58 protein-coding genes, 2 pseudogenes and 1 riboswitch (2 of these 61 cut by a window edge) are annotated in these 54430 nt (G+C 59.2%); of the genes and pseudogenes, 29 read left to right on the forward strand and 31 right to left on the reverse strand.

Translation table 11 applies throughout. The features are described 5' to 3' along the window. The 3 genes from MRBLRC7O_RS05580 to MRBLRC7O_RS05590 all read right to left on the reverse strand — a co-directional run. Nucleotides 1–362 carry the start of a DMT family transporter gene (locus tag MRBLRC7O_RS05580; protein ID WP_003502610.1) on the reverse strand. 568 nt of this gene lie to the left of the window's left edge, so the window shows 362 of its 930 coding nt (coding positions 1–362); it begins with the start codon at nucleotides 360–362; the stop codon falls past the left edge of the window. A gap of 93 nt (nucleotides 363–455) precedes the next feature. Further along, nucleotides 456–1190, reverse strand: coding sequence for a helix-turn-helix transcriptional regulator (locus MRBLRC7O_RS05585; RefSeq protein ID WP_003502611.1), 735 nt, complete (start codon nucleotides 1188–1190; stop codon nucleotides 456–458). A 128-nt stretch (nucleotides 1191–1318) separates the two neighbouring features. After that, nucleotides 1319–1495 carry a hypothetical protein gene (locus tag MRBLRC7O_RS05590; protein ID WP_003496171.1) on the reverse strand — a complete coding sequence of 59 codons (177 nt, stop codon included), beginning with the start codon at nucleotides 1493–1495 and terminating at the stop codon, nucleotides 1319–1321. A gap of 249 nt (nucleotides 1496–1744) precedes the next feature. On the opposite strand from MRBLRC7O_RS05590, the gene MRBLRC7O_RS05595 reads away from it, so the two are divergent. Beyond that, the gene (locus MRBLRC7O_RS05595) at nucleotides 1745–2314 is read left to right on the forward strand and encodes a P-loop NTPase family protein (RefSeq protein WP_035212510.1); all 570 of its coding nucleotides are present in this window, start codon (nucleotides 1745–1747) and stop codon (nucleotides 2312–2314) included. 9 nt (nucleotides 2315–2323) lie between these two features. Further along, a complete protein-coding gene (locus MRBLRC7O_RS05600) occupies nucleotides 2324–2779 on the forward strand; it encodes a type II toxin-antitoxin system RatA family toxin (protein WP_003502613.1) in 456 nt (151 codons plus the stop codon). On the opposite strand, the gene MRBLRC7O_RS05605 is transcribed toward MRBLRC7O_RS05600, so the two are convergent. Then, entirely contained in the window at nucleotides 2761–3270 is a 510-nt protein-coding gene (locus MRBLRC7O_RS05605; RefSeq protein ID WP_003502615.1) for a CinA family protein, read from the reverse strand. The two genes, MRBLRC7O_RS05600 and MRBLRC7O_RS05605, sit on opposite strands and share 19 nt — an antisense overlap. Beyond that, complete coding sequence (locus MRBLRC7O_RS05610; protein WP_003502618.1) at nucleotides 3267–4454, reverse strand: bifunctional 2-C-methyl-D-erythritol 4-phosphate cytidylyltransferase/2-C-methyl-D-erythritol 2,4-cyclodiphosphate synthase; 1188 nt, start codon at nucleotides 4452–4454, stop codon at nucleotides 3267–3269. Before MRBLRC7O_RS05610 ends, MRBLRC7O_RS05605 begins: the two co-directional genes overlap by 4 nt. Before the next feature lie 275 nt (nucleotides 4455–4729). Between MRBLRC7O_RS05610 and dusB the strand changes: the two genes are divergently transcribed. The 8 genes from dusB to hflX all read left to right on the forward strand — a co-directional run bounded on the left by dusB (nucleotide 4730) and on the right by hflX (nucleotide 15485). Then, nucleotides 4730–5743 (forward strand): tRNA dihydrouridine synthase DusB, encoded by a 1014-nt coding sequence (dusB, locus tag MRBLRC7O_RS05615; protein WP_060724157.1) that lies wholly within the window; start codon nucleotides 4730–4732, stop codon nucleotides 5741–5743. Then, a complete protein-coding gene (locus MRBLRC7O_RS05620) occupies nucleotides 5740–6888 on the forward strand; it encodes a two-component system sensor histidine kinase NtrB (RefSeq protein ID WP_003502622.1) in 1149 nt (382 codons plus the stop codon). The genes dusB and MRBLRC7O_RS05620 overlap by 4 nt, the downstream gene beginning before the upstream one ends. Continuing rightward, the gene (gene ntrC / locus MRBLRC7O_RS05625; RefSeq protein WP_003502624.1) at nucleotides 6885–8336 is read left to right on the forward strand and encodes a nitrogen regulation protein NR(I); all 1452 of its coding nucleotides are present in this window, start codon (nucleotides 6885–6887) and stop codon (nucleotides 8334–8336) included. Before MRBLRC7O_RS05620 ends, ntrC begins: the two co-directional genes overlap by 4 nt. Nucleotides 8337–8486: 150 nt before the next feature. Continuing rightward, nucleotides 8487–10748, forward strand: a complete 2262-nt coding sequence (locus tag MRBLRC7O_RS05630) for a sensor histidine kinase NtrY-like (protein WP_003502626.1) — start codon at nucleotides 8487–8489, stop codon at nucleotides 10746–10748. Continuing rightward, nucleotides 10738–12102: a nitrogen assimilation response regulator NtrX gene (ntrX, locus tag MRBLRC7O_RS05635; protein ID WP_003502628.1), complete on the forward strand. Its 1365-nt coding sequence runs from the start codon at nucleotides 10738–10740 to the stop codon at nucleotides 12100–12102. Before MRBLRC7O_RS05630 ends, ntrX begins: the two co-directional genes overlap by 11 nt. A 48-nt stretch (nucleotides 12103–12150) precedes the next feature. Then, nucleotides 12151–13527, forward strand: coding sequence for a Trk system potassium transporter TrkA (gene trkA / locus MRBLRC7O_RS05640; protein ID WP_003502654.1), 1377 nt, complete (start codon nucleotides 12151–12153; stop codon nucleotides 13525–13527). Nucleotides 13528–13711: 184 nt separating this feature from the next. After that, nucleotides 13712–13954 (forward strand): RNA chaperone Hfq, encoded by a 243-nt coding sequence (gene hfq / locus MRBLRC7O_RS05645; RefSeq protein ID WP_003496145.1) that lies wholly within the window; start codon nucleotides 13712–13714, stop codon nucleotides 13952–13954. Between the two features lie 91 nt (nucleotides 13955–14045). Further along, nucleotides 14046–15485, forward strand: coding sequence for a GTPase HflX (gene hflX / locus MRBLRC7O_RS05650; protein WP_170318977.1), 1440 nt, complete (start codon nucleotides 14046–14048; stop codon nucleotides 15483–15485). A gap of 87 nt (nucleotides 15486–15572) precedes the next feature. Here hflX and mazG read toward each other — a convergent pair whose 3' ends face one another. Both mazG and MRBLRC7O_RS05660 read right to left on the reverse strand, forming a co-directional pair. Beyond that, entirely contained in the window at nucleotides 15573–16418 is an 846-nt protein-coding gene (gene mazG, locus MRBLRC7O_RS05655) for a nucleoside triphosphate pyrophosphohydrolase (RefSeq protein WP_035212512.1), read from the reverse strand. Nucleotides 16419–16484: 66 nt separating this feature from the next. Next, nucleotides 16485–17117: a deaminase gene (locus MRBLRC7O_RS05660; RefSeq protein WP_373427964.1), complete on the reverse strand. Its 633-nt coding sequence runs from the start codon at nucleotides 17115–17117 to the stop codon at nucleotides 16485–16487. Nucleotides 17118–17335: 218 nt separating this feature from the next. On the opposite strand from MRBLRC7O_RS05660, the gene cysG reads away from it, so the two are divergent. The 5 genes from cysG (at nucleotide 17336) to MRBLRC7O_RS05685 (ending at nucleotide 22261) form a co-directional block, all read left to right on the forward strand. Then, nucleotides 17336–18799, forward strand: a complete 1464-nt coding sequence (gene cysG / locus MRBLRC7O_RS05665) for a siroheme synthase CysG (protein ID WP_003502659.1) — start codon at nucleotides 17336–17338, stop codon at nucleotides 18797–18799. Beyond that, nucleotides 18792–19106 carry a DUF2849 domain-containing protein gene (locus MRBLRC7O_RS05670; protein ID WP_003502661.1) on the forward strand — a complete coding sequence of 105 codons (315 nt, stop codon included), beginning with the start codon at nucleotides 18792–18794 and terminating at the stop codon, nucleotides 19104–19106. The genes cysG and MRBLRC7O_RS05670 overlap by 8 nt, the downstream gene beginning before the upstream one ends. An 8-nt stretch (nucleotides 19107–19114) precedes the next feature. Next, nucleotides 19115–20785, forward strand: coding sequence for a nitrite/sulfite reductase (locus MRBLRC7O_RS05675; RefSeq protein ID WP_003502663.1), 1671 nt, complete (start codon nucleotides 19115–19117; stop codon nucleotides 20783–20785). Between the two features lie 10 nt (nucleotides 20786–20795). Next, nucleotides 20796–21302, forward strand: coding sequence for a DUF934 domain-containing protein (locus MRBLRC7O_RS05680; protein ID WP_003502665.1), 507 nt, complete (start codon nucleotides 20796–20798; stop codon nucleotides 21300–21302). Between the two features lie 146 nt (nucleotides 21303–21448). Then, nucleotides 21449–22261, forward strand: a complete 813-nt coding sequence (locus MRBLRC7O_RS05685; protein WP_003502669.1) for a ferredoxin--NADP reductase — start codon at nucleotides 21449–21451, stop codon at nucleotides 22259–22261. Between the two features lie 60 nt (nucleotides 22262–22321). Here the strand turns inward: MRBLRC7O_RS05685 and MRBLRC7O_RS05690 are convergent, their stop codons facing one another. Next, complete coding sequence (locus tag MRBLRC7O_RS05690) at nucleotides 22322–23662, reverse strand: MFS transporter (protein WP_162690820.1); 1341 nt, start codon at nucleotides 23660–23662, stop codon at nucleotides 22322–22324. A gap of 135 nt (nucleotides 23663–23797) precedes the next feature. On the opposite strand from MRBLRC7O_RS05690, the gene MRBLRC7O_RS05695 reads away from it, so the two are divergent. Next, nucleotides 23798–24301, forward strand: a complete 504-nt coding sequence (locus MRBLRC7O_RS05695; protein ID WP_003502673.1) for a hypothetical protein — start codon at nucleotides 23798–23800, stop codon at nucleotides 24299–24301. Between the two features lie 27 nt (nucleotides 24302–24328). On the opposite strand, the gene MRBLRC7O_RS05700 is transcribed toward MRBLRC7O_RS05695, so the two are convergent. From MRBLRC7O_RS05700 to MRBLRC7O_RS05720, 5 genes are all read right to left on the reverse strand, one after another. Beyond that, on the reverse strand, nucleotides 24329–25132 hold the full coding sequence (locus tag MRBLRC7O_RS05700) for an endonuclease/exonuclease/phosphatase family protein (protein ID WP_080866121.1): 804 nt from the start codon (nucleotides 25130–25132) through the stop codon (nucleotides 24329–24331). 151 nt (nucleotides 25133–25283) lie between these two features. Further along, on the reverse strand, nucleotides 25284–28148 hold the full coding sequence (gcvP, locus tag MRBLRC7O_RS05705; RefSeq protein WP_080866122.1) for an aminomethyl-transferring glycine dehydrogenase: 2865 nt from the start codon (nucleotides 28146–28148) through the stop codon (nucleotides 25284–25286). Continuing rightward, complete coding sequence (gcvH, locus tag MRBLRC7O_RS05710) at nucleotides 28148–28510, reverse strand: glycine cleavage system protein GcvH (protein ID WP_003502678.1); 363 nt, start codon at nucleotides 28508–28510, stop codon at nucleotides 28148–28150. The genes gcvP and gcvH overlap by 1 nt, the downstream gene beginning before the upstream one ends. Before the next feature lie 28 nt (nucleotides 28511–28538). Further along, nucleotides 28539–29678: a glycine cleavage system aminomethyltransferase GcvT gene (gene gcvT / locus MRBLRC7O_RS05715; protein WP_080866123.1), complete on the reverse strand. Its 1140-nt coding sequence runs from the start codon at nucleotides 29676–29678 to the stop codon at nucleotides 28539–28541. 154 nt (nucleotides 29679–29832) lie between these two features. Further along, a riboswitch (glycine riboswitch) is annotated at nucleotides 29833–29920 on the reverse strand. Between the two features lie 217 nt (nucleotides 29921–30137). Further along, nucleotides 30138–30323, reverse strand: coding sequence for a DUF3008 family protein (locus MRBLRC7O_RS05720; RefSeq protein ID WP_020012481.1), 186 nt, complete (start codon nucleotides 30321–30323; stop codon nucleotides 30138–30140). 165 nt (nucleotides 30324–30488) lie between these two features. On the opposite strand from MRBLRC7O_RS05720, the gene MRBLRC7O_RS05725 reads away from it, so the two are divergent. After that, a complete protein-coding gene (locus tag MRBLRC7O_RS05725; RefSeq protein WP_035212415.1) occupies nucleotides 30489–30878 on the forward strand; it encodes a hypothetical protein in 390 nt (129 codons plus the stop codon). An 87-nt stretch (nucleotides 30879–30965) separates the two neighbouring features. Beyond that, nucleotides 30966–31940: a copper chaperone PCu(A)C domain-containing protein gene (locus MRBLRC7O_RS05730; protein ID WP_080866124.1), complete on the forward strand. Its 975-nt coding sequence runs from the start codon at nucleotides 30966–30968 to the stop codon at nucleotides 31938–31940. Nucleotides 31941–32162: 222 nt separating this feature from the next. Here MRBLRC7O_RS05730 and MRBLRC7O_RS05735 read toward each other — a convergent pair whose 3' ends face one another. Further along, nucleotides 32163–32483, reverse strand: coding sequence for a hypothetical protein (locus MRBLRC7O_RS05735; RefSeq protein WP_003502688.1), 321 nt, complete (start codon nucleotides 32481–32483; stop codon nucleotides 32163–32165). Between the two features lie 201 nt (nucleotides 32484–32684). On the opposite strand from MRBLRC7O_RS05735, the gene crcB reads away from it, so the two are divergent. From crcB to MRBLRC7O_RS05765, 6 genes are all read left to right on the forward strand, one after another. Continuing rightward, nucleotides 32685–33062, forward strand: coding sequence for a fluoride efflux transporter CrcB (crcB, locus tag MRBLRC7O_RS05740; RefSeq protein WP_003502690.1), 378 nt, complete (start codon nucleotides 32685–32687; stop codon nucleotides 33060–33062). 65 nt (nucleotides 33063–33127) lie between these two features. Then, nucleotides 33128–34117: an RluA family pseudouridine synthase gene (locus MRBLRC7O_RS05745; RefSeq protein WP_003502691.1), complete on the forward strand. Its 990-nt coding sequence runs from the start codon at nucleotides 33128–33130 to the stop codon at nucleotides 34115–34117. A gap of 5 nt (nucleotides 34118–34122) precedes the next feature. After that, the gene (locus MRBLRC7O_RS05750) at nucleotides 34123–34788 is read left to right on the forward strand and encodes an HAD family hydrolase (RefSeq protein WP_111820793.1); all 666 of its coding nucleotides are present in this window, start codon (nucleotides 34123–34125) and stop codon (nucleotides 34786–34788) included. Nucleotides 34789–34817: 29 nt separating this feature from the next. Continuing rightward, complete coding sequence (locus MRBLRC7O_RS05755; protein WP_003502693.1) at nucleotides 34818–35612, forward strand: ATP12 family chaperone protein; 795 nt, start codon at nucleotides 34818–34820, stop codon at nucleotides 35610–35612. A 60-nt stretch (nucleotides 35613–35672) separates the two neighbouring features. After that, nucleotides 35673–36161 (forward strand): hypothetical protein, encoded by a 489-nt coding sequence (locus MRBLRC7O_RS05760; protein WP_003502694.1) that lies wholly within the window; start codon nucleotides 35673–35675, stop codon nucleotides 36159–36161. A gap of 204 nt (nucleotides 36162–36365) precedes the next feature. Then, nucleotides 36366–36755: a RidA family protein gene (locus tag MRBLRC7O_RS05765; protein WP_003502695.1), complete on the forward strand. Its 390-nt coding sequence runs from the start codon at nucleotides 36366–36368 to the stop codon at nucleotides 36753–36755. Between the two features lie 60 nt (nucleotides 36756–36815). Here the strand turns inward: MRBLRC7O_RS05765 and fghA are convergent, their stop codons facing one another. The 3 genes from fghA to MRBLRC7O_RS05780 are packed head-to-tail and all read right to left on the reverse strand — an operon-like array spanning nucleotide 36816 to nucleotide 38818. Next, entirely contained in the window at nucleotides 36816–37649 is an 834-nt protein-coding gene (gene fghA, locus MRBLRC7O_RS05770) for an S-formylglutathione hydrolase (RefSeq protein WP_112540163.1), read from the reverse strand. Between the two features lie 28 nt (nucleotides 37650–37677). Then, entirely contained in the window at nucleotides 37678–38337 is a 660-nt protein-coding gene (locus MRBLRC7O_RS05775; protein ID WP_080864270.1) for a DUF1345 domain-containing protein, read from the reverse strand. 25 nt (nucleotides 38338–38362) lie between these two features. After that, nucleotides 38363–38818, reverse strand: coding sequence for a YaiI/YqxD family protein (locus MRBLRC7O_RS05780; RefSeq protein WP_003502698.1), 456 nt, complete (start codon nucleotides 38816–38818; stop codon nucleotides 38363–38365). A gap of 165 nt (nucleotides 38819–38983) precedes the next feature. On the opposite strand from MRBLRC7O_RS05780, the gene MRBLRC7O_RS05785 reads away from it, so the two are divergent. Together MRBLRC7O_RS05785 and MRBLRC7O_RS05790 are read left to right on the forward strand one after the other, a co-directional pair. Further along, the gene (locus tag MRBLRC7O_RS05785; protein ID WP_080866574.1) at nucleotides 38984–39436 is read left to right on the forward strand and encodes a DUF5680 domain-containing protein; all 453 of its coding nucleotides are present in this window, start codon (nucleotides 38984–38986) and stop codon (nucleotides 39434–39436) included. 32 nt (nucleotides 39437–39468) lie between these two features. After that, a complete protein-coding gene (locus MRBLRC7O_RS05790; protein ID WP_080866127.1) occupies nucleotides 39469–40272 on the forward strand; it encodes a hypothetical protein in 804 nt (267 codons plus the stop codon). 67 nt (nucleotides 40273–40339) lie between these two features. Here the strand turns inward: MRBLRC7O_RS05790 and MRBLRC7O_RS05795 are convergent, their stop codons facing one another. Continuing rightward, nucleotides 40340–40996, reverse strand: a complete 657-nt coding sequence (locus MRBLRC7O_RS05795; protein ID WP_035217366.1) for a peroxiredoxin — start codon at nucleotides 40994–40996, stop codon at nucleotides 40340–40342. Between the two features lie 147 nt (nucleotides 40997–41143). Here MRBLRC7O_RS05795 and MRBLRC7O_RS05800 point away from each other — a divergent pair, with 147 nt between their 5' ends. Together MRBLRC7O_RS05800 and MRBLRC7O_RS05805 are read left to right on the forward strand one after the other, a co-directional pair. Further along, nucleotides 41144–41332 (forward strand): hypothetical protein, encoded by a 189-nt coding sequence (locus MRBLRC7O_RS05800; RefSeq protein ID WP_128286763.1) that lies wholly within the window; start codon nucleotides 41144–41146, stop codon nucleotides 41330–41332. Next, complete coding sequence (locus MRBLRC7O_RS05805; RefSeq protein ID WP_060724176.1) at nucleotides 41329–41979, forward strand: glutathione S-transferase family protein; 651 nt, start codon at nucleotides 41329–41331, stop codon at nucleotides 41977–41979. The genes MRBLRC7O_RS05800 and MRBLRC7O_RS05805 overlap by 4 nt, the downstream gene beginning before the upstream one ends. 80 nt (nucleotides 41980–42059) lie before the next feature. Here MRBLRC7O_RS05805 and MRBLRC7O_RS05810 read toward each other — a convergent pair whose 3' ends face one another. The 3 genes and pseudogenes from MRBLRC7O_RS05810 to MRBLRC7O_RS05820 all read right to left on the reverse strand — a co-directional run. Further along, a complete protein-coding gene (locus tag MRBLRC7O_RS05810; RefSeq protein ID WP_035212419.1) occupies nucleotides 42060–42680 on the reverse strand; it encodes a DUF1062 domain-containing protein in 621 nt (206 codons plus the stop codon). 414 nt (nucleotides 42681–43094) lie between these two features. After that, a pseudogene (locus MRBLRC7O_RS05815) lies at nucleotides 43095–43496 on the reverse strand (cytochrome b); the annotation flags it as partial. Then, nucleotides 43497–43634 (reverse strand): annotated as a pseudogene (locus tag MRBLRC7O_RS05820) (ISNCY family transposase); the annotation flags it as partial. A 340-nt stretch (nucleotides 43635–43974) separates the two neighbouring features. Between MRBLRC7O_RS05820 and MRBLRC7O_RS05825 the strand changes: the two are divergent. Then, the gene (locus tag MRBLRC7O_RS05825) at nucleotides 43975–44712 is read left to right on the forward strand and encodes a hypothetical protein (RefSeq protein ID WP_111788831.1); all 738 of its coding nucleotides are present in this window, start codon (nucleotides 43975–43977) and stop codon (nucleotides 44710–44712) included. A gap of 11 nt (nucleotides 44713–44723) precedes the next feature. On the opposite strand, the gene MRBLRC7O_RS05830 is transcribed toward MRBLRC7O_RS05825, so the two are convergent. From MRBLRC7O_RS05830 to metG, 10 genes are all read right to left on the reverse strand, one after another. Next, entirely contained in the window at nucleotides 44724–46097 is a 1374-nt protein-coding gene (locus tag MRBLRC7O_RS05830; protein ID WP_111788832.1) for an ISNCY family transposase, read from the reverse strand. 227 nt (nucleotides 46098–46324) lie between these two features. Further along, nucleotides 46325–47050, reverse strand: coding sequence for an arsenical resistance protein ArsH (gene arsH, locus MRBLRC7O_RS05835; RefSeq protein WP_162690821.1), 726 nt, complete (start codon nucleotides 47048–47050; stop codon nucleotides 46325–46327). Next, the gene (gene arsC / locus MRBLRC7O_RS05840; RefSeq protein WP_080866129.1) at nucleotides 47028–47450 is read right to left on the reverse strand and encodes an arsenate reductase (glutaredoxin); all 423 of its coding nucleotides are present in this window, start codon (nucleotides 47448–47450) and stop codon (nucleotides 47028–47030) included. The genes arsH and arsC overlap by 23 nt, the downstream gene beginning before the upstream one ends. Nucleotides 47451–47452: 2 nt before the next feature. After that, nucleotides 47453–48511 (reverse strand): ACR3 family arsenite efflux transporter, encoded by a 1059-nt coding sequence (arsB, locus tag MRBLRC7O_RS05845; protein ID WP_080866130.1) that lies wholly within the window; start codon nucleotides 48509–48511, stop codon nucleotides 47453–47455. Beyond that, entirely contained in the window at nucleotides 48511–49038 is a 528-nt protein-coding gene (locus MRBLRC7O_RS05850) for an arsenate reductase ArsC (RefSeq protein ID WP_080866131.1), read from the reverse strand. Before MRBLRC7O_RS05850 ends, arsB begins: the two co-directional genes overlap by 1 nt. A 29-nt stretch (nucleotides 49039–49067) precedes the next feature. Further along, on the reverse strand, nucleotides 49068–49430 hold the full coding sequence (locus MRBLRC7O_RS05855; protein ID WP_035212424.1) for an ArsR/SmtB family transcription factor: 363 nt from the start codon (nucleotides 49428–49430) through the stop codon (nucleotides 49068–49070). A 109-nt stretch (nucleotides 49431–49539) separates the two neighbouring features. Continuing rightward, a complete protein-coding gene (locus MRBLRC7O_RS05860; protein WP_080866132.1) occupies nucleotides 49540–51321 on the reverse strand; it encodes a chloride channel protein in 1782 nt (593 codons plus the stop codon). A 21-nt stretch (nucleotides 51322–51342) separates the two neighbouring features. Then, a complete protein-coding gene (locus tag MRBLRC7O_RS05865) occupies nucleotides 51343–52167 on the reverse strand; it encodes an MBL fold metallo-hydrolase (RefSeq protein ID WP_060725007.1) in 825 nt (274 codons plus the stop codon). 2 nt (nucleotides 52168–52169) lie between these two features. Then, complete coding sequence (locus MRBLRC7O_RS05870) at nucleotides 52170–52952, reverse strand: TatD family hydrolase (protein ID WP_060725011.1); 783 nt, start codon at nucleotides 52950–52952, stop codon at nucleotides 52170–52172. Between the two features lie 11 nt (nucleotides 52953–52963). Continuing rightward, a protein-coding gene (metG, locus tag MRBLRC7O_RS05875) for a methionine--tRNA ligase (protein WP_080866133.1) crosses the window boundary here: on the reverse strand, nucleotides 52964–54430 show its 3' portion. 84 nt of this gene lie beyond the right edge of the window; the window shows 1467 of its 1551 coding nt (coding positions 85–1551); its start codon lies beyond the right edge, outside the window; it ends in the stop codon at nucleotides 52964–52966.

Here is a 54430-nt window from a genome sequence, read left to right on the forward strand (position 1 = left end):
GATACCGCGCCGTGGTCGCGACTGCCGATGATGGTGACGGCGACGGGCAGGAAACCGATGATGATGGAGGTGAAAGCGACACCGCTGAGTTTAACGGCTGTCGATATGAAGACATAATAGGCGATATTGCCGATCATGCTCAGCCAGCCGAGCGCAAACCATTCCTGTATGCCAAAACGGGCGGAAACCCGCCTGATGCGCGGTCCGATGATGATGAGGGAAATCAGCCCGTAGGTGAGGTAACGCGCCGTCGACAGTTGTAGGGCGGAAAAGTCCGGCACGAGTTTGGGGGCGAGAAAGATGCCTCCCCACATCGCTCCCGCCAGCATGCCATAAAAAACACCGAGACCTGTCCTGTTCATGTCCTGTCACATCCGCATTCGCATTTGCCTGCGATGTGCCACAGCCCTTTCCGGCTGTCTTGACAAAAACTCCTGATGACCGTGTCGACGGTTCTAATGAATGCCGCGGTTTCGGCGATAGGCAGCGGGCGTTTCACCCACCGCATTGCGCATGGCGCGCGTCAGTGCCGTCTGGTCGGAAAAGCCGGCCCGCAGGGCAATCTCGGCAATTGGCAGGGCGGAATCGTCGAGCAATACCAAGACCTTGTCCATGCGCAGCCCGGCCAGCCAGCGGTGAGGCGGGAGGCCGAATTCCTCGAGAAACAGAGCATGCAAACGGCTGTCGCTGATCGTCACGCAGGAGGCAAGCATCCCGATGGTCCAGGGGAAGAACGGTTCCGCCCTGACGACCGCGGCGAGCCTGTGCAGGCGTTGGCGGATATCGGTTCGTTCATCGGCTAGGCTGTCGATCAGCAGCGGCGCCCACAGACCGGCAATATCGTCGCGCCGCCCATCCGCTCCGATGATGCCGCGCATATAGGCGATCAATTGCCGGGTATCCTGCGCTATGTCGAGAAACGGCGAACGGGCGAATTTTTCGAGGGTTTGCGCGGGAAGGGCGCTTTCATCGATATCGACCACCAGTGAGTGATTGCTCGCTGTCGCTTCCTGGGTATGCGGTGTGTCGCGATGGATGAAGACGCCGCGCCCGGTCGACAATTCATCCTGCCGTCCGGCTACATCGATCAGCAGACGCCCGGAGACCGGAAGAACGATCTGAACGAAGCCATGCCGTTCCTTCGGTCTTTCTTCCCTGTAGGTTCTGATATCGGCGGATGCGGCTGTCATGACGCTGTCGTTTCCATTGTGCAAAGAAATGGCCGCCTCGAAAAAGCGGCCGGTTTCATTGTTTGATTATGACATCGTCTTGAAGATTGGGCCAGTCGGCTTTATCCGTCGGCTCTGCGCGCCGGCAATTAACAGTCTTCCTTGGCGGTCGATTCGCCGCGTTTGCGCTTGCGCAGAACCGGCTTGTTTTCTCTCGCCTCGCATTTCGCGACATCGATAAGATAGGCAAGCACCGGCATGCCGTTCATCGATGCGAGTTGTTTTGCGGATTCGAGAAGGTTGATGATGTTGGAAAAATCGTCCATCGGCTCACTCAGTGGCTCAAAGCGGTTATGTATCGGGTCTGAACCCAAGGATGAATACGCTGGGTGAAATTGGGAGCTTCCAGCGCCGTTGCATCCAATGGGTGTAATATTAGTCGCAAATAAATAGCAATCCCTGCGACGGAGTTACAATAGTCAATTTTCCGTAACTGCCATGCGCGGTAACGATATCGCTCAAGGGTTATGACCGGGTGGCAGAAATATATCCAGCGGTTGGATGAGGTCTATCAAATGCCGAACTATCTTCACAGGGTAGAAGATGCTGCCGCGATTATCGCCGGCGCGCAGCGCATATTGGTCGTTGGCTGTTCCGGCGGCGGCAAGTCGACGCTTTCGCAGAAGCTCGCGGGCAATTTCGGGCTTCGTTATATCTCCATGGATCGGGAGATTTTCTGGCTGCCCGGCTGGCAGGCGCGCGCCCGCCATGAGCAGCGGCAGAGGATAGCCGCCATCATCACCGAAGAGCGCTGGCTGATGGACGGCAGCAACCCGTCGTCTTTCGATATGCGCCTGCCGAGGTCCCACATCGTTCTCTGGGTGCGCATGCCGCGCTGGCTCTGCCTGTGGGGCGCCGTCAGCCGGGCGATCAAGGGTTACGGCAAGGCGCGGCCCGAAATGGCGGAGGGATGTCCCGAAAGGATAGACATCGATTTCCTGCGCTATATCTGGAATTTCGAACGCCGCCATGCCCCGATTTTCGAGCAGAATTTCGCGCTTTATGGTCCTGATGTGCCGGTATTCCAGCTGAAAAGCCGAAAACAGTTTCGCCGCCTTCTTGATCTTCTCGTTATCGAGGATTAACTGCCGCTCATGCCACAGTTCGAAACGCATCGCCTTGTCAAACACTCGCCCGACCGCATGTACGACCTCGTCGCCGATGTGGAGAAATATCCGCAGTTTCTTCCCCTTTGCGAGGCGCTCACGGTCCGCTCGCGCAAGGAACGCGACGGCAAGATGCTGCTGGTGGCTGACATGACGGTGGGTTACAAGGCCATTCGTGAGACCTTCACCACCCAGGTGCTGCTGAATCCCGCCGAACGCGCCATCGATGTGAAATATATCGACGGACCATTCAAATATCTCGAAAATCGCTGGCGTTTTGAGGTCTCGGACGAGGGCGGCTCAGCCATTCATTTCTTTATCGACTATGAATTCAAGAACAGACTGCTCGGCGCGGTCATGGGGTCGATGTTCGACCGGGCGTTCCGCATGTTCGCGGAAGCCTTCGAGACCCGCGCCGACAAGATTTATGCCGACCCGGCCTGACTAAGTGCGGTCAGCATTTCGAGCGCTGTCTTAACCGTCGCAAGACGGATTTCGGTGCGACCAATGTCGCCGTAATGCATCTCTTTGTGCAGGCTCTGGCCATTGCGCGCCTTGGCCGCCAGATGCACCAATCCCACCGGTTTTTCCGAAGAGCCGCCACTCGGGCCTGCAATGCCGGTTACAGCCACGGCAAAATCCGCCCGTGAACGGAACAGGGCGCCATGCGCCATCTGCCGCGCCGTCTGCCGGGAGACCGCGCCGAAATTCGCCAGTGTCTCGACGCCAACTCCCAGCATGTCCATCTTGGCTTCATTGGTATAGGTAACGAAACCACGGTCCACGACGGCGGAGGAGCCGGCAATCTCTGTCAGCGCGCCGGCGATCAGGCCGCCCGTGCAGCTCTCGGCTGTCGAGAGCATGAAACCGCGGGCGGTGAAATCGGCGATGATCCGCCGCGCCAGTTCTTCTATGTCAGCGGAAAAAAGGTTCATAGCGGTCTGCCCCGGTAGACGACGGTGGCGGTGGCGATCGCCGCAATGCCCTCCCGGCGGCCGACGAAGCCAATCGTCTCGTTGGTCGTCGCTTTCACCGAGCAGCGCTCCAGCGCGATGCCGAGCATGTCCGAAAGCGCTTCCCGCATGGCCTGGCGGTGCGGACCGATGCGTGGCGCTTCGGCGATCAGCGAAACGTCGGCATTCATGATCGTGCCGCCATTGTCACGCACCACCTTGGCCGCGTGTTCGAGGAAGATACGGGAGGCCGCACCCTTCCATTGCGGATCCGAGGGCGGGAAATGGTCGCCGATATCGCCGGCGCCGCAGGTGGCGAGCAGCGCATCGGTCAGCGCATGCAGCGCCACATCGGCATCCGAATGACCTTTCAGTCTCTGGTCATGCTCGATGAAGATGCCGCAGAGGGTGACGCCATCCCCGGCCTCCAGCTGATGCACGTCGTAACCATTGCCGGTGCGCACGTCGGGCAATCCGTGAGAGAGCTTTTCATCGGCCATGGCGATATCCCGCTTGAGAGTGAGTTTTACGTTGTCGACCGAACCTTCAGTCAGCGTCACCGTCAGCCCGGCCCATTCGGCGATGGATGCGTCATCGGTGAAATCCGTTTTGCCGGAAGCAGCAGCAGCGCGATGCGCGCGAAGAATATCACCGTAATTGAAGCTCTGCGGTGTCTGCGCCGCATAAAGACCCTGCCGGGAAACTGTCTGTACGACGAGGTCGTCAGAGCCGCGCTTCAGTGTATCGGTGACGGGCAGGGCAGGCAGAACGCCGGTGGCGCCAGCCTGATGCAGGGCGATGATGCGTTCCAGCATGTCCACGGCGACGAAAGGCCGCACGGCGTCATGGATCATAACATGCGTCAGCTCTTCCGAGGCGAGCGCCTCCAGCCCGGCCAGCACCGATTGCTGGCGCGTCGCGCCGCCTGTTACGGTGACAATCCGCTCACCCGCATCCAGTCGCTGCAGGACTGGTGACAGCAGTGCTTTATCGTCGGCATGGCTGACGACCACGATGGGGGAGGCGCCATTCCAGCCGAGGAACGTCGCCAATGTATGCTCGATCACGGCCCTTCCGCCGATCGGGCGATATTGCTTCGGCCCTTCCTGTGGCGAGCCTGCCCTTTCACCGCGTCCCGCGGCGACGATGACGATGCCGAGTTTCATAGTACTTTCCTGCATTGGTCATATGCTTTGCGCGCAACCCTTAGCGGTTGACAGTCCTGCTCTAGCGTTTCAAAACCCGGATGGCCAGCCCGATAAGACGCGCATTCGCCCCTGCATGTCGCAGGATCGGTCGTCATTGGCCTTCCAACCTGCACAAATTGCTGCCGACAGCAAAACAGGCAGGCAGTCGCCCAGCAAATAAAAGGTGCAACCCTCTAAAAGTGCTTGGCAACCGCGCAAACACTGTCTAAAAATAATGCAAATAACCCTTCTGCATGAAAGATCATCAATTGCATCTTCCGGAGTTGTCAGAACCGTTCAGCATCGGCTCAGTTACGATCCGTAATCGTGCCGTGCTGGCGCCCATGTCGGGCGTGACGGATCTGCCGTTTCGGCAGCTTGCCTGGCGTTATGGTGCGGGTCTCGTTGTAACGGAGATGGTCGCAAGCCGCGAGCTCGTCGCTAACAGGGGGGAATCCTGGGCGCGGCTGAAAAATGCAGGCATGGTTCCGCATATGGTGCAGCTTGCCGGGCGTGAGGCGTATTTCATGGCCGAGGCGGCGAAGATCGCGGCCGATAACGGCGCCGGCATCATCGATATCAATATGGGATGCCCGGCCAAGAAGGTAACGGGCGGTTATTCCGGCTCGGCGCTGATGCGCGATCCCGATCATGCGCTCTCGCTGATCGAGGCGACGGTCAATGCGGTCGACGTGCCTGTGACGCTGAAGATGCGGCTCGGCTGGGACGAAAACACCATCAATGCGCCTGATATCGCCCGCCGCGCCGAGGCGGCAGGTGTTCAGCTCATCACCATTCACGGGCGCACCCGCATGCAGTTTTACGAGGGACGAGCGGACTGGAACGCCATCCGCGCCGTGCGCGAGGTGATTTCCGTGCCTCTCATCGCCAATGGCGATGTGGAAACGGCCGATGATGTGCGCGAAATCCTGCGCCGATCGGGTGCGGATGCCGTCATGGTCGGGCGCGGCGCACAGGGGCAACCCTGGCTGCCGGCAGTGCTCGCCGGACATGCAGCGCCGCACCGCGACGATATTCCCGCCATTGCCATCGAGCATTACGAGATGATGCTGGAATTTTACGGAAGGGAAGCCGGTCTCCGGCATGCCCGCAAACATCTGGGCTGGTATCTCGACCGTTTCGCGCCAGAGATCGCCACGCCCGACAAGGCTCAAATCATGACATCGCGTGACACGGTGGAGGTGGCCGATCTGCTGCGCTCCGCCTTTTGCAAAAATGCGGGCGAAGCCGCAAGGAAGGCCGCATGAGCGCTGACAAACACAGCCCGGCAGATGCAAACCCGCTCGCCATGGCGGTTCTGAACGCGGTGCAGAACCCCGTCATTCTGGTGGATGCCGAAGGTTTCATTGCATTCGCCAATTGGGAAGCCGAGGCCTTTTTCGGGGCAAGCGCCTCCCATCTCGCCCGTTACCGCGTTTCCACCTTTATTCCCTTCGGCAGCCCGCTTCTGGCGTTGATCGATCAGGTGCGGGAGCGCCGCGCGCCGGTCAATGAATATCGCGTCGATCTGAGTTCGCCACGGCTTGGACAGGACAAGCTCGTCGATCTCTATGTGGCGCCCGTTGTCAGCGAGCCGGGTTCGGTTGTTGTCGTCTTTCAGGAGCGGTCGATGGCCGACAAGATCGACCGGCAATTGACCCATCGCGCGGCTGCCCGTTCCGTAACCGGCCTTGCCTCGATGCTCGCGCATGAGATTAAGAACCCGCTGTCAGGCATTCGCGGCGCTGCCCAGCTTCTGGAGACATCGGTTGCCGATGAGGACCGGGCGCTGACGCGGCTGATCTGCGATGAGACCGACCGCATCGTTTCGCTGGTCGACCGCATGGAGGTGTTTTCCGACGAGCGGCCGGTAGATCGCGTACCGGTCAACATCCATTCCGTGCTCGATCATGTGAAGGCAATCGCCAAGGCCGGTTTTGCCCGCAATATCAAGATTTCCGAGAACTATGACCCGTCGCTGCCGCCGGTCTATGCCAATCGCGACCAGCTGGTTCAGGTCTTCCTCAATCTGGTGAAGAATGCGGCGGAAGCCGTGGGCAACCAGTCGGATGGCGAGATATTGCTGACCACCGCCTACCGTCCCGGCATGCGGCTTTCCGTCGCCGGCAGCCGCGAGCGCATCTCGCTGCCGCTCGAATTCTGCGTGCATGACAATGGCCCGGGCGTTCCGGCCGATCTGCTGCCGCATCTCTTCGACCCCTTCATCACCACCAAGACGAATGGTTCGGGCCTGGGCCTGGCGCTTGTCGCCAAACTCATCGGCGCCCATGGCGGCATTGTCGAATGCGACAGCCAGAACCATCGCACGACTTTCCGCGTATTGATGCCCGTCTCGCCGGAAGTGGCGCTTGACGACATCACCTTGCCGAACACGACAGGAAATGACCTATGACAGCTACGATCCTCGTCGCCGATGATGATGCCGCAATCCGCACCGTTCTGAACCAGGCGCTGAGCCGCGCCGGTTACGACGTGCGCATCACCTCCAATGCCGCAACGCTCTGGCGCTGGGTTTCGGCAGGCGAGGGCGATCTGGTCGTTACCGATGTCGTGATGCCGGATGAAAACGCCTTCGATCTTCTGCCTCGCATCAAGAAGGCCCGCCCGGACCTGCCGGTTCTTGTCATGAGCGCGCAGAACACCTTCATGACCGCCATCAAGGCCTCGGAAAAAGGCGCTTACGACTATCTGCCGAAGCCCTTCGACCTGACGGAACTGATCGCGATCATCGGCCGCGCCCTGTCTGAGCCGAAGCGCAAGCCGGCCAAGCTTGATGACGACATGCAGGACGGCATGCCGCTCGTTGGCCGTTCCGCGGCGATGCAGGAAATCTACCGCGTTCTCGCCCGCCTGATGCAGACCGACCTGACGCTGATGATCACCGGCGAATCCGGCACCGGCAAGGAGCTGGTGGCGCGGGCGCTGCATGATTACGGCAAGCGCCGCAATGGTCCCTTCGTCGCCATCAACATGGCGGCAATCCCGCGCGACCTGATCGAATCCGAACTTTTCGGCCATGAGAAGGGCGCCTTCACTGGTGCGCAGAACCGCTCGACCGGCCGTTTCGAACAGGCCGAAGGTGGTACGCTGTTCCTCGATGAAATCGGCGATATGCCGATGGATGCCCAGACACGCCTGCTGCGCGTGTTGCAGCAGGGCGAATATACGACGGTCGGCGGGCGCACGCCGATCCGGACCGATGTTCGCATCGTTGCCGCCACCAACAAGGATCTGAAGCAGTCGATCAATCAGGGCCTCTTCCGCGAGGACCTCTATTATCGCCTCAACGTCGTGCCGCTTCGGCTGCCGCCGCTGCGTGACCGCGCCGAGGATATTCCCGATCTCGTGCGCCATTTCATCCAGCAGGGTGAAAAGGAAGGTCTGGAAGGCAAGCGTTTCGAGACCGAGGCGCTGGAAGTCATGAAGGCCTATGCCTGGCCGGGCAACGTGCGCGAGCTGGAAAACCTGATCCGCCGGCTGATGGCGCTTTATCCGCAGGAAGTCATCACCCGCGAAATCATCGAGCAGGAACTGCAGTCGGATGTCCCGGACAGCCCGCTCGACAAGATGGCGGTCCGCACCGGCTCACTCACCATTTCGCAGGCGGTCGAGGAAAACATGCGGGATTATTTCTCAAGCTTTGGTGATGGCTTGCCGCCGCCGGGTCTTTACGACCGCGTGCTGCGCGAACTGGAATATCCGCTGATTCTCGCCGCCTTGACGGCGACACGCGGCAACCAGATCAAGGCTGCTGATCTTCTTGGCCTCAACCGTAATACGCTGCGCAAGAAAATCCGCGAGCTTGGAGTTTCCGTGTATCGCAGCTCCCGCCCCAGCTGAGAATGTTGACAAGGCCGCATCTGTCGTTGCATTTTCGCCACATTGTGTTGCTTGGAAAACACTAGGAGGGAGAGAGATTCGTCGAACTGCGGTGAATCTTGCCTGACTTTAGGAATGTGGTGCTGGCTGGCCAGCGATTGGGAGTAGTTGATGCGGAAACCCGCCGCCGAAAACGCCGTTGCTGACGAAGCAGCGGGCATGGTGGTTGCCGATCGCAGGATGTCTTTCGCTCTGCCGGGGCTGGTGCTCGCCGGCGTCGCCCTCGTCTGCGCCATCATTACCCTCTTCGTGCTGCTCGGCGTGACCCCGATTGCGCCGACATCCAACGTCGTCATCGCTTCCGTCGTCATCAATTCTATCTTCGTGATCGGCCTGATCTTTCTGATCGGCCGCGAAATCAACCGCCTGCTGAAAGCCCGGAAAAAGGGCAGGGCGGCGGCGCGTCTGCACGTGCGCATCGTCGTGCTTTTCTCCATCGTGGCGATCACGCCCGCCGTGCTTGTCGCCATCTTCGCCAGCCTGACGCTGAATGTCGGTCTCGACCGCTGGTTTTCGCTGCGCACGCAGTCGATCGTCGATTCGTCGAGCAACATCGCCCAAGCCTATATGATGGAAAATGCCGGTTATCTTCAGGGTCAGACCCTGTCGATGGCCACCGACCTCGACCGCAACCGCGCGCTTTTTTATCTAGACCGCACCGGCTTCGTTGATCTCATGACCCGTCAGGCCAAGGGACGCGGCCTGCTTGGCGCATTTCTCGTGCAGGAGGATGGCGACGCCGTCGCGCAGGCCGATATCAAGACGGAAAAACCGCTTCCCGCCATTCCGCATGACGCGCTTGAAAAGGCCGCCGCCGGTCAGCCGACGTTGATCCCGCCTGGCATCACCAACCTCGTTGGCGCGATTATCAAGCTCGAAGGCATTAGCGGAACCTTCCTTTACACGGTACGCGCCGTCGATCCCAAGGTCATGGGCGCAATGCGGCTGATGGAAGAGAACCGCGCCGAATACAAGGCGATGGAGGCAGGCCGTGCGCCGCTGCAGATCGCCTTTGCGATCCTCTATCTCGGTTTTGCGCTGATCGTGCTTCTGGCGGCGATCTGGACGGCGATCGCGGTCGCCGACCGTATCGTGCGCCCGATCCGCCTTCTCATCAGCGCCGCAGACAGTGTCGCCACCGGCAACATGCATGTGCTGGTGCCCGTGCGCGCCGTTGATGGCGACGTCGGGCGTCTGTCGCGCACCTTCAACAAGATGGTCTCGGAACTGCGCAGCCAGCAGGAACAGATCATCGAGGCGAAAGACGATATCGACGATCGCCGCCGCTTCATCGAGGCGGTGCTGTCGGGCGTTACAGCCGCCGTCATCGGCGTTGACGAGAACCGCAAGATCACCATCGTCAATCCTTCGGCAGAAGAATTCGTGGCGCTTTCGTCCGACCAGTTGATCGGTGCGCAACTGTCGGAGATTGCGCCTGAAATCGAAGAGGTCGTGACCGAGGCCAACACCTGGTCGCGCGGCAACTTCCGCAAGCAGATCAATATCATGCGGCGCGGTAAGGAGCGTACCCTCAATGTGCAGGTGACCCGCGAGGACGCCCGCGACAGCCGCGACAGCTACGTCATCACGCTCGACGACATCACCGATCTTGTCATCGCCCAGCGCTCGACCGCATGGTCCGACGTCGCGCGGCGCATCGCCCACGAGATCAAGAACCCGCTGACGCCGATCCAGCTTTCCGCCGAGCGCATCAAGCGCCGTTTCGGCAAGCAGATCGATGAGAGCGACCGCGCCATTTTCGACCAGTGTACGGACACCATCGTCCGGCAGGTCGGTGATATCGGCCGGATGGTGGATGAATTCTCCGCTTTTGCGCGTATGCCCAAACCGACGAAGGAAAAATCGGACCTGCGTTCGATTTTGAAGGACGCGGCGTTCCTGCGCGAAATCAGCGCCGCCGACACGAAATTCTCAACGGAACTGGGCGACATCCCGCTGGAGGGCATGTTCGATGCCCGCATGCTGGGACAGGCGTTCGGCAATCTCATCAAGAATGCGACGGAAGCCATCGAGGCGGTGGAAGGCGAAAAGCGTCCGGGTAAAATCCTGGTGCGCGCCTCCTTCGACGAGGCCAATTCCCGTTTCGTGGCCGACATCATCGACAATGGCCGCGGCCTTCCCGTCGAGAACCGTCACCGCATTCTCGAACCCTATATGACGATGCGGGACAAGGGCACAGGCCTCGGCCTCGCCATCGTCAAGAAAATCATCGAAGAACATGGCGGGTATCTGGAGCTCCATGATGCCCCGGCCGAATTCGACCATGGCCATGGCGCCATGATCCGAGTGCTGCTGCCCTATATCGAGGCGGTCGGCAGCGAAAATAACAAGGAAGCAGCATATGGCGTCTGATATTCTGGTCGTGGATGACGAGGCGGACATTCGCGAAATCGTAGCGGGCATTCTTTCCGACGAGGGACACGAGACCCGCATGGCGTTCGACAGCGACAGCGCGCTGGCCGCCATTTCGGAACGGGTGCCGCGCCTGATCTTTCTCGATATCTGGATGCAGGGTTCGAAGCTCGACGGTCTGGCGCTGCTGGACGAAATCAAGAGCCGCCATCCCGAGATTCCTGTCGTCATGATTTCCGGTCACGGCAATATCGAAACCGCCGTCAACGCCATCAAGCGTGGCGCTTTCGACTTTATCGAAAAGCCGTTCAAGGCCGACCGGCTGATCCTGATCGCCGAGCGGGCGCTGGAAAACTCCAAGCTGAAGCGCGAGGTTCAGGAACTCAAGAAGCGCACCGGTGACGCGGTTGAACTCGTTGGCGCATCACTTGCGGTGTCGCAGCTTCGCCAGACCATTGACAGGGTGGCCCCCACCAACAGCCGCATCATGATCCTTGGCCCCTCCGGTTCCGGCAAGGAGCTGGTGGCGCGCATGGTGCACAAGAAATCCTCACGCGCCACGGGACCTTTCGTGGCGCTCAATGCCGCGACGATCACGCCCGACCGCATGGAAATCGCGCTTTTCGGCACGGAAGGCCTGCCCGGACAGCCACGCAAGGTAGGCGCCTTGGAAGAAGCCCATCGCGGCGTGCTTTATCTCGACGAAGTCGGCGAAATGCCGCGCGAGACGCAGAACAAAATCCTGCGCGTGCTGGTCGACCAGCAATTCGAACGTGTCGGCGGCGGCAAGCGGGTGAAGGTGGATGTGCGCATCATTTCCTCGACCGCCCACCATCTCGAAAGCCTGATCGCCGAAGGCCAGTTCCGCGAGGACCTCTATCATCGCCTCGCCGTGGTGCCGGTGAAGGTGCCGGCGCTTTCGGAACGGCGCGAAGATATCCCCTTCCTCGTAGACATGTTCATGCGGCAGATTTCCGAACAGGCTGGCATCCGTCCGCGCAAGATCGGGGATGACGCCATGGCCGTTCTCCAGACCCATGACTGGCCGGGCAACATCCGCCAGCTCCGCAACAATATCGAGCGGCTGATGATTCTGGCACGTCCCGAAGGCGGCGAAGCGCCGATCTCGGCCGACATGCTGCCGGCGGATATTGGCGACATGCTGCCGAAGATTTCGGCGCAGGGCGATCAGCACATCATGACCCTGCCGCTGCGCGAAGCGCGTGAAATGTTCGAGCGGGACTACCTGATGGCCCAGATCAACCGCTTCGGCGGCAATATTTCGCGCACGGCGGAATTTGTCGGCATGGAACGGTCGGCGCTGCATCGCAAACTGAAATCTCTCGGCGTATAAGGAATCTAGGCGCTTTGCCGTAACCGATTATTCCGTCAGAGAGACAGCATGAAAGTCATCATTTGCGGCGCAGGGCAGGTGGGTTACGGCATCGCCGAACAATTGTCGCGGGAGGATAATGAGGTATCTGTCATCGATACCGCTGCGCCGCTTATTACCGCCATAACCGAGACGTTGGACGTGCGCGGTTATGTCGGCCATGGCGCCCATCCCGACATGCTGGCCAAGGCCGGTGCCGACCAGGCCGACATGATCATCGCCGTTACGCTGCATGACGAGATCAATATCGTCGCCTGTGAGGTGGCGCATGCGCTCTTCAGCGTGCCGACCAAGATCGCCCGCATCCGCGACCAGAGCTATCTGAAGCCGGAATATGCCGATCTCTTCAGCCGCGAGAACATGTCCATCGATGTGACGATTTCTCCGGAAGTTGAAGTCGGCAAGATGGTACTGCGGCGTATCGCTTTTCCGGGCGCAACCGACGTTGTGCGGTTCGCGGAAGATACGATCTACATGCTGGCCATCGAGTGCATGGAAGATTGCCCTGTCATCAACACACCGCTGCAGCAACTCTCCAGCCTCTTTCCCGACCTCATCGCCACGGTGGTTGGCGTTTACCGGGATGGTATCCTCAAGGTGGCGCATTCTTCGGAACAGTTGCGGGTGGGCGACCTTGCCTATGTCATCTGCCAGCGCCAGCACGCCCGCCGTACCTTAAGCCTCTTCGGTCACGAGGAGCAGGAAGCGCAGCGCATCGTGATTGCGGGTGCCGGTAATATCGGCCATTTCGTCGCGCACAAGATCGAGGAGATGCAGCCGAAGACGCGGGTGAAGATCATCGAGTCGGACCGCGACAGGGCGGTTGCCGCATCTGAGCAGTTGAGCCACACCATCGTCATGCATGGTTCGGCGCTCGATCAGAAAATCCTGATGCAGGCCGATATTCAGGACGCCGACCTGATTGTAACGCTCACCAACAATGACCAGACCAATATTCTGGCCGCCGTCATTGCAAAGCAGCTCGGCTGCAAATCGAATCTGGCGCTCTTGAACAGCACGTCATTCCACGATGTCGCCCGTTCTCTGGGGCTCGATGCCTATATCAACCCCAGGGCCGTGACGATCTCCCGTGTGCTTCAGCACGTGCGCAAGGGTCGCATCCGCTCTGTCTACGCCGTCCAGCGCGGTTCGGCGGAGGTAATCGAGGCGGAGGCGCTGGAGACATCGCCGCTGGTCGGCCAATCCTTCCGCGACATCGATATGCCCGAAGGCGTGCGCATCGGCGCGATCTATCGCGACGGTGTGGTGATCCGTCCTGACGGCAGCACGAAAATCAAGGCGAAGGACCGTGTCGTGCTCTTTGCATCCGCCGATGCGGTGCGCGACGTGGAACAACTTTTCCGTGTTTCGATACAATATTTTTGACTGTCCCGAATCGAAAATGCGGGTCAATACTCGTACCCGTCAGGCTGTTTTGACCGTTGCGGAACGGAACATGATTTGATACCAGAGTTTGAGGTCAGCCAAGCGGGGGACAAGACTTGGCCGGCTTATTATTGATTGATTATTTTCCGGTATCCCTGCCGGCAAAAAAGAAAGAAGCGGCGCTATGGCGGAACGTTCTCAAAACCTTCAGGATCTCTTCCTCAATACCGTTCGTAAGCAGAAGATTTCGCTCACGATTTTCCTGATCAACGGCGTCAAGCTGACGGGCGTTGTCACCTCCTTCGACAATTTCTGCGTGCTTTTGCGCCGTGACGGTCATTCGCAGCTGGTCTACAAGCATGCGATCTCCACCATCATGCCCGGCCAGCCGATGCAGATGTTCGAAAGCGAAGAAGGCGCGGCCTGATCGGCTCCCTCGACGGATATTCGATATAGACTGACCCGGACCGGGAACATTTCCCGTTCCGTCAGGTTAATTCCCATGGCCGCCCGCGCGGATGCGGTCGGCCGCAATCTTCTTTCTGGATAAGGCTGAGCCCATTTCGACGCGCGACACTTCGAACGAATCGATCATTCCGGAGCAGGAAAAGCGCCGCGACGACATGCGCGCGGTTGTCCTCGTGCCCGTCCTCAAGCAGCAGCGCGAAAATCGCGATGCGGCGGCAGGCCCCGTCGCTCCCGGCCGCTCCGTTGAAGCCAAGCTTGAGGAAGCCAAGGGTCTGGCGCTCGCCATCGATCTGGAGGTGACGCAGGGTCTCATCGTTTCGGTGAACCAGCCGCGCCCGGCGACATTGTTCGGTACCGGCAAGATCGAGGAAATTGGCCATCTGCTCGATGAGACGGATTCCGGCCTGGTGATCGTCGATCATCCGCTGACCCCGGTGCAGCAGCGAAATCTCGAAAAGCAGTGGAATGCCAAGGTTATCGACCGCACGGGTCTCATCCTTGAAATCTTCGGCCGCCGCGCCTCCACCAAGGAAGGCACGTTGCAGGTTGATCTCGCGCATCTGAACTACCAGAAGGGCCGCCTCGTCAGAAGCTGGACCCACCTTGAGCGCCAGCGCGGTGGTGCGGGCTTCATGGGTGGTCCGGGTGAAACTCAGATCGAGGCCGATAGACGATTGCTGCAGGATCGCATCGTAAAGCTCGAGAAGGAGCTGGAGCAGGTGGTGCGCACCCGCCAGCTTCACCGCGCCAAGCGCCGCAAGGTGCCGCATCCGATCGTGGCGCTGGTCGGTTACACCAATGCCGGTAAATCCACGCTGTTCAACCGCATCACCGGTGCTGGCGTTCTGGCGGAGGACATGCTGTTCGCAACCCTCGATCCGACATTGCGCCGGATGAAGCTGCCGCATGGCCGCACTGTCATCCTTTCCGATACGGTCGGTTTTATTTCCGACCTGCCGACGCATCTCGTCGCCGCCTTCCGTGCAACGCTGGAAGAGGTGCTGGAAGCCGATCTCGTTCTGCATGTGCGCGACATGTCCGATCCGGATAATGCCGCACAGTCTGCGGATGTGCTACGTATTCTCGGCGATCTCGGCATTGACGAGAAGGAGGCCGAAAAGCGCATCATCGAGGTCTGGAACAAGGTCGACCGTCTCGAGCCGGAAGCGCATGACGCCATCATGCAGCGCGCCGAAGGCCGCTCGGATATTCGCGCCGTTTCGGCAATCACGGGTGAGGGCGTTGATGCCCTGATGGACGAGATTTCAAAGCGCCTCTCCGGTGTGCTGACGGAAACGACCGTCGTGCTTTCCGTTGAGCAGCTGTCGCTGATTTCCTGGGTCTACAGCAATTCCATCGTGGATGCCCGTGAAGACCATGAGGACGGATCGGTGGCGCTCGATGTGCGCCTGTCGGAAACGCAGGCCGCCGAGCTGGAGCGCAAGCTTGGTAAAGTTACCATCCGCGAACGCGAGGACTGGGAGCGCTGAGGGCTTCGAGAACGATGGCGGAGCTTCCCTCACGTCACCAGTCTCGGGAGCGCCGGGCGCTCCTATTTTTCGGGCATATCCGGTTGATTAGGACGAAACGGTATCGAGCGAGCGCTCGATGCGTTTTGCCGCCTGCCACAGGTCTTCCATCCGCTCAAGGCTCGCTTCTTCCAGCGTCTCGCCATTTTCGGTGAGCGACGTTTCGATGTGATTGAAACGCCTACGGAATTTCGTATTGGTGCCGCGCAGCGCATCTTCCGGATCGGCTTTGACATGCCGGCCAATATTGACGAGGGCAAAGATCAGATCGCCGAGTTCGTCCGAAACTTTCTCCGGTTTCCCCTCCGCCAGCGCCTCACGCAATTCGGCGATTTCCTCCTCGATCTTGTCGAGAATGGGAGCGGGATCTGACCAGTCGAAACCGGCGCGCGCGGCCTGTTCCTGCAGCTTCAGGGCCTCGGTGAGCGCCGGCTGGCTGCGCTGCACGCCGCCCAGAAACCCGGCCTTGAAATCCTCGGTGATGCCCCGCCGCGCGCGGCGCTCAGCCCGCTCGCGCTTTTCCTCGGCCTTGATCCGGTCCCATTGCAGCTTGACGCTGTCAGGTGTATCGGCCTCGGAAACGGCAAAGACATGCGGATGGCGGCGGATCATCTTCGAGGTGACAGCCTCAACCACGTCGCCAAAGGCGAATTCGCCCCGTTCCTCGGCAATGCGGGCGTGGAAAACCACCTGCAAGAGAAGGTCGCCCAGTTCCTCGCAAAGATCGTCCATGTCCTTGCGCTCGATAGCGTCGGCGACTTCATAAGCTTCTTCAATGGTATAGGGCTTGATCGTCTCGAAGGTTTGCACAACATCCCACGGGCAACCGGTTTCCGGCTGGCGCAGGGCTTCCATGATCTCGATCAGGCGGGAAATATCCTTCGAGGCTTCCATATGTCTCAAACCTTCGTTCTTCGCTTTTTTGCGCATTATCCTGACGGAAAACCGCCTGGAAGGGCTCTAATTCAACGGAATGTCGTTGCCGCTTTTTGACGACTGATAGCTGGTGGAAAGATCGTCATAGGCGGCCTTGATACGGGCCGTCTGCGCCTTCAGCGTGGTTTTCAGCGGATCGTCTTCGCCCTCCACCAGATCGGCGATGAAATACGAGTTCCAGAAGGCATTGTTTCGGCGATATCCGCCCGGCTCCAGCCCGAAAACCTCTTTCAGGATTTTCAGATCGTGCGGGATTGCGAAAGCGTCGCGTGAATCCTCATGGCTGAAAAAGGAATAGAAATTGTCGAAGCCGGCCCAGGTGATGGCGGACATGCACATGGTGCAGGGTTCGTGGGTGGAAAGAAAAATCAGGTCCTTGGTGTTCGGCTTTTCGCCCAGTTCGTAAAACCGCTTCAGCGTGTGCACTTCGCCATGCCAGAGCGGGTTTTCCAGTTCGTTATTGGTCTCCGCTATCACCAGCGACAGATCGGATTTGCGTAGGATAGCCGCACCGAAGACCTTGTTGCCGAGGCTGACGCCGCGCGCCGTCAAGGGCAGAATATCGTGTTCGATGACATCGAGAAGGCGGGCGGCGAGGGTGTGGCTGGTCAAGGGTCTGATCCTTCGTGCCGCCTCAAGGAAAAGCGGTCTTCGCATGGAGAAATCGACGGGTAATCGTTGCTCCTTGTTCGGCGCGGGTACCCGCTTTGTCAAGGGATTCTGAGTGGATTCTCAGGCCTTGCGCAGGCGCGAAAAAGGGCTACCGGTTTGTTTTCCTCCAAAACCGGGGTCTTCGAGAAATAAAAATCCAGGTGTCGGAAAGGCTTGAATTTCTGTTTCTTCAATCTTGCACCGCAATGCGAGATATATGTCCAATGCACAACGAACATGATTTTTCCGCTGCTGGCGACCGCCTTTCTACCTTCCCCGCCTTCTTCCGGGTTGAGGGACGGCAGGTCGCTGTGTTCGGTAATGGTGATGAAGCGTTCGCGAAGGTGAGGCTTCTCGCCAATACCAATGCGCATATCATTGCCTATGCCGACAAGGCGGAAGCGGATTTTGTGCGCTATCTCCGCGAGAACGGCATTGATCATCGGGCTTTGGGTTTCTCCAGCCAGTTGATCGAAGGCGCGACGCTGGTTTTTGCCGCCACCGGGGACGAGGCGCTGGACCGCGAGATAGTTACGGCTGCGCGCGCTAAGAAAATCCTCGCCAATGCGGTGGACCAGCCGGAATTTTGCGATTTCTTCACCCCGGCGCTCGTCGCCCGCGCGCCCGTCGCCATCGCCATTGGCACCGAAGGGGCAGGGCCGGTTCTTGCCCAGATGATCCGCGCGCGTATCGACCAGATGCTGTCGCCGTCGCTCGGCAAGCTTGCCCGCCTTGCCGTCCAATATCGTGACGCCGCCGAGCAGAATGTTCCCAAGGGGGCCTTGCGGCGCAATTTCTGGCGGCGGTTCTTTTCCGGTGCTGTCGCGGATGCCGTTGCTCTCGGCGATACGCTTTCCGCCCGCGATGCCGCTGACCGTCTGCTGCAATCGCCCGAACGCAGCGAAGGTCGTGTCTGGCTTGTCGGCGCCGGTCCGGGTGCTGAAGACCTGTTGACGCTGCGCGCGCAGCGAGTGCTGATGGAGGCCGACGTCATCGTTTATGATGCGCTGGTGCCGCAGGCGATCGTCGATATGGGCCGCCGCGATGCCGAAAGACTGTCCGTCGGCAAGCGCAAGGGCTGCCATACGAAGTCGCAGGACGAAATCAACCGCCTGCTGGTGCGTCTCGGCAAGGACGGCAAGCGTGTCGTGCGCCTCAAATCCGGTGATCCGCTGGTCTATGGCCGGGCGGGCGAGGAAATGGCGGCGCTGCGCAATGCCGGTATCGGCTACGAGATCGTGCCCGGCATCACTTCCGCCTTCGCCGCCGCTGCGGATTTCGAATTGCCGTTGACGCTGCGCGGTGTCGCTTCGTCGCTGATTTTCACCACCGGCCACGATCTGACCGGCGATGTCTTGCCCGATTGGGCACGTCTCGCCGTCTCGGGTGCAACCATCGCCGTCTATATGGGCCGCAGCGTTGCCGCTTCGGTGGCGACACGGCTGATAGAGGCGGGGCTCGGCGTGGAAACGACGGTGGCCGTCATCGAAAATGCCAGCCGCGCGGATCGCCGCCTGCTGCATGGTACATTGAACGATCTGCCCGACCTCGAAGATCGCGACGAACTGACCGGTCCGGTCATGGTCATCATCGGCGATGCGGTGGCGGGCGCCAATTTCGACAGGTCCGAGGCGCTTGCGCTTGGCTCAAAGCCAGCGAACCTCAAACGGGAGTATGCAAATGGCTGACAAGGTTTTGACCGCCAACCGCCTCGGCGATGGTATCGCCGTCTGGCTCGACGCCAATGGCGAATGGACGGAGAACCTGCAGGGCGCGATCGTTGCGCGCCATGCGGAGGCTGTTGCCTCGTTCGAGGAAATCGGCAAGCGCGATTTTTCCGCCAATAAGGTCGTTGACGTGAATGTCGTCGATGTCATTGAGGAGAACGGCAAGCTTTGGCCGACGCGGCTTCGCGAGCGCATTCGCGCCGCCGGCCCGACCATGCACTATGCCAACGGCTTCAAGCCGGCCGATGCAGCATTTATCGCAGTCTGAGGAAGAATATGTACCGTTACGACGAATTCGATCACGCATTTGTTGAAGGCCGCGTGGCACAGTTTCGCGATCAGGTAGAGCGCCGGCTGTCCGGCGAACTGGCCGAGGACGCGTTCAAGCCGCTGCGCCTGATGAACGGCGTCTATCTCCAGCTCCATGCCTACATGCTGCGCGTCGCCATTCCCTACGGTACGCTGAACTCCAAGCAGATGCGGATGCTGGCCCATATCGCCCGCAAATATGACCGGGGTTATGGCCACTTCACCACCCGCCAGAACATCCAGTACAACTGGCCGCGCCTTTCCGACACGCCGGACATCCTGTCCGAATTGGCGAGCGTGGAAATGCACGCGCTGCAGACTTCAGGCAACTGCATTCGCAACGTCACCGCCGATCATTTCGCAGGGGCAGCCGCCGACGAAGTCGCCGATCCGCGTCCTTATGCGGAAATCCTGCGTCAATGGTCTTCCGTGCATCCGGAATTCTCGTTCCTGCCGCGCAAGTTCAAGATCGCGGTCACGGGTGCCGAGCGCGACCGCGCCGCCATTCAGGTTCACGATATCGGCCTGCACCTGAAAAAGAACGACAAGGGCGAGATCGGTTTTGCCGTTTATGTCGGCGGCGGGCAGGGCCGTACGCCGATGATCGCCAAGAAGATCCGCGACTTCCTGCCGGAAGAGGATCTTCTCTCCTACACCACGGCCGTCATGCGGGTTTATAACCTGCATGGCCGCCGCGACAACAAATACAAGGCGCGTATCAAGATCCTCGTGCACGAGACGGGTGCGGAAGAGCTGGCCCGTCAGGTCGAGGTAGAATTCGCGGAACTGAAAAACACCGATTTGAAGCTGCCGGATGCGGATATCGCGGCAATCACCGCCTATTTTGCACCGCCGGCACTGAAGGATCGCCCTGAAGGCTGGGAAAGCCTGGCGCGCTGGAAGCGGGCGGATGAGGGTTTTGCCCGTTTCGTCGAGCAGAACGTTCAGCCGCACAAGCATCCCGATTACGGCATGGTGACGATCTCGCTGAAGCCGATCGGCGGCATCCCCGGCGATGCGACCGACGAGCAGATGGAACTCGTCGCCGATATCGCCGCGGAGTATGCCTTCGACGAAATCCGCATCAGCCACGAGCAGAACATCATCCTGCCGCACGTGGCGCTGGCCGATCTCGAACCGGTCTATCGCGCGCTGGTGGGTGCGGGGCTGGCAACCGCCAATGCCGGGCTGATCACCGATATCATTGCCTGTCCCGGGCTGGACTATTGCGCGCTTGCCAATGCGCGCTCCATTCCGCTCGCGCAGGAAATCTCCACCCGTTTCGGCGCACATGAGCGTCAGTTGGAAATCGGCGAGCTGAAGATCAAGATTTCCGGCTGCATCAATGCCTGCGGCCACCACCATGTCGGCCATATCGGCCTGCTGGGCGTGGAGAAGAAGGGGGCCGAACTCTACCAGATCACGCTTGGTGGGTCGGGCGACGAAAATACCTCGATCGGCGAGATCATCGGTCGCGGTTTCGAGCCGGAAAAGGTGACCGACGCGGTGGAAACCATCGTCGACACCTATCTGGGCTTGCGTCTTTCGAAGGAAGAAACCTTCCTCGAAGCCTATCGCCGCGTCGGACCGCAGCCGTTCAAGGATGCGCTCTACGGTTCCGCCGCTGAAGCCGCCTGAGGAGATTGCCATGACGAAAATCTGGAACCGCGACGGCTTCGTGGAAAACGATCCCTGGGTGATCGAAACGGAAGAAGTGAAGGCAACTGCCGAGCAGAAACCGGTGCTGTCGCTTGCTGATTTCCTTGTCCGTGCGGCTGAAAGCAATGATGTCGGCCTCGGCGTTCTGATTGCGCCTGCCGACGATGTCACCCGGCTCGAGCCCTATCTCGACCGCATCGACCTTGTCGCCGTCAGCTTCCCGGCCTTCAATGACGGGCGGGGTTTCAGCCATGCCTCGTTGCTGCGCAGCCGTCTTGATTTTGCCGGTGAGGTGAGGGCGGTTGGCGATGTTTTGATCGACCAGGTGCCGCTGATGCTGCGCACCGGCTTTACCAGCTTCGCGGTGACGAACGAGACGGCGATCCGCCGCCTGTCCGAAAATCGCCTGCCGGAAATCCCGGTCTATTACCAGCCGACGGCCCTTTCGGCCAAAGGTGGAGAGGCCTATAGCTGGCGCCGCCGTGCGGCCCAATGACGCGTTGCGCGGAAATATGAGTTTTAGATGCATATTTTCTGCGCGCATGGCAGTATTGATATTCTCATGCCTTCAAACCGCGGCAAAAATGGTATAATTGCCCGGTCGAAGAATGTCGCTTATCGAATGAATGGACGGAACCTGAAATGAACGCGCCAGCCAAGACGGAAGATTTCGCGATCAAGATACCTGATGGTGTTTACGCCGAGACAGTTTTGTCGGTGGAGCACTATACGGATCACCTGTTCCGTTTCCGCATGACGCGTCCGGCCGGCTTCCGCTTCCGTTCCGGCGAATTCGCCATGATCGGCCTGATGGTCGGCGAAAAGCCGATCTACCGCGCCTATTCCATCGCCAGCCCCGCCTGGGACGAGGAACTGGAGTTCTTCTCGATCAAGGTTCCTGATGGCCCGCTGACCTCGCATCTTCAGGCGATCAAGCCCGGCGACACGGTTCTGATGCGCAAGAAGCCGACAGGCACGCTGGTTCTGGACGCGCTGACACCCGGCAGACGGCTTTATATGTTCTCGACCGGCACCGGCATTGCGCCTTTCGCAAGCCTGATCCGCGATCCGGATACCTATGAAAAGTTCGAAGAGGTCATCCTCACCCATACCTGCCGCGACGTGGCCGAGCTGAAATACGGTTTCGATCTGGTCGAGGAAATCAGGAACCACGAATTCCTGAACGAGATCGTCGGCGACAAGCTCAAGCATTACGCCACCGTCACCCGCGAGGACTACCCCTTCAAGGGCCGCATCACCACGCTGATCGAGAACGGCAAGCTGTTTGCGGATCTCGGTGTGCCTGCGCTCGATCCCACAATCGATCGCGGCATGATCTGCGGTTCCTCGGCCATGCTGAAGGACACCAAGGAGCTGCTTGAAAAGGCCGGCCTCAACGAAGGCGCCAATAACAAGCCCGCTGAGTTCGTTATCGAGCGCGCTTTCGTCGGATAAAGCCGACATTTGATAAGGTTTATGAAGGAGGCCGGAAGGCCTCCTTTTTGTTTGTACGGCCTACTGAGGCAGTGCTTCGTCGTCCTGCTTCGGGGCGATTTCGTTTCGGTAGATAAAAAACAGGGCGATAGCGATGGCCGATATGCCGCCGCCGACCAGATGCGAAAGCGCATAACCGCCTTTGGTGACCAGCCAGCCGGCAACGACGTTGCTGAGAGAAGCACCCACGCCCTGCACCATCATGACGCTTGCAAGCCCGACATTGAACCGGCCTGTTCCCTTGAGAATGCGTTCGGCCGCGACGGGTGTCACGATGCCTAAAAGACCGGCGCCGATGCCGTCTAGCAACTGCACCGGAAAGATCACCCAGAAATCCGTGAAGGCAGAGGCAAGCAGGCCGCGGATCGGCAGGGCGGCAAGCGCGATCAGAAACACGGTCGCAAGACCGAAGCGACGGATCAGCCACGGCGCCATCGCTGCGACGAAGATCATAGCAAATTGCGCGACGCCGGTAATGATCGCCGTCGTGCGGAACGGTGTCTGTAATTCGATGGCGAAATTCTGCGCGATGAGCCGTCCCATCGGCGCATTGCCGAAGTGGAAGATCAGAAGAATGATGGCGAGGAATATCAGGCCGCGTTCGTGAAGCAGCACGTTGATGCCGGATGGCCCCGGTTCGCCCTTGTCTTCGGCAAGGCCGCGCGCAACCTTGTGGTCGATCCTGTCAGGATCGATGGCTGCTGCCGCAACAAGCGCGCCGGCCGCAGTCAGCAGCATCAGCCCGATGACGCCATGCAGGCCAAAGAAGGAGACGGAAATGTAAGTGGCGAAAAGCGACGCGAAATTGCCGCCGTGGTTCCAGAATTCGTTTCGCGATATCTGACGGGAGAACAGGCGTTCACCGACGAGGCCAAGCGTCAGTCCGGCCAGCGCCGGGCCGACGACGGCACCGACGACCGCCGTCATGATCTGGCCGGTCCAGACGATCCACACATCCGGAAAGATCAGCGTGATCAGCGCGCCGACAGTCACGAGAACGACGGGAACGGCAATCAGCGTTCTTTTCCACGTCGTGCCATCCACCAGCGCGCCGCACAGCGGCGTGGCAAGCAGACCGACGAGACCGCCGACCGTGGCGATCATCCCGAGTGAAAGCGAAGACCAGCCCTGTGTCGCTAAAAATGCGTCCAGAAACGGCCCTAGACCGTCGCGGGCATCGGCCAGAAAGAAATTCAGTGCTGCAAGTGCAAAAAGCGTGCGGTCTGAAATGCCACCGCTGCGAGGCAGACCGCCGGAAGGCAGGCTGCCGCGCGGTGCCGAAACGCCGATAGTCGTCATGAAATATGCTCCGAAAAATATGCAAGAGGTGATCAGAAATTGATCGAGGCTGGCGAGAAACATCTGTGCCCGCGTTTGGTTGCATTGGCACGACAGAAATATAAGCCACCCGATGTTTTTGACAGTTACAGAATAAGCCGGAGGAACGTTTGACGGTGCAAGCGAGTTAGTCTTCGTGAAAAACAACGGATACTCGCCATGAAAACCACGGTTCTCGTCATTTTATTCTCCGCAGGATTGCTCGGCGTGCAGCCGGCATTTGCGGACGAACGCGAATTCCTCTCGTCGCTGAAAGGCACATGGGCGGGGAAGGGAACCGTGATTACCCGGATTGGCATGCCGCCGATAAATGTCAATTGCACGCTGAATTCCAATGCGGGGACATCGTCGCTCAACATGTCCGGCACCTGCCTCGGCCTTCTGGTGGTCAAGCGCGCAATCGCAGCCGATCTCTCGGAGAAAGGCGGCCGCTACAGCGGCGCCTATACCGGACCCTCCGGCCGCCCGTCTGCCCTTTCCGGCACGCGGCAAGGAAACGCAATCAACCTGACGGTTCGCTGGAACCGCGATATCAACGGCGACCGCGTCGCCGCAATGACCATCGAAAAAGTGGGGCAAAACGGCCTGCGGCTTCGCACCACCGACAAGGACGGCAGGACCGGCAAGACGGTGGTGACGAGCGATATCCGGCTGGTGCGCTGACGCAGCCGGTCGTAAAAATGCGGGTTTTTAGCGGAATTCGAGCAGCAGTGGGCAATGATCCGAGACCTCTGGCTGCCTCACCACATCAAAATGATCGACCTTCACAGCCGGATTGACCAGCATGTAATCCGCATAACGGTTCGCTTTGGCATAATGCGAGGTCCGCGTGTCGGTAAAACCGCGTGTCGTGACGAGTTCGATGAGGTCCAGTTCCTTCAGCACAGTGAAGGTGTCACTGTCGGGTAGAACATTAAAGTCACCGCAGACGACGATCCGGTCGCCATCTTCCGCAATGTTTTTGACAAGTTGCACGAGGCGTTTCGCCTGCGCCAGACGGGCAGGGATATCGTGTTTGCCGTTGGGGTCGCGCAGCCCGTGCATATGGGCAATGACAACCGGTTGACCGGTCGTGAAATCGAAAACCCTGATGGCGTGGCCCGTGCGAGACCGTGGATGATCGCCGTATCCATCTGCGGAAAAGGTGCCGTGCACGAAACCCTGAGCCTGCGCAACGATGGCAATGGATTTGCGCACGAAGGTCGCCAGCCCCCATTGGGAAGGATACCTGATCTCACCATGCCAGAGATCGCCCTGCGCCGCCGGGCAGAAAATCGCCAGATGATTTGGCAAGGCCTCGGCGATATCGCTGAAGAAGTTCGCTCTTTGCGGCAGGTCGATGCCGTGATCGCGATAGCTCAGCCAGTCCTGCAAGGCAGTCGGCGTGTGCACCACCTCTTGCAGGCAAAGAATATCGGGATCGGATGAGGAGATATAGGGAACAAGCTCGTCATGAAGCTTTCCGCCCCAACCATTCAGGCAAATCAGACGCATTCACACTCCATCACCGCTTGATTGTGGCACCCGTTTTAGCATGGAACGGATGACGATCAATCGTGTGCAGCGAGGTCGCGAAATGTTGTTGCCGTAACGAAAAAGGCCCGGATCGCTCCGGGCCTTTTTGTGTTTGTTTGCACCGAATGCCTTATTCGGCGGCTTCGGCGTAGGCCTCCATCGGCGGGCAGGTGCAGATGAGGTTACGGTCGCCATAGACGTTGTCGATGCGGTTCACAGGCGACCAGTATTTGTCGATGCGGAAGGCGCCGGGCGGGAAGCAACCCTGTTCGCGGCTGTAGGGACGATCCCACTCGCCGACGAGATCTTCTACCGTGTGCGGCGCGTTCTTCAGCGGATTGTTGGTCTTGTCCGCACGGCCTTCCTCGATGTCGCGGGCTTCCTCGCGGATCGCCAGCATGGCATCGCAGAAACGGTCGATTTCCGCCTTGGTCTCGGATTCCGTCGGCTCGATCATCAGCGTGCCGGCAACCGGCCAGCTCATGGTCGGCGCATGGAAACCGCAGTCGATGAGGCGCTTTGCAACATCGTCCACCGTCACGCCGCAGCTATCCGCCAAGGGCCGGGTGTCGATGATGCACTCATGCGCCACACGTCCCGTTTCGGACTTGTAGAGCACGTCGTAAGCGCCCTTCAGCCGTTCGGCGATGTAGTTGGCGTTGAGGATCGCAACCTTGGTCGCCTGCGTCAGCCCTTCGCCGCCCATCATCAGGCAGTAGCTCCAGGAAATCGGCAGGATCGACGGCGAGCCGAAGGGGGCAGCCGAAACGGCACCTTCACGACCGTCCGTCGTCGGATGGCCGGGAAGATAGGGAGCAAGATGCGCCTTGACGCCGATCGGCCCCATGCCCGGACCGCCGCCGCCATGCGGGATGCAGAAGGTCTTGTGCAGGTTGAGGTGGCTGACGTCGGAACCGATATCGCCGGGACGGGCAAGACCGACCATGGCGTTCATGTTGGCGCCGTCAAGATAGACCTGACCACCGTGTTTATGGGTGATCTCGCAAATCTCGCGAACCGTCTCCTCAAACACGCCATGGGTGGACGGATAGGTGATCATGCAGCACGAGAGGTTTTCCGCATACTGCTCTGCTTTTGCTCGGAAATCGTCGATATCAATATCGCCATTTTCCCGCACTTTCACCGGCACCACTTTCATGCCGACCATCTGCGCGGAGGCAGGATTGGTGCCATGCGCGGAGGTCGGAATGAGGCAGACGTCGCGATGTGTGCCGCCATTGGCGAGGTGGTAGTTGCGGATGGTCAGAAGCCCCGCATATTCCCCCTGCGCGCCGGAATTCGGCTGCATGGAGAAGGCGTCGTAACCGGTGACCGAGCACAGCTTTTCGGAGAGATCGTCGATCATTTCCTTGTAACCGAGCGCCTGATTGGCCGGCACGAAGGGGTGGATGTCGGAAAATTCCGGCCAGGTGATCGGCAGCATCTCCGCTGTTGCGTTCAGTTTCATGGTGCAGGAACCGAGCGGGATCATCGAGCGGTCGAGCGCCAGATCACGGTCCGAAAGACGGCGGATGTAACGGGTCATCTCGCTTTCGGCACGGTTCATGTGGAAGATCGGATGCGTCATGTACTGGCTGGTGCGCAGCAGTTCCTTCGGCAGGCGATATTCCGGCTCGAAATCCGAGATCGAGAAATTGCCGCCGAATGCGCGCCAGACGGCCTCAAGCGTCGCCGGGCGCGTGCGCTCGTCAAGGCTCATGCCGATCTTGGTCGCGCCGACCTTGCGCAGGTTCACGCCTTCCGCAACGGCCGAGCGCAGGATGACGCCCTGCATATGGCCAACTTCGACGGTGATAGTATCGAAGAAGGTCTCCGGCTCGATGACGTAGCCAAGTTTCTCCAGACCCTTGGCCATCAGAACGGCCTTCTGGTGGGTCTGCTGGGCTATGGCCTTGATGCCCTGCGGGCCGTGGAAGACGCCGTACATCGAGGCCATGACGGCCAAGAGTACCTGCGCGGTGCAGATGTTGGAGGTGGCCTTCTCGCGGCGGATATGCTGCTCGCGGGTCTGCAGCGACAGGCGATAGGCGCGATTGCCGCGCGCATCCACCGAGACGCCGACCAGACGGCCGGGCATCGAGCGCTTATGCGCATCCTTGACGGCCATGTAGGCCGCATGCGGACCACCATAGCCGACTGGAACGCCGAAACGCTGCGAGGTGCCGATGGCGATATCCGCACCCATTTCACCGGGTGACTTCAACAGCGTCAGCGCCAGAAGATCGGCGGCAACGGCAGCGATGGCACCCGTCTGGTGCAGGCGGGAAATCAGGCCGGAGAAGTCGCTGACATGGCCGTGGGTGCCCGGATACTGGAAGATCGCGCCGAACACGTCGACCGGATCGAGATCGGTGAACGGGTTGCCGACGATTACCTTCCAACCGAGCGGGGCAGCACGGGTCTCGATCAGCGCGATGGTCTGCGGATGGCAATTGGCATCCACGAAGAAGGCGGTTGCCTTGGACTTGGCAACGCGCTGGCACATGGCCATTGCTTCGGCTGCGGCCGTTGCTTCATCGAGCAGCGATGCGTTGGCGACATCGAGGCCGGTCAGGTCGCAGACCATGGTCTGGTAGTTCAGCAGCGCCTCAAGACGACCCTGGCTGATTTCCGGCTGGTAAGGCGTATAGGCCGTGTACCAGGCCGGGTTTTCCAAAATGTTGCGCTGGATGACCGGCGGCGTGATCGTGCCGTAATAACCCTGACCGATCAGCGAGGTCAGCACCTGGTTCTTGTTGGCCGTTTCGCGCAGGCGGTCGAGCGCCTCGCGTTCGGTCAACGCGGCACCCCAGGTGAGCGGCACCTTCTGGCGGATGGAGGAGGGAACGGTGGCGTCGATGAGCGCGTCGAGGCTTTTGTAGCCAACGACCTTCAGCATGTCAGCCATTTCCGACGGCGACGGCCCGATGTGACGCCGGTTGGCGAAATCATAGGGCTGATAGTCGGTGAAATGAAATTCCGTGGGCGTCGTCATTACGCGATCAGCTCCTTGTAGGCTGCCTCGTCGAGCAGCGTATCGGCATCCGCGGCGTTGGAAAGCTTCAGCTTGAAGAACCAGCCGGCACCCTGCGGGTCCGAATTGACCAGCGAGGGGTCGTCAACGATGGCCTGGTTGATTTCCACCACTTCGCCATCCAGCGGACAATAGACATCGGAAGCCGCCTTGACGGATTCAACGGTCGCTGCGTCGCCATCCTTGGAGAAGGTGGCGCCCACTTCCGGCAATTCGACGAAGACGAGGTCGCCAAGCTGTTCAGCGGCGTGGCTGGTAATGCCAACGGTGGCGATATCGCCTTCGAACTTCAGCCATTCGTGTTCTGCGGTAAATTTCAGCATCGTATTCTCTCCGGAGATGGGATGAAGATTATCGTTTATAGGTGGGCTTGATGAAGGGCAGGGCAGCGACGGTGACGGGCAGGTATTTACCGCGCACTTCCGCAAAGATCGCCGTGCCGGGAGCCGTGTAGGCCGTTGGCACGTAACCCATGGCGACGGGACCTTCGACCGATGGGCCGAAGCCGCCGGAGGTCACTTCGCCGATTTCCGTCTTGCCCTCAGCATCCGCAAAAAGCTTGGAATGGCCGCGCACCGGCGCCTTGCCCTCGGGCTTCAGGCCGACGCGGCGGCGCGATGTGCCGTCTTTCAGTTCGCCGAGAATGCGTTTCGCGCCCGGAAAGCCACCTTCGCGATCGCCACCGGCGCGGCGCGCCTTCTGGATCGCCCATTCGAGCGAGGCTTCGATCGGGGAGGTCGTGGTGTCGATATCGTTGCCATAAAGACAAAGACCGGCTTCGAGACGCAGGCTGTCACGCGCGCCAAGACCGATCGGCTCGCAATCGGGATGCTCGAGCAGGGCCTTGGCAATTTCTTCCGCCTTTGCGGCGGGTACGGAGATTTCAAAACCATCCTCGCCGGAATAACCGGAACGGGAGACGATGCAGGGCACGTCATGCAGCGGAATTTCCAGCACATCCATGAACTTCATTTCAGAGATGCCGGCCCACAGTTCCGCCAGAACCGCTTCCGCGCGCGGTCCCTGCAGCGCGATAAGCGCCCGATCATCGAGAAGGGTAATCTCGCAGTCGCCGGAAAGATGCGCCTTCATATGCGCGACATCGGCGTGTTTGCAGGATGCATTGACGACGACAAAAAGATGATCGCCGCGATTGGTGATCATCAGGTCGTCCAGAATGCAGCCGTTTTCATCGGTGAAGAAACCGTAACGCTGACGACCTTCCTTGAGGCCGAGAATGTCGACCGGCACCAGCTTTTCCAGCGCAAGTGCGGCATCTGCATTGTTGCCGGATTTCGCCTTCAGGATCACCTGGCCCATGTGGGACACGTCAAAGAGACCGGCGGAGGTGCGAGTCTGAAGATGTTCCTTCAGAACGCCGGCCGGATATTGAACCGGCATGTCGTAACCGGCAAACGGCACCATGCGGGCGCCAAGCGAAAGATGCAGGGAATGCAATGGCGTGATGTCAAGCTCGGCGGTATCGTCCAAGGACGCCTCCAGGGTTGCGCGAAAGATCGCGCGGGCTCAGGTCATGACGCGAGAAACGCGCCGGGTTCAAGAGCCCCCTCTGTCCTTGTCGCCTGAGATTGTTATCCCTTCGGCGAGCCGTCCTTATGAAAGGTGGCTTCTCTCCAGAGTTCCGTCGTCACCGCTGGTCCTTTTGCCTGAGAGTTTCCGGGGCGGTTGCTCCTTCGGCACCGCATTGAAGCGGTTTCTCCCAACGATGATGCGACGCTCATTATCTTCGAAGGCCCGTTATTGGCAAGGACGAAATGACGCATCTGAACAGATTCTTGCTCCATCTGCGCCATCGACATCTATCCTGTCCGGTATGACGGTTTTGAGACCGCGTTTCGTACCCGTCGGAATAGCCCGGTCGATGCGGCTCGCATGGGCGCGATGAGGCTTTTCTAGCGCGTGGATTTGGGCTGGCGAGAAAAGGTGTTTCTAATCGGATTTTTTCTCCGGCAGGCCCTTGCGTTTCGTCGAAGCGAAATCCTCAAGTTCCTTTTCTGTCATAGACTTCTCCATGCTTTTTGAAGCACCTTGTAAACTGGATTTCTTCGTCTCACCCCGTTTGGCGGCGAGTGCGGCGCCGGCGGCTTTCTGCTGGGCTTTCGATTTGGCTGGCATGTCGGATCTCCCTTGAAACGGTGGTTCCGACGGGGAAATGCCGCCTTGCGGCGATTGTTCCCTTGCAACTGTTAAGCCTGCGGCAAAATTCCCCTTTGAAATCGGCAGGAAAGCGGGATATCGCATGGGATTATGGATGCAAATCAAAAACGATGGCTGACAGGGATGGAGAAGGTGCTTCGCATTTTCTGCGCGACCCTGATGTTGTCGCTCGGTTTTGCCCACAAGCCCGCACTTGCCGTCGCCCCGGAGGTTGTCCTCGACGAGAGCTACCGGCTTCCGGATGGCACCTTTGCCGAAATCTGCCTCGGCCACGCCGGCGGTTTGAATGCCTCCCACACCAAGGACAGCCCGACCCATTCGGGTGACGCCATCCTCTTCTGCGAGGCGTGCCTGCTGGCATCGTCCATTCTTCTGCCCATGCCCGATACGGAAGGTTGGCTGAAGACCCAATTTGCCTGGCTCGACAATCGTCTCTCTGCGGAATGGAGCTTCCGCTCCGTCCTGACGATCCAGCAACCCGCCGCGCGCGGCCCGCCACCCCAGTCCGCCTGATTTTTCGTTTTAACGGGATAATCGCCGTCTTTGGCGGCACGGAGCGGCTGCGCAGACCCAGAGGGTAGCAGTCGCAGGGACAAGCAAATGAAAACCACCAAGATCATCACCTGCGGCCTTTTCGTCGCCTCGGTTTCGACTGCACAGGCTTTTGCCCATGCCACATTCGTTGAGGGTTCGGCCGAACAGGACAGCACCGTCGTTGCGGCCCTTCAGGTGCCGCATGGCTGTGACGGCGGGCTCGCCACTACCGAAGTCCAGATCAAGCTGCCGGAAGGCTTCATTTCCGCCAAGCCGCAGCCCAAGGCCGGCTGGGAGCTGGAGATCATCAAGGGCGACTACCAGAAGGCCTATAAGAACCACGGCAAGGAGATCAAAAGCGGTCCGATCGAAATTCGCTGGAAGGGCGGCAACCTGCCGGACGAGTTTTACGATACCTTCGCGGTGCAGGGTAAGATTTCCGGTATCGCAGCGGGGCAGGACCTGCCCTTCAAGGTAACGCAGCTTTGCGGTGACAAGGGCAAGGTATCCTGGGATGAGGTCGCGGCGGTCGGCGTCGATCCTCATTCCCTGAAAAGCCCGGCGCCGACCATCAAGGTCACCGCCAAGGCGCATGCGGGTGGCCATGACCATGCCGGCATGAGCATGGATATGGATGTCGTGAAGGCCGGCAGCCTCGAAGTGTCTGGCGGCACGACCAAGGCCATGTTGCCGGGCCAGCCCGTGGGCGGCGGCTATGTGTCGATCAAGAATACCGGCGATAGCGACGACAAGCTGGTCGGCGTTGAATCCTCGGCTGCCGGTCGTGCCGAAATCCATGAAATGGCCATGGTCAACGACGTCATGAAAATGCGCAAGCTGGATGACGGCATCGTCATTCCCGCAGGGCAGACAGTGGAGCTGAAGCCCGGCGGTCTGCACATGATGTTCTTTGATGTAAAGAAGCCCTTTGCCGAAGGCGACAAGGTGCCGGTGACGTTGATCTTCGAAAAGGCCGGCAAGGTCGACATCGTGCTCTCCGCTGGCGCAGCCAAGGGCGGCAGCGACCACAAGCATAATTGACCAATGAAAAGCGGCTACCGGAACGCGTGACAGGTCCGGTAGCCGCAAATTTTTCATATATTGTATTTGTTCTTCAGCGCCGTGATGGAAAAAGGGAGAGGGCATCTGCCATCGCGATTTTCCGAATTCGGTCGAAAATATCTAGAAAATCAAGCTGACACCAAGCTGAACGCGAATGTCCGTTCGACGTGGTCAAGAGACCGAGAAACCAAATTAAGATACCTATATATCGGTATGATCTAACACGTCATTTCTGGATTTTTGCGTGGTGCTGTTTTCCTCATAGGCCTCAACGGCCTGCTCCAGTGTCGCCTGCGGCTCGTGGCGCTGGCTGGCAACGGTCAGGAAATAGAGCGTCAGGGCGGGTGGCTTGATCACCGTCATCATGCCGCGCAGCTGGAAGTCATCCCCACCTTCGGCCTTGCGCGCCAATTCGTGAATGGCCTCTTCCACTTCGCTTTTGCGCGGAACGCGCTGCGATGGCTTCACGGCTTCCAGCGCATAGGCTGCCGTATTCGCGGAAACAGAAAGAACCTGTGTCATCCAACCCCCGGCAATTGTCGCCGACCCTTAAAAAAACGAGATTAGCAGCCGCATCTTGTTGGAAGGCTAAATCGCGACGCTGCAATTTAATCGTATTTTAGTGGACGAAGACGCCTGCCAAAGGGCTTTCGTCCGCTGTGCCCTTGGTCTAGAAATGCGTCGGACTTCACAGGTCCGGTAATTTCCGGAGATACCATTCCCATGATCAATATCGCTCTTGTCGCGACAGGCGGCGCCATCGGTTCCGTGTTCCGTTATCTGGTCGGCGTCTGGAGCGTGCGGCTGGCCGGGCCCAATTTCCCCTGGGGAACGCTTGCGGTTAATGTGGTCGGGTCTTTCCTCATCGGCCTGTTGGTCGAGCTTGTGGCGCGGCGGCTGAACGCCTCGATGGAAATGCGCCTGTTTCTCGTCACCGGCGTGCTCGGCGGGTTCACGACATTTTCGTCCTTCTCGCTCGATGCGGTGGCGCTTTTCGAACGCGGTGCGCTCGGCCTTTCGGCCGTTTACGTCCTTGCAAGTCTTGTGGTTTCCATTGCTGCGGTTTTCGCCGGGCTGGCCTTGGGCCGCAACTTGTTCTAAAGGCTTGATCCAAACGGCGCGCCGAACAACGGGCGCGCGATCAAGACAGAGAGACTGGAAATTTCATGGCAGGTATCGAGCATATCAAGGTCGGGGCCGACGAGGCCGGTATGCGCCTCGATCGCTGGTTCAAGATTCACTATCCGGGACTTGGTTTCGGACAGTTGCAGAAGCTGTTGCGATCCGGACAGGTGCGCGTGGATGGCGGCCGGGTGAAGACGGATGCGCGGGTGCAGCCGGGACAGATGGTGCGCGTGCCGCCGGTCGATTCCGATCTCAAGGTCAAAAGCGGACCGATCGGATCAAGGGATCTCAAACATTCGGAAGACGCGGAACTTCTGGCGCGCATGCTCTTGCATGAAGACGACAAGGTTTTCGTTTTCAACAAGCCGGCCGGCATCGCCGTTCAGGGCGGTTCCGGCGTCAACCGCCATATCGACGGGCTTCTGGAAGCCTGGACCAGCCCTAAGGGCGAAAAGCCGCGTCTGGTGCACCGCCTCGACCGCGATACCTCCGGCGTGCTGGTGGTTGCCCGCACCCGCGGTGCTGCGCAGAAGCTGACGGCCGCCTTCCGCGAGCGCGACACCAAGAAGACCTATTGGGCGCTGGTCAAGGGCGTTCCGCGCAAGCACCAGGACAAGATTTCTACCTGGCTGGTCAAGGAACAGACCATGGATGGCGACCGCATGCGTATCGCCAAGCATGGCGAGGAGGGGGCCGATCACGCCGTTTCCTATTACCGTGTCATCGATACCGCCGCGCAGAACCTCGCCTGGCTGGAGATGGAACCCTATACCGGCCGCACCCATCAGCTCCGCGTTCACGCGCTGCATATGGGCCACCCGATCATCGGTGATCCCAAATATTATATCGACGATCCGAACTGGGATTTCCCAGGCGGCATCCAGAAGCGCCTGCATCTGCATGCGCGCCATATCGACATTCCGCATCCGAATGGGGGCCGGCTTCGGGTCAGCGCACCTTTGCCGCCGCATATGGTGCAGACCTGGAACCTGCTCGGCCTCGACGTGGCCGATGGCGACAGGGAAGACTGAAAGCTATGAAGCTCGTTCTTTTCGATTGCGACGGCACATTGGTGGACAGCGCCGGCCTGATCCATGCGGTCATGGTCGAAACCTTTGCCGATTTTGGCAAGCCGCGGCCTGATATCTCACAGACCAAGGCAATCATCGGGCTGACGCTGGATATCGCCATCGCCCGCATGCTCGGCAAGGCGCATGTGGATGAGGAGGCGCAGGCGATGACGCAGCGTTACAGGGAAGTTTATCATCCCCTGCGCGAGCGTCCCGAAATGACGACGCCGCTCTTCGACGGTATCGCGCCGCTGATCGACACACTGTCGAAACGGGACGACGTGCTGATCGGCGCGGTGACCGGCAAGGGAAGGCGCGGGCTCACCCATATTCTCGAAACCCACGGCTTTGCCGAACACTTCATCGTTTCGCGCACGGCGGATGATTGCCCGTCAAAGCCACATCCGGCCATGGTCATGGAGTGTTGCCACGAAACCGGCATGGTTCCGGCCGATACTATCGTGATCGGCGATGCGGTCTATGACATGCAGATGGCCAAGGCTGCGGGCGCAAAAGCGATCGGCGTCGCCTGGGGTTATGCTTCCGTCGATGAACTCTGGACGGCGGGCGCAGATGCGGTTGTCAGCCATCCGCGTGAAATTCCGGCCTATGTTCCGGCCGATAATCTCTAACCTTTCTATCCGACTGATGAGGACGTGCCATGCGTGATCTCCTGAACGACCTTTCGGAGGGCCTGAGCCACCCCGACCCGATCCTGCGCGCGCAAATCCAGATGCAGAAACCTTTGCCGAAGCGGTTCTACAAGGATGTCACCGTCGGAGAGGTGGAGGAGGGCGGCTTTACCATCCTTCTCGATGGCAAGCCGCTGCGCACGCCCGCCAAGAAGCCGCTGACCGTCCCGTCGCACGCGCTGGCTGAACTGCTTCGCGAGGAGTGGGATGCCCAGAAGGAGGTGGTGAACCCGGTGGTCATGCCGGTATCGCGCCATGTGAATACCGCCATCGATGGCGTCGCCAACGACACCCAGGCGGTTTTCGAGGATATCCTCCGGTTTTCTTCCTCCGATCTTCTCTGCTACCGCGCCGGTGACCCGGAAGCGCTGGTTGCGCGACAGACGGACCATTGGGATCCCGTGCTGGACTGGGCGGCCAATGTGCTCGGCGCGCGCTTCATTCTCGTTGAAGGCGTGATGCATGAAGACCAGCCGCGCGAAGCCATCGCGGCTTTCGCGGTAACGCTGAAGAAATATGACACACCGATCGCACTTGCCGCTCTTCACACCATGACGTCGCTGACCGGCTCCGCCATTCTGGCGCTTGCGCTGGCGGAAGGGCAGCTGACGCAGGAGGAAGCATGGGCGCTTGCCCATCTCGATGAGGACTGGACCGCCGAGCAATGGGGGGAGGACGAGGAGGCGCTGGAGCGCCGCGCCGTGAGGCTTGTCGACATGCGCGCGGCACTCAATGTTCTGGAGTCCCTGAAGAGCGCTTCTTAACGCTTTTCTAACCCTGATGGCCGAATATGCGGCTACCTCACGTAAGGGGAGCCGCTGATCATGATCACCACGCTGAAACGCCTTGGCATTCTTGTGCTGGCGTGTTTCACGCTCATGTCTTTCAGGCTGGAACCGCAAGCGACCAATACCGACCGGCTGCTTTACGATGTGCGCGGCGCATTCGTCGCCGCCCGCCCGGATGTCGCTCCGGCGCTGATGCAGTCCATTCATGCGCAGGTGCAGAATGCGATCAAGACCACGGCGCGTGGAGAGACCCGCCCGCGCGTGGTGCTGACCATCCGTCTCGCATCCGTTACGCGCGGCCCCTTCCTGTTCGGAGAAAGGGCGTCGGCCAAGGTCATCGTCCGCGCCGCCGCCGTGGCGACGGGAGAAGTGATCGCCGAAGCCAAATTCACCGCCACTGTCGTCAGCTTCGACAATCAGTCTATCGAGCAGGAACTCGCCTATGGCGTTGCAGAACGGGTGATCCGCGAATTCAGGCTCAGCCGATCCGGCCCGACGACGCTTGCGACGGCGCTCTTCCCGTAACGTCCGCGGAAGCGGTGGCACAATCACGATGCGTCGTTTCTCAATGTCGCGCCACCATTGGTTCCGCGTGTCGCACTCACATACATCGCGTATATTTATTTGACATACGCAGTGTATGTTCCTATCTCGCATACGCAACGTATGTAAACTGGACGCTGACGCTATAGAGCGCGGCATCGTCACTCAGCTGAAAGAGAGATGGAAATGAGTAAACGCGAAGCAATTTTTCCCGCCCACAGGCACGCGCTTTACGAAGAGCATGGCTACTCTGCTGCCATCAAATCCGGTGATCTGCTATTCGTTTCCGGCCAGGTCGGCAGCCGTGCCGATGGAACGCCTGAACCTGATTTTGAACGGCAGGTCCGGCTGGCCTTCGAAAATCTCAAGGCAACGCTCGAGGCGGCGGGCTGCACTTTCGACGACATTGTGGATATCACGACGTTCCACACGGATCCGGAAAACCAGTTTGGAACGATCATGACCGTCAAGCAGGAGATTTTCAGCCAAAAGCCTTACCCGAACTGGACCGCTGTCGGCGTCAACTGGCTCGCGGGCTTCGATTTCGAGATCAAGGTCATTGCCCGTATCCCTTAATAGCGGGTCAAACCTGAAACGGCGGCGCTCACAGGGCGCCGCCGGCTTGCTTCTCCACCCTTATCCAAGCCGCTCGGCATGCCATTTCAGATGGTCATCCATGAAGGTGGAAATGAAGTAGTAGGAGTGGTCGTAGCGGTCATGCATGCGCAACGTCAGGCTGATATCCGTGCCCTTGATCGCCTCTTCGAAGAGCCAGGGGCGCAGGCCTTTTTCAAGGAAACTATCGGCCTTGCCCTGGTCGATCAGGAACTCGGGAAAACGCGCGCCATCCTCGACCAGCGCACAGGCGTCGTATTGACGCCATGCGGCCTTGTCCGCACCGAGATATTTTTCCAGCGCCGGTTCTGACCAGTCGGCTGACGAGGGAGCCACGATCGGTGCAAAGGCAGAGCAGCTTTTGAAACGGCCGGGATTCTTGAGCGCCATGGTCATCGCGCCATAGCCGCCCATCGAATGGCCGAAAATACTCTGGCGGCTCATATCCGCACGGAAATGCTGGCCGATGAGGGCGGGCAGTTCTTCCGTGACATAGCTGTACATCTGGTAATGTTCGGACCAGGGTTCCTGCGTGGCATCGAGATAAAATCCGGCGCCCTTGCCCATCTGCCAGTTGGTCAGTTCGTCCGGCACGTCATTGCCGCGCGGGCTGGTGTCCGGGCAGACGATGATGAGCCCGAGTTCGGCGGCCATGCGGCGATATTCGCCTTTTTCCATGACGTTGGCATGGGTGCAGGTGAGGCCGGAAAGATACCACAGGACGGGGCAGGGCTCATGGATCGCCTTCGGCGGCACGTAAACCGCAAAGGTCATCTCACATTTCAGGGTTTCCGATGTGTGCGAAAATACGCCCTGCATGCCGCCAAAGGCCGTATTTTGCGAAATGATGTTCATGAAGACATTCCTTGTGAAAAAATCCGGCTCAGCCCGCAAGCGAGACCGCGGCATTGACCGCCGCCGCTACCAGAACTGTGTTGAAGAAGAAAGAAACGATGGAATGCAGCAGCGTGACCTTCCGCATGGCGGTCGTGGTTATTCCCACATCCGATGTCTGCGCCGTCATGCCGATCACCACGGCGAAGTAGAGAAAGTCGTAACCGCAGGGTTCCTTGGTCGCCGGAAAATCCATGCCGCCGCGATGCTGCCGCTTGCCGTCCACCGTGGCCGGCCGCCAGTAAAGATGGGCGTAATGCAGGGCTGTCATGGTGTGGATGGTCAGCCAGCCCAAGATCACCGAGGCAAAGGCGATGAGCAGCGTCCAGACCGTCTCGCCCGTGTGGTTGAGCGCTTGGAACAGCGACACCACGGCGACAGCGACGGCTAGCAGCGTGACGGCGATGATGGCGACCGCGGGCAGATCGTCGCTATCGGCATGCGCCTTCAGATGCTGCGCCGTCAGGCCCGACAGGCGAAAGCCAATCAATGTGAGATAGGTCAGGAAGAACAGAACGGCCGCGATCTCGATCGCCAGCGGCGGCGCCAGAACCAGAGCCAGCCCAAGGCCCATGGCGCCGACAAGAAAAGCAATGACGAAAGGTTGATGGCGGCGATAGCTGCTGCTTTTCATATTGGCCGGGGTCATGGGCGGCACCTTTCTGTTGGCACCGTCACTTTTTGACACGACGGCAGAAACGGTCAAGCGTCTCCAGAAAGGCGGAGCGATCGCGCGGTGAAAAAGCCGCGTTGTATCCCTTGCTTTCACCGGTTTCACGCAGATGTGCACCAAGGTCGCGCATCGCCGTCGCCATCCCGATATTCGACTGGTCAAAAACGCGCCCCGTCGGCCCGGTGACCAGTGCACCCTTGGCGACACAGCGGCCAGCAAGCGGCACATCGGCGGTGATGACGATATCGTTTTCACCGGCATGATCGGCGATCCAGTCGTCCGCAGCGTCGAAACCGGCGGAAACAATGACGTTTTTCACCATGGGATCTCGCGACGGGCGCAGACCGGAATTGGCGACAAAGGTCACTTCCAGCCCATGCCGTTCCGCCACCTTGAGAATCTCCGGCTTCACGGGGCATGCATCGGCATCGACATAGATTTGCGGGTTTTGCGGCATGGACACTCTTTTCGGACATTTCCTGCCACGCTTCTAAGCGCAAACGCCGCGATTACCAAGCCCACGACAGCTGAAATACGGGATGGATGGCGGGCGCAGGTGGTACTTGCGACGATCGTAAAAACGGCATATGTTCTCTTTATGTTCTTGTTTTCGAGGGATACCATGCTGGAAGAGTTCATCGTGCAGGCCAAGTCTGCCACGTATGTTGGCGGCGGCAACAAATCCGCGACGCCCACGCGCAAGGGATCGCACGATCTCGGCTATCAGAACGGCGACTGGCACTATATCGACAGCTATTTCGGGGGAACTGATTTCATCGGTCAGGAGGTCGTCTGGCATCAGGGGACGGCCCTCTGGGCGATGAGTTATTACGGCCGTATCCTCCGGCCCGACATGATCGACGGTGCGACAGCCGGAATGGTCATTCAGCGGTCGCTTTCCACGCTCTATCGGCAGGGCCGCTTTCTCGGCGGCTTTACCCACCCGGTGGAAAATCTGGTCTATGTCGATACGAATGCGGGTGAGTTCCAGTCCTTCACTGGCGTCGAGCGCATTTACCGGGGACATGTCGAGACGTACCGGCTTGACTATCATGGTGGGATCATAAAGCCATAGAGCGCAAGAAATGCCATGGACGGGAATTTGCAATGGCAAATGGCGACGCTCAATTTTTCAAGGCGACACTCTATTTCGACAGCGAACCCGCGATCTCGGACTTGACCCTGACGGAAGCGTGGGGCGAGGAGGGATATGAATGCGAGCGGTTGGGCGAAAAGGGCGTGTTTGACGGACTGCGCGGTGCAACCAGGGTTTTTGTCGGTACTCCCGAGCCGGTCGTGGCGACGCCGGTTGCGCCGGCCCAATATCCGGAAGTTGCAGAGGCGAGGGTCGACTGGTCAAAGACCTTTTGTATCGATGCAAAAGCGGCATATGACGATTTCACCCGTGCGACACACCAATGCGAGTTCAGATTTCTCATCCTGGCGGATGAAGATGATCCAGAAATCGCGCATAACGAGATCGCCTCGACCCTGCTCGGCATCCATCAGCTCGCCCCCATGCAGGCGGTTGCGTTGCACTATCTGGACATGATCGTCGGCCGCGCCAATCTCGATGACTATCTGAACTATGCAAACAGCCATCTGGATCAGCCGCAGCAAATGGCGACGATGCTGGCCTTCGGAGCCTTTGTGACGGAAGAGGGGGAAAAGATCAGGGCCTGGACAACGGGTCTGGAACATTTCGGCCAGACAAATCTGCTTTTCGATAGCCCAGCGGGAGATGCGACGGAAGCGCTTCTCACCATATTCGGCCTCGGACATCTCGTTGTCAACGGACGACGCTTCGCCGCCGGTGAAGCCATAACATCTTTCGATCTTCTTGCGCGCTTCACCCCCGCCGAACTCGATGATCGGCCAATGCTGCTCGTCGCGAAGCAGGAAGCCGGCTAGGGCGCGCCGTCATACCCCAGAACGGATGGGACGATGCGTTTTCACCGCCCCATCACAGGTTTCAAAATCAGCCGGGCTGCTTGGTCTTGCGCAGATAGGGAAGAACCGTGTCGTAGGAGCCGAAACGAGCAATCGCATCTTCGTTGGAAACGGCTGCGGTGATGATGACATCCTCGCCCTGCTTCCAATTGGCAGGTGTCGCCACCTGGTGTTTGGAGGTGAGCTGGATGGAATCGATCGCGCGGAGAATTTCCTCGAAATTACGGCCGGTGGTCATCGGGTAGGTGAGGACCAGCTTGATCTTCTTGTCGGGACCGATGACAAAGACGGAGCGCACGGTGGCGTTATCGGCAGGCGTGCGGCCTTCGGAACTGTCGCCAGCACCGGCCGGCAGCATGTCGTAGAGCTTCGCGACCTTCAGGTCCTTGTCGCCGATCAGCGGATAATCGACGTTGAAACCGGTCGCGGTGCGAATGTCGTTCTTCCATTTTTCATGGCTTTCAACCGGATCGACCGAAATGCCGATGATCTTCACGCCGCGTTTTTCGAATTCCGGCTGCAGGCCGCCCATCGCACCAAGTTCCGTCGTGCAGACGGGCGTGAAATTTTTCGGATGCGAAAACAGGACCGCCCAACCGTCGCCGATCCAGTCGTGAAAGCTCACCGGACCATGGGTGGTCTCGGCGGTGAAGTCTGGTGCTATATCGTTGATACGCAGGCTCATCTGATGCTTTCTCCCTGATGATTTGAAGTGAAAATCTGATGGTTTTCGACAATTCGTGTCCGGCGCTGGAGCTTAGAGTTTTTGCATGAAATGGCCAGCCTTTTCATCCGGCCTCAGTGGCGTTTGCTTCAGCCCCACAGAGATTTGATGACCCTGATTTCCATCGTTTGTCGCAGTTGCGCGATTTCCACCCGGTTGATTGTTTCAGGAGGACAGGATTACTCGAAAGGCGATCCCGGCGTTGTTTTCGCTCATCCCAGCGCATATTGTGACGCCACGTCAGGCGACGGCATTCCGGGGCGTTTCCGCACAGGGAGTGATGGAGAACAGCAATGACAATCACCATTACCGCCTTTGAACACTCGCCCGATGGCGGCAAGGGTCTCGCCCGCGATATGCGCGTCCGCTGGGCGTTCGAAGAAGTGGGCCAGCCCTATGATGTCCGCCTTCTTTCCTTCAAGGCGATGCGGGAGCCGGCGCACCTTGCGCTTCAACCCTTCGGGCAGATCCCGACCTATGAGGAGGGTGAACTCGTCCTGTTTGAATCCGGGGCGATCGTGCTGCATATAGCCGAACGTCATGCCGGCCTGTTGCCAGAGGATGCGGATGCGCGGGCGCGTGCGATCATGTGGATGTTCGCCGCACTCAGCACCATGGAGCCGCCCATCGTCGAGCATTTTGTCGCCGGCTTTCTCGAAAGGGACAAGAGCTGGCACAGCGAGCGCCTGCAGATCGTCCATGACCGTATTCGCAAGCGGCTTGGCGAACTGTCCCACCGCCTCGGTGACGCCGACTGGCTCGACGGCGGATTCAGCGCCGGCGATCTGCTGATGGTGTCCGTGCTGCAAAGGATAAAAAGCTCAGGCATCCTCGACGAATATGAGAACCTCTCGGCCTACGTCGCCCGGGGCGAAGCGCGCCCCGCCTATAAACGCGCATTTGCCGACCAATTGGCGATTTTCAAGGCTGCGTCGAACGGCTGAGCGACGGTCGGAAAGACTGCCGCTGCGGTCTAACCCAGTCTCAGCGCGAGGGTCTGACCTGACAGACCCTCGCGACACCTTTAGAAACCCACCGTCACGGGTTTCAAGAATAGCTCCCGATCGAAACCATCGCAGCACTCGATCACAATGCGGGTGCCGTTCTTGAGACGTCGCCGCAGAAGGTCGGATGGTGCCCGTATGGTGCCGCCATCGTGAAGCTTCTGCAGCATCGACCGTGAAAGCCCCAGTTCGGACGCCAGCAGACGATCAAGGCGTATGCCGGTCTGGAGCGGAACCGTGAGATCAATCTCGGCCTTGGTCCAGTCGGGAGGTTCGTCCTTGATCTTTTTCTCGATATCGAACTCGGGAAACTCGTCGATGCGTTGCGATTTGCGTCTCAGGGCTTCGAGGTTGAATGTTTCCGCTCTTATCCATTGCGGATCGTTCGACTGCAGCGCTTCCATAACGGAAGGGCTGATGTCGCGGACGTTCTGCCGCTCGAAAATTGGCCGGTTCCAGCTTTTGTCGCAGATCAGGCATTTATAGATGAGCCAGGCATCCAGTTTGCGGCCGTTGGCATTAAGCCGGATCTTGCCGCTGGCTTGAAACGCCCTCAGGTCGCCACATCCGCTGCATGCAAGCCAGGGCTGGGGCGCCGTTCGTGGTGTAATGGTCCATTGGACCCGAAGTACATTGCACATATTGTCTTGGTCTTCCATTTGGAAGTCCACCAAGATGGTGCAGGAGAAAACCCTGACGGGAACGGCGTGGCGATGTTTCGGGTGGGTGAAGAGCTGAGACAGCAAAGCTGCGCAGGGCACATTTTAACAATGCCAGACCGGTCTCTTGCCACCACCCGATGAACGTGATCATACGCCGACAGCCTGTGGCCATCCGCAGTACGGGTGAAACTGGATTGAGACCGGTATTTACTTAGGCAAAGTCTACCTCGATGCGCCAATGCTCTTCGGCGGTAACGATAACAAATGATCGGTCAGAAATGGAAGCATGCGGCGCGCTCAGCGGCCGAAAGCCACTGCGATGTGACTTTTGCGCAACTTCGGGTAGCCTGCCCATTCCGCGGTCAAAACGATGTCACCAGATGGGCTGCGACTCTATTTCCGGGAGGACACAGTTTTGCGCCTGTTATTCGCGGCTGCCGGAGACGGAAGCATACGCCGGAGGGTTGAATCTTTGCGGATGAAATGGTGCCATAGCGCTGCCGTCACATGTAGAAATACGATGGCTACGGCGAGATAGGCGAGGGTGGCATGAACCTCTGTCCAGAACGCCTCCGCCTGATCGGAAATCGCCAGAGGCAACCCCGGCACGACCACGAGATCGAAGACGTAACTTGGGATTTGCAGGGGAGCCGTCGAAGCGACGGCCCAGCCGGCGCGGGGAACGGCAAGGGTAAGGGTAAGGAACAGCAATGCGACATGAGCGGCCCGCGCCGCGAACCTTGAAACCGGGCCTTCGCCATCGACAGGCTGCGGCTTCCGGCTGAAAGCCGACCATTCCAGAAGACGGCGGACCTGGCGCTCGCTCAGATCAAGCACATGCGACGCCGACACCATAGTCATCCGACCGGCAATCACCTTCGACAAAGTCTCGATCCGCTGCAGATCACGCTCGGTCATCGTAATCAATCCCATCTGCAATCTCCCAGACGTCAATCAGACCAGGGGAGTGTGACATTCCAACTTTGCAGAAACAGGACATTCTAACTTTGCAGCTACACACAATGTGGCGGAGGAGTTGGAATGTCCGCCGATTTGCAAAGTAGAAATGTCCGGTTTCCGTGTCCTGGCCATTTAGACATGCGACACTTGCTCCTCCGATCAGCCCCCGGCCGACCCGGCTCTCCGGTTGCAAGGAGAGGGCGGGGGCGGGTGATGAACACACCCATTCGGCTTTAGCTTCCTCAGTAGCAATTGTTTCGTTGACGGTTGATACTCTTCGGTGAATCGATGAGGTCGGGGACAAGGTCAGAGGATGCTTCCGCAAATTGAACTCACAGGCGAGGTCGATGTCATCGCTCTGTCGCCGCTCATACGGGGTATAACCTTGAGCCTGTCCTATGCCGCGACGCAAGGAGGCATAGGCCTGACTGCTACAGGTGCCATGAACCGTAAGTTCGTGCACTGGGCTGCCACCCATTTTGAATGGCCCGACTACACAGTCACCGATCTCTATAGCGTCAATAAGGTCCTCAATGAAGACGACGTGCCACCGCTTTGGGTGGTGCGCGACATGATCCGTCATCTCAAACTGCTTCGTCGCAAGAAAGACGTGCTGTTGCCGACCAAACGGGGCAAGGAGTTTCTGGCAAGACCACAGGCCTTCTTCGATCTGGTCGCCACGGATTATCTCTATTCCTACGTCCACGACGCGGAAACGGAAAAGGAAGTGCGTGACCGGCTACGCTGGTGGCGCATGTTCCTCAATCTGCTCAACATCAAGGCGAGGTCAGGTTGCTCACTGAACGAGGTCGTGAAAATCCTGTACCCAAGCGTGGCACATCTGTCGGACGCCGAGATGACAATCGAGGCATGGACCTTGAAATCTGGGATCCGCTACGGCGTCATTCGTCGCTTGTGTTGGCTGGGGGTGCTCTATGAGGCGAAAGAAGGGTTAAAGCTCTTTCAGGATGGACCCTTCCACAAAACACCACTCTGGGCCGCGTGTTTGCAATTGGAATCTGACACGCAAACCGATATCGGCGTGCATTGACGGAGCGACTTTCACTCCGCCGCAGGCGGCAACGATAATCGCTGGTGACGACGCGCAATAACCTTCGCATCGTTCATGAAGTCCTTCCGTCGGCCGGGCTTGCGAGCGCGCGGCGTGTAGCCGTTCTTGTCGCTGTTGCTCTTCACCGTCGGCTTTTCCTGCTCGTCCTGGCGCTCCTTGATATACGCAAGGACATCGCCAAGCCGCTTGTTCTCGGTGATCGCCGCATGCGTCACGCGCTGATCCTTGTCGAACACCGTGTAGGGCAGGGAATGTCCCTTCCAGCGCACGTCGAGGCGACCATCGGCGTAGGCATAGGTCTCGACATATTTGCCAACCAGGCCGCGCGTGACGTCGTTCTCGTCCAGCATGATCCGCCGGCGCTCATAGGAAAATGTCAGCTGCGATCCGACATACCGCTGTTCTCGCTTGCACAGGATCTCTCGCAATCGATCCGGCGCCAGGTTCATTGACCGATGCAGGTCATCGGATCGGGCAGGGCAAACCGCAAACCGTGCATTATAGTCATCGATGAAACCGGGTACGAACGCATTGCCAGCCTCCATACTGTCGATGCCGGCCAATCGCAGTTCCTTGACCAGACGGTCCTGCAGCGTCCGATTCATTCGCTCGACCCGACCCTTGGCCTGGCTCGAATTTGCGCAGAGAATCTCGATATTTAGCTCACAAAGCGCTCGCCCGAACTGGGTCATGCCCTGGCCGCCTTTGGCATCCTTCTTTGCCACCCGGAACACTGAATGCTTGTCGGAATAAAAGGCAATCGGTGCACCGTGCTGCTCAAGATAAAGCGCCAGTGCCTCGAAGTAGGTGAAGGCACTTTCTGAACGCACAAAGCGCAACTGCATCAGCTTGCCGGTCGCATCGTCAACGAACACCAGCAATGAACATGCTGGCCCACGGTCTTCGAACCAGCGATGCTCCGAACCATCGATCTGCACCAACTCACCATAAGCCTCGCGTCGCAGTCGCGGCTGATGAAACGTTCGTCGTTGCTTGCGCGACAGCCATAAGCCGGCATCGACCATCCAGGTACGAACCGTCTCGCGTGATACATGCAGGCCATCACGTTCGAAAAGCTTCTCGGTCGCCAGGGTCGGACCGAAGTCCGCATAACGCTCGCGAACAAGAGCTACGGCGTAATCCCGAACGCTATCCGCAATCCGGTTGTTCGATGGTCGACCGATCGCCTTGTGCCGGATCGAGGCTGCACCGTCAGTGCGCATTCGGTCCAGGAGGCGGCGGACCTGGCGCTCGCTCAGATCGAGAACATGTGCCGCTGATACCATCGTCATTCGGCCGGCCATGACTTTCGACAAAACCTCGATCCGCTGCAGATCGCGCTCGCTCATCGTAATCAATCCCATCTGCAATCTCCCAGACGTCAATCAGACCCGGGGAGTGTGACATTCCAACTTTGCAGAAACAGGACACTTTAACTTTGCGGCTACACACAATAATCGCATAACATATATTATGGAACTTATTTGGTGGTGTGGCTTTGGATTTGTGCGGTTGTTGCTCGCTACAGATGCCACTGCGCGATCGATGTGATCATATCTGAAAAGCACGAAACACCACCAGCGCCAACCGATCAGATCGATTTTAGCGAGACTCGTTTTTCAAGCTCCTCTGCCTGCTCTTTGCGTTCACTGTAGCGATCTGTCAGATAGCTGGAAGCGTCACGTGTCAGTAGCGTGAATTTCACCAGTTCCTCGCAGACATCCACGACCCGGTCATAATAGGATGATGGCTTCATCCGGCCTTCAGCATCGAATTCCTGATAGGCCCTTGCCACCGAGGACTGGTTTGGGATGGTGATCATCCGCATCCATCTGCCGAGAATTCGCATCTGGTTCACCGCGTTGAAGGACTGGCTTCCGCCGGAAACCTCCATGACGGCGAGCGTCTTGCCCTGTGTTGGCCGGACCGATCCGACCGCGAGAGGAATCCAGTCGATCTGCGACTTCATGATGCCGGTCATCGCGCCGTGGCGTTCGGGACTTACCCAGACCTGTCCCTCCGACCATTGGGAGAGTTCACGCAACTCCTTCACCTTCGGGTGGCTGGCCGGCGCTTCATCGGGCAAAGGCAGGCCTTTCGGATCGAATATCCGAACCTCACAACCGAGCCGTTCGAGCAGCCGCCCGGCTTCGAATGCAAGCAGACGGCTATACGAAACCTCGCGCAGCGAGCCGTAAAGGATCAGGATGCGCGGCTTGTGGGTCGAAAACGCCGGACGCAGTGCATCAGGGTCAATGCTGTGCAGGTGTTGCGCCTGCAACGCGGGAAATGTCTCAGGCAATGCGCTTTCCTTCATTGTCGAGGACCTGCTCACCATCCTCCTTGAAGAACGGTCCGTTGAAAGTCTTGGGCAGAATATCCAGCACGACTTCCGATGGACGGGCGAGTCTAGTGCCGAGCGGTGTCACCACGAAAGGGCGATTGATGAGGATCGGTGTTTCTATCATCGCATCAAGCAGCTGATCGTCGGTCAGATCAGGATTGTCGAGACCGAGTTCGGCATAGGGTGTCCCCTTCTCGCGCATGGCTTCGCGCACCGTCAGGCGCGCATCCGCTATCATTTTTGCGAGTTGTTCGCGCGTCGGCGGCTCCCGCAGATATTCGACCACGGTCGGCTCGATCCCTGCCGCGCGAATCAGCGCCAGCGTGTTGCGAGACGTTCCGCAGGACGGATTGTGAAAAATCGTGGCGTCCATACTCATTGCCTTTCAGTCATTATCGTTCGGGAAACGGCGGGGGCGGCCTCATACCAATCCTTCGAGCGGTTCACGATCCAGACGACCGAAAGCATGACCGGGACTTCGATGAGAACACCGACAACGGTTGCGAGTGCCGCGCCTGATTGAAAGCCGAACAGGCTGATGGCGGCCGCGACGGCCAGCTCGAAGAAATTGCTGGCGCCGATGAGGGCCGAAGGCCCGGCGACGCAATGGCGCTCACCCGTCATCCGGTTCAGGAGGTAGGCAAGCCCCGAATTCAGATAGACCTGGATGAGGATCGGGATGGCAAGCAGACCGATGACGGCTGGCTGGGCGATGATTTGCTCGCCCTGGAAGGCGAAGAGAAGAACCAGCGTCGTAAGCAGCGCCACCAGCGAAATCGGCTGCAGCCTTGCAAGAACGCGATCCAGCATTCGTGACGTTCCGTCAGTCATGAGCCACCGTCTGATCAGCTGCGCGAGGATGACGGGAACGACAATATAGAGCGCGACAGAGAGAACGAGCGTATCCCAGGGCACGGTGATGGCCGAAAGGCCTAGCAGTAGCCCGACAATGGGAGCAAAGGCCACGACCATGATCGCATCGTTGAGCGCGACCTGCGACAATGTAAACAGCGGTTCACCCCGTGTCAGGTTGCTCCAGACGAAGACCATGGCGGTGCATGGAGCAGCTGCAAGGATGATCAACCCGGCAATATAGGAGTCGATCTCACCAGCCGGAAGATAAGGACGGAATAGCCAGCCGATGAAAAACCAGCCGAGCAGCGCCATCGAGAACGGCTTGACGGCCCAGTTGATGAACAACGTCACGCCAATGCCGCGCCAGAATGTGCCGACCTGCGAGAGGGAGCGGAAATCGATTCTGAGCAGCATCGGGATGATCATCAGCCAGATCAGGATCGCAACCGGGATATTCACCCTGGCGATCTCGGCAGCAGCGATGAGCTGAAAGACGCCGGGCATCCAATGGCCGAGCGCGACACCGACAACGATGCACAGGAACACCCAGACGGTCAGATAACGTTCGAAGACGGACATCAGGCCGATTTTCCTTCACGATTGGTGGTTCCTTCCAAAGCGCCGATCTGCCGGAGCCTGGTTTCCAGCGCCATTCGATCGATCGATTGCAGGGGCAGGCTGACGAAAGCCGCGATCCTGTTCTTGAGGAAACGGGCAGCCTGCGCAAAGGCGCGTTGAACCTCGGCCTCAGAGCCGACCACGGCGGCGGGGTCCTCTATACCCCAATGGGCCGTCATCGGATGGCCGATCCAGACGGGACAGGCTTCACCTGCGGCGCTGTCGCAGACCGTGAAGATGAAATCCATCTGGGGCGCATCAGGCCCGGCAAAAACATCCCAGTTTTTCGAGGTGAAACCAGCAGCAGGATAACCCAGCACCGCCAGTTCCTTCAGGGCGTGAGGGTTCACCTCCCCCTTCGGCTGGCTGCCGGCCGAATAGGCGTTGAACCTCCCCTCACCTTCCCTGGCGAGAATGGATTCGGCAAGAATGGAACGAGCGGAATTGCCCGTGCACAGAAAGAGCACGTTATAAATCTTGTCGGTCATGGTTTCGGTCCGTGGTTAGATCGGTGGTCTTACAGGCCCGGCGATGGTGTCGCCTCCGGGCTGCAGCAGGGTGTCAGTTCGGCAATCAGCGGTGCACAAAGTTCGGTCGAACCACCGCAGCAATCCTTCAGCAGAAACAGGGTCAACAGGCGCAACCCGTCTAGATCGGCGCGATAGATGATAGACCGGCTTTGCCGCTCGCTCTTGACCAGACCCGCCCGCGAAAGCGTGGCGAGATGCGCCGACATCGTGTTCTGAGGAACATCGATAAGGCGCGCAAGTTCACCGGCGGGAACGCCGTCCGGCTCGTGCCGCACGAGTATCCGGAATGTCTCCAGACGGGTGGATTGAGCCAAAGCGCCAAGCGCGGTTATTGCGGTTAAATTATCCATATATCCAGAATAATGGATACAAAAGGATTGTCAAGAAAACAAACGAGACAGCAGAAATGAACATAAAAATTAATCTTATCAATAAGATGAATAGATTTCCTAATGTATATTATAATTCACCGGACGCCTCGCGGCGCCTAAGATCCAGCTCTTCGCTATAACGTCTCAATGTATGGCTTTCCGTGAGCAGGCCCACCGGCCGGTTTTCGATCTTGTCATTGACGACCACCAGCGCCTCGCTCTCCGCCGCATCGAAGGCCGCCGCCGCCTGACGGGCATTCATGGTCGGCAGCAGCACATCGTTCTTGTAGTGCAGATAGGTTTCGAGGCTGATCTTGCTGGGGTCGCGATCCATCGGGTCGGCATAGATTTCCGGGACAAGGACGACGCCGGCATAACGCCCGTCATCATGGGTCATGATTACCCGTTGCGTCGAACCGAGCGGGAACTTCTCCCTGAAGGCCGGAAGCCCCATGCTGACATTGGCCTTGCGGATATCGGCGCGCATCATCCTGCCGACCGTCAGGTCGCGGATCCAGCCGATATCGTGGGCGCTGCGAATGCTCTCGCCACGCAGGTGAAAACGCCAGGTGGCGAAGGAGTAACCGAATGTGGTGCGCACCACGAGCGAGGTGGTGATGACGGCGGCAAGCACCAGAGCCGTGATCTGGAAGTCGCCGGTCAGTTCCAGCGCCAGAAACGTCATGGTCAGCGGGCCACCGATGATGGCGGCGGCAAAGGCGCTCATGCCGATCACCGCATAAACGATGGGTGCCGTCGAACCATAACCGATATAGGGGGCGCAAAGCGCGAAAATCTTGCCGAGCAGCGATCCCATGAACAGCGAGGCGAAAAACAGGCCGCCGCGGAAATTCGAACCGATGGAAATGGCGCTGGCCGCCGCCTTCAGCAGGAACAGCCCGGCCAGCCCGTATATCGTCAGTTCCGCGTCGATATTGAGATGCAGCGCGCCGTGGCCGCTCGACAGCACCTGCGGTGAAATCAGCGCAAGCCCACCCACCGCCACGCCGCCAATTGCAGGGCGCAGCCAGCCGGGAATGGCGCTTTTGCGGGCCGTCTCCTCGATGAAGGACACCGCCTGCATCAGCGTGATGCCGATGGCCGCGCACACGACGCCGAGAAAGATGGCAGGCACATAATCCGCCGGCGTCACGCGGCTGGCATCGACAATATCGATGGAGAGGCCATGGCCGCCGATAACACCGATAACGGTCGTCGCCACCAGCGCCGAAACGATGAGCGGCGCAAGCGTTACGACGGTATAAGTGCCGATGATGAGTTCAATGGCGTAGAACGCCCCGGTCAGAGGCGCATTGAACGCTGCTGCAATCGCCCCTGCGGCACCACAGCCGACGAGGATGCGCATGTCCCCTCGCCTCAGTTTCAGCTTGATGCCGATCTTGGAGGCAACGCCGCTGGCGACCTGGGTGTAACCAGCCTCGAGCCCGACGGAGGCGCCGAAACCGTTGGAGACGATATTCTGCACGCAGACGATGATGCTGTCCGTCAGCGACAGGCGGCCGCCATGCAGCGCATTTGCCTCGATGGGGTCGACCATGGGTTTCTTGCGGGTCTTCGATAGAATGAAGATGATCAGGCCAAGTACTATGCCGCCGATGATAGGACCGGCGAGCACGATCCATCCGGACAGATCACTGCTGCTCAATCGCTCGACACCGAAGACCAGCACATGCAGCGCCGTGCTAAGAGCGCCGATCAGCGCCACCAGGAGACCCGCGGCGATGCCGATGAAAACGGCGAGGATCACCAGCCCCAGTTCGCCGCGCCGGAACATGGCCCGCAACCGGCTGGCGCGCAGATTGTCGAAAAAGCTCGCCATACTGGGTGCACGGAAAGGCTTGGTCGACATGCTGTTCCTTTTCAGGCGGCGTCAGGCTGCTTCGATCTCGATCTCGAAACGCATCTGATCATAAGCCGGTTCAACATTATCAGGCGTTTCACGCATCACCGTGTCATAATCGAGCGGAATATGCATGTGGGTCAAGATCGCCCGTCTGGGTGCGAATTTCTCGATCCAGCCGAGCGCCTGCTCCAGCGAAAGATGGCTTGGGTGGTAACGGTGCTGCAGCGCGTCGATGACGAGGACATCGAGGCCGGCAAGCTTCGGCAGGCTTTCGGCCGGAAAATCGCTGACATCGGTACAATAGGCGACGTCACCAATGCGGAAGCCCAGCGAATGCACATCGCCATGCTGCTGCATATGCACGCCAAAAGGTATCGGCCCGCCTGCCCCGTCGATGACAACAGGCGCATCGATATCCGCGATGATCCGGGGTTCGACGATGGGCGGATAGCTGCTGCCCGGCGGCGTCTCCAGGCAATAGGCGAAACCGTCCCATATGCGCGCCATGGTGACGGGATCGGCATAGATCGGAATGCGGTTTTGCTGAATGGCGAAATAGATGCGCAGATCGTCAATGCCGTGCAGATGGTCGGCATGGGCGTGGGTGTATAGCACCGCATCGACCGCCTCCACCTTCGCCGCGATCATCTGCTCACGAAAATCCGGGCCGGTATCGATGACGACAGTCGTCCTGCCGCCATCCGGACCGATCTGCTCCACCATGAAGGCGGTGCGCGTGCGCCTGTTCCTGGGGTTGTCAGGGTCGCAGGCACCCCAGTCGCCGTTGATGCGCGGCACGCCGGGCGACGACGCGCAACCGAGAACCGTGAAGCGGCGACGGTAGATTGCCACGCCTACACCCTTGTCATCTTCGAAAAGCAGCGGAAGGCGTTTTCGGTGGTGATTTCGGCCATGCGCTCATAGGAAACGCCATGTACCTCGGCCAGAACCTCCGCGGTGTTGACCACGTAGGAAGGTTCGTTGCGTTTGCCGCGCCAGCGCTTCGGCGCAAGATAAGGCGCGTCCGTCTCCACCAGCAGCCGGTCCAGCGGCACGGTGGCGGCGATATCGCGGATATCCTGCGATTTCGGGAAGGTCAGAATGCCGGAGAAGGAAACATAACCGCCGAGTTCGACACCGGTTTTCGCCAGCTCAGGACCAGCGGAGAAGCAGTGCAGAATGAAGGGGAATGCTCCCTTTTCGCTCTCGGCGCGCAAAATAGAGGCCATGTCGTCATCGGCACTGCGGCTGTGAATGACGAGCGGCAGCTTCGTTCTCCTTGCCGCCTCGATATGGCGAAGGAGGCCGGTCTTCTGGTCTTCCGGCTTCTGCGTGTCGTAGAAATAATCCAGACCCGCCTCGCCGATCGCCACGATCTTGTCGTGGCTCTCCGCCAGCCGCACCAGATCATCAGCAGAGATATCCAGTTCCTCGGCCGCGCTGTTGGGATGCGTGCCGACCGAGCAGAAGACCGACGGATATTTTTCCGTGATCTTCAAAAGTTCGGGCAGCCGGCGCACCCGGGTCGAGATCGTCACCATCTGGCTGACACCCGAAGCATGGGCGCGGGCGATGATATCGTCGCGCTCAGCCTCGAAATCGGGAAAATCCAGATGGCAATGGGTATCGATCAGCATGGTTGTCGCCTTCATGCTTCCGGCGCGACGTAACGCGGGAAAACCGGCTTCGGCGCTTCGAGCGGCGTGCCCGGAACCAGACGGCCGGCTTCGCCCAATGCAGCGAAATCACGCTTGTCGGCGGGAGCGGCAACGAGATCGAGCAGCTTGTCGCAGGATTCCGGCATGAAGGGCTGCAAGAGAATGCCGATCTGGCGCACCACTTCCGCCGTCACGTAAAGCACGGTTCCCATGCGCTCGGGATCGGTCTTCTTAAGCGCCCAAGGCTCTTGCGACGCGAAATAACGGTCGGTTTCCGAGACGACGGCGATAATGGCCGCAAGCGCGCGGTGGATGAGCTGCTTGCCCATCTCCTCACGGCAAATCGCCAACAACCCGTCGGCGGAGGCGAGCATCGCTTTGTCTTCATCGGTGAACTCACCGGGTGTCGGTATCTGGCCGTCGCAATTCTTGACGATCATCGACAGCGAACGGCTGGCGAGATTGCCGATGCCATTGGCGAGATCGGCATTGATGCGGGTGGCGATACCCTCTTCGCTATAGCTGCCGTCCTGGCCGAAGGAGACTTCGCGCAGGAAGAAATAACGGACCTGATCGAGACCGAAATGGTTCACCAGATTGGCCGGATCGACGACATTGCCAAGCGACTTCGACATCTTCTCGCCCTTGTTGAGCAGGAAGCCATGCGCATAGACCCGCTTGGGCAGCGGCAACTTGGCGCTCATCAGGAAGGCCGGCCAGTAGACCGCGTGGAAGCGGATGATGTCCTTGCCGATGATATGCACGTCGGCAGGCCAATATTTGGCGCGCGGACCGTTCTTGTCCTCGATGTAACCGGTGGCGGTGATGTAGTTGGTCAGCGCATCGACCCAGACATACATGACGTGCTTGGGATCGTTCGGAACCTTGATGCCCCAGTCGAAGGTGGTGCGGGAAATCGACAGGTCCTTGAGGCCGGACTTCACGAAGGAGATGATTTCGTTGCGACGCTCGGCCGGGCCGATGAATTCAGGGTTTTCCTCGTAAAGCTTCAGCAGCTTGTCCTGGTATTCGGAGAGCTTGAAGAAGTAGCTTTCCTCTTCCACCCACTCGACCGGCGTGCCCTGCGGCCCGTAACGAACGCCGTCAGTGCGCACTTCCGTCTCGTCCTCGCCGTAATAGGCCTCGTCGCGCACGGAATACCAGCCGGCATAGCTGTCCTTGTAGATGTCACCGCTATCGGCCATCAGGTTCCAGATATTGCGCGAGGTCTCGTGGTGACGCTCTTCCGTAGTACGGATGAAATCATCGTTCGAGGCGTTGAGCAGCTTGCCCATCTCGCGGAACTGATCGGAATTGCGCTGCGCCAGCTCTTCCGGCGAAATACCTTCCGCCCGCGCTGTCTGCTGCATCTTCTGGCCGTGTTCGTCGGTGCCGGTCAGGAAGAAAACATCCATTCCATCCAGGCGCTGAAAGCGTGCCATGGCGTCCGTCGCAAT

It is taken from the genome of Agrobacterium radiobacter, from assembly GCF_040801995.1.
Classification (GTDB): domain Bacteria; phylum Pseudomonadota; class Alphaproteobacteria; order Rhizobiales; family Rhizobiaceae; genus Agrobacterium; species Agrobacterium radiobacter.

Coding starts and splice junctions, on each gene's coding strand:
- MRBLRC7O_RS05795 (WP_035217366.1), bottom strand. CDS start 40,996: ATGAGCCTGCGTATCAACGATATAGCACCAGACTTCACCGCCGAGACC.
- MRBLRC7O_RS05595 (WP_035212510.1), top strand. CDS start 1,745: ATGCCGAACTATCTTCACAGGGTAGAAGATGCTGCCGCGATTATCGCC.
- MRBLRC7O_RS05800 (WP_128286763.1), top strand. CDS start 41,144: ATGACCCTGATTTCCATCGTTTGTCGCAGTTGCGCGATTTCCACCCGG.
- ntrX (WP_003502628.1), top strand. CDS start 10,738: ATGGCGTCTGATATTCTGGTCGTGGATGACGAGGCGGACATTCGCGAA.
- crcB (WP_003502690.1), top strand. CDS start 32,685: ATGATCAATATCGCTCTTGTCGCGACAGGCGGCGCCATCGGTTCCGTG.
- hfq (WP_003496145.1), top strand. CDS start 13,712: ATGGCGGAACGTTCTCAAAACCTTCAGGATCTCTTCCTCAATACCGTT.
- MRBLRC7O_RS05630 (WP_003502626.1), top strand. CDS start 8,487: ATGCGGAAACCCGCCGCCGAAAACGCCGTTGCTGACGAAGCAGCGGGC.
- gcvH (WP_003502678.1), bottom strand. CDS start 28,510: ATGCTGAAATTTACCGCAGAACACGAATGGCTGAAGTTCGAAGGCGAT.
- MRBLRC7O_RS05775 (WP_080864270.1), bottom strand. CDS start 38,337: ATGACCCCGGCCAATATGAAAAGCAGCAGCTATCGCCGCCATCAACCT.
- dusB (WP_060724157.1), top strand. CDS start 4,730: ATGAAAGATCATCAATTGCATCTTCCGGAGTTGTCAGAACCGTTCAGC.
- MRBLRC7O_RS05780 (WP_003502698.1), bottom strand. CDS start 38,818: ATGCCGCAAAACCCGCAAATCTATGTCGATGCCGATGCATGCCCCGTG.
- MRBLRC7O_RS05680 (WP_003502665.1), top strand. CDS start 20,796: ATGACGAAAATCTGGAACCGCGACGGCTTCGTGGAAAACGATCCCTGG.
- MRBLRC7O_RS05730 (WP_080866124.1), top strand. CDS start 30,966: ATGAAAACCACCAAGATCATCACCTGCGGCCTTTTCGTCGCCTCGGTT.
- ntrC (WP_003502624.1), top strand. CDS start 6,885: ATGACAGCTACGATCCTCGTCGCCGATGATGATGCCGCAATCCGCACC.
- MRBLRC7O_RS05675 (WP_003502663.1), top strand. CDS start 19,115: ATGTACCGTTACGACGAATTCGATCACGCATTTGTTGAAGGCCGCGTG.
- MRBLRC7O_RS05690 (WP_162690820.1), bottom strand. CDS start 23,662: ATGTTTCTCGCCAGCCTCGATCAATTTCTGATCACCTCTTGCATATTT.
- MRBLRC7O_RS05695 (WP_003502673.1), top strand. CDS start 23,798: ATGAAAACCACGGTTCTCGTCATTTTATTCTCCGCAGGATTGCTCGGC.
- MRBLRC7O_RS05720 (WP_020012481.1), bottom strand. CDS start 30,323: ATGCCAGCCAAATCGAAAGCCCAGCAGAAAGCCGCCGGCGCCGCACTC.
- MRBLRC7O_RS05830 (WP_111788832.1), bottom strand. CDS start 46,097: ATGGGATTGATTACGATGAGCGAGCGCGATCTGCAGCGGATCGAGGTT.
- MRBLRC7O_RS05600 (WP_003502613.1), top strand. CDS start 2,324: ATGCCACAGTTCGAAACGCATCGCCTTGTCAAACACTCGCCCGACCGC.
- MRBLRC7O_RS05760 (WP_003502694.1), top strand. CDS start 35,673: ATGATCACCACGCTGAAACGCCTTGGCATTCTTGTGCTGGCGTGTTTC.
- arsC (WP_080866129.1), bottom strand. CDS start 47,450: ATGGACGCCACGATTTTTCACAATCCGTCCTGCGGAACGTCTCGCAAC.
- MRBLRC7O_RS05700 (WP_080866121.1), bottom strand. CDS start 25,132: ATGCGTCTGATTTGCCTGAATGGTTGGGGCGGAAAGCTTCATGACGAG.
- MRBLRC7O_RS05725 (WP_035212415.1), top strand. CDS start 30,489: ATGGAGAAGGTGCTTCGCATTTTCTGCGCGACCCTGATGTTGTCGCTC.
- MRBLRC7O_RS05755 (WP_003502693.1), top strand. CDS start 34,818: ATGCGTGATCTCCTGAACGACCTTTCGGAGGGCCTGAGCCACCCCGAC.
- MRBLRC7O_RS05620 (WP_003502622.1), top strand. CDS start 5,740: ATGAGCGCTGACAAACACAGCCCGGCAGATGCAAACCCGCTCGCCATG.
- MRBLRC7O_RS05745 (WP_003502691.1), top strand. CDS start 33,128: ATGGCAGGTATCGAGCATATCAAGGTCGGGGCCGACGAGGCCGGTATG.
- MRBLRC7O_RS05590 (WP_003496171.1), bottom strand. CDS start 1,495: ATGGACGATTTTTCCAACATCATCAACCTTCTCGAATCCGCAAAACAA.
- MRBLRC7O_RS05735 (WP_003502688.1), bottom strand. CDS start 32,483: ATGACACAGGTTCTTTCTGTTTCCGCGAATACGGCAGCCTATGCGCTG.
- gcvP (WP_080866122.1), bottom strand. CDS start 28,148: ATGACGACGCCCACGGAATTTCATTTCACCGACTATCAGCCCTATGAT.
- MRBLRC7O_RS05810 (WP_035212419.1), bottom strand. CDS start 42,680: ATGTGCAATGTACTTCGGGTCCAATGGACCATTACACCACGAACGGCG.
- MRBLRC7O_RS05585 (WP_003502611.1), bottom strand. CDS start 1,190: ATGACAGCCGCATCCGCCGATATCAGAACCTACAGGGAAGAAAGACCG.
- MRBLRC7O_RS05805 (WP_060724176.1), top strand. CDS start 41,329: ATGACAATCACCATTACCGCCTTTGAACACTCGCCCGATGGCGGCAAG.
- MRBLRC7O_RS05670 (WP_003502661.1), top strand. CDS start 18,792: ATGGCTGACAAGGTTTTGACCGCCAACCGCCTCGGCGATGGTATCGCC.
- MRBLRC7O_RS05750 (WP_111820793.1), top strand. CDS start 34,123: ATGAAGCTCGTTCTTTTCGATTGCGACGGCACATTGGTGGACAGCGCC.
- fghA (WP_112540163.1), bottom strand. CDS start 37,649: ATGAACATCATTTCGCAAAATACGGCCTTTGGCGGCATGCAGGGCGTA.
- MRBLRC7O_RS05870 (WP_060725011.1), bottom strand. CDS start 52,952: ATGCTGATCGATACCCATTGCCATCTGGATTTTCCCGATTTCGAGGCT.
- MRBLRC7O_RS05850 (WP_080866131.1), bottom strand. CDS start 49,038: ATGACCGACAAGATTTATAACGTGCTCTTTCTGTGCACGGGCAATTCC.
- MRBLRC7O_RS05765 (WP_003502695.1), top strand. CDS start 36,366: ATGAGTAAACGCGAAGCAATTTTTCCCGCCCACAGGCACGCGCTTTAC.
- MRBLRC7O_RS05685 (WP_003502669.1), top strand. CDS start 21,449: ATGAACGCGCCAGCCAAGACGGAAGATTTCGCGATCAAGATACCTGAT.
- MRBLRC7O_RS05825 (WP_111788831.1), top strand. CDS start 43,975: ATGCTTCCGCAAATTGAACTCACAGGCGAGGTCGATGTCATCGCTCTG.
- MRBLRC7O_RS05605 (WP_003502615.1), bottom strand. CDS start 3,270: ATGAACCTTTTTTCCGCTGACATAGAAGAACTGGCGCGGCGGATCATC.
- mazG (WP_035212512.1), bottom strand. CDS start 16,418: ATGGAAGCCTCGAAGGATATTTCCCGCCTGATCGAGATCATGGAAGCC.
- MRBLRC7O_RS05785 (WP_080866574.1), top strand. CDS start 38,984: ATGCTGGAAGAGTTCATCGTGCAGGCCAAGTCTGCCACGTATGTTGGC.
- MRBLRC7O_RS05660 (WP_373427964.1), bottom strand. CDS start 17,117: ATGCGAAGACCGCTTTTCCTTGAGGCGGCACGAAGGATCAGACCCTTG.
- MRBLRC7O_RS05610 (WP_003502618.1), bottom strand. CDS start 4,454: ATGAAACTCGGCATCGTCATCGTCGCCGCGGGACGCGGTGAAAGGGCA.
- trkA (WP_003502654.1), top strand. CDS start 12,151: ATGAAAGTCATCATTTGCGGCGCAGGGCAGGTGGGTTACGGCATCGCC.
- cysG (WP_003502659.1), top strand. CDS start 17,336: ATGCACAACGAACATGATTTTTCCGCTGCTGGCGACCGCCTTTCTACC.
- arsB (WP_080866130.1), bottom strand. CDS start 48,511: ATGTCCGTCTTCGAACGTTATCTGACCGTCTGGGTGTTCCTGTGCATC.
- hflX (WP_170318977.1), top strand. CDS start 14,046: ATGCGGTCGGCCGCAATCTTCTTTCTGGATAAGGCTGAGCCCATTTCG.
- MRBLRC7O_RS05860 (WP_080866132.1), bottom strand. CDS start 51,321: ATGTCGACCAAGCCTTTCCGTGCACCCAGTATGGCGAGCTTTTTCGAC.
- MRBLRC7O_RS05790 (WP_080866127.1), top strand. CDS start 39,469: ATGGCAAATGGCGACGCTCAATTTTTCAAGGCGACACTCTATTTCGAC.
- arsH (WP_162690821.1), bottom strand. CDS start 47,050: ATGAAGGAAAGCGCATTGCCTGAGACATTTCCCGCGTTGCAGGCGCAA.
- MRBLRC7O_RS05855 (WP_035212424.1), bottom strand. CDS start 49,430: ATGGATAATTTAACCGCAATAACCGCGCTTGGCGCTTTGGCTCAATCC.